43 protein-coding genes are annotated in these 48,566 nt (G+C 72.6%); 16 read left to right on the top strand and 27 right to left on the bottom strand.

The features are described 5' to 3' along the window. Positions 1 to 121 precede the first annotated feature (121 nt). The 3 genes from AB0E14_RS28635 to pulA all read left to right on the top strand — a co-directional run bounded on the left by AB0E14_RS28635 (position 122) and on the right by pulA (position 8,404). Positions 122 to 1,141, top strand: a complete 1,020-nt coding sequence (locus AB0E14_RS28635; RefSeq protein WP_362424380.1) for a LacI family DNA-binding transcriptional regulator — start codon at positions 122 to 124, stop codon at positions 1,139 to 1,141. Positions 1,142 to 1,263: 122 nt separating this feature from the next. Then, entirely contained in the window at positions 1,264 to 2,952 is a 1,689-nt protein-coding gene (locus AB0E14_RS28640; protein ID WP_362424270.1) for a carbohydrate-binding module family 20 domain-containing protein, read from the top strand. Between the two features lie 67 nt (positions 2,953 to 3,019). Beyond that, positions 3,020 to 8,404, top strand: a complete 5,385-nt coding sequence (gene pulA / locus AB0E14_RS28645; RefSeq protein WP_362424273.1) for a pullulanase-type alpha-1,6-glucosidase — start codon at positions 3,020 to 3,022, stop codon at positions 8,402 to 8,404. Here pulA and AB0E14_RS28650 read toward each other — a convergent pair. Together AB0E14_RS28650 and AB0E14_RS28655 are read right to left on the bottom strand one after the other, a co-directional pair. Further along, a complete protein-coding gene (locus AB0E14_RS28650) occupies positions 8,391 to 8,909 on the bottom strand; it encodes a GNAT family N-acetyltransferase (protein WP_362424276.1) in 519 nt (172 codons plus the stop codon). The genes pulA and AB0E14_RS28650 overlap by 14 nt on opposite strands. Positions 8,910 to 8,937: 28 nt before the next feature. Continuing rightward, positions 8,938 to 9,654 carry a TetR/AcrR family transcriptional regulator gene (locus AB0E14_RS28655; protein WP_362424279.1) on the bottom strand — a complete coding sequence of 239 codons (717 nt, stop codon included), beginning with the start codon at positions 9,652 to 9,654 and terminating at the stop codon, positions 8,938 to 8,940. 38 nt (positions 9,655 to 9,692) lie between these two features. On the opposite strand from AB0E14_RS28655, the gene AB0E14_RS28660 reads away from it, so the two are divergent. Then, positions 9,693 to 9,959, top strand: a complete 267-nt coding sequence (locus AB0E14_RS28660) for a hypothetical protein (RefSeq protein ID WP_362424282.1) — start codon at positions 9,693 to 9,695, stop codon at positions 9,957 to 9,959. A gap of 28 nt (positions 9,960 to 9,987) precedes the next feature. Here AB0E14_RS28660 and AB0E14_RS28665 read toward each other — a convergent pair whose 3' ends face one another. The 4 genes from AB0E14_RS28665 to AB0E14_RS28680 all read right to left on the bottom strand — a co-directional run bounded on the left by AB0E14_RS28665 (position 9,988) and on the right by AB0E14_RS28680 (position 14,925). Beyond that, the gene (locus tag AB0E14_RS28665; protein WP_362424285.1) at positions 9,988 to 11,040 is read right to left on the bottom strand and encodes a PDR/VanB family oxidoreductase; all 1,053 of its coding nucleotides are present in this window, start codon (positions 11,038 to 11,040) and stop codon (positions 9,988 to 9,990) included. A 1-nt stretch (position 11,041) separates the two neighbouring features. Further along, positions 11,042 to 11,926 carry a metal-dependent hydrolase gene (locus AB0E14_RS28670; protein WP_362424289.1) on the bottom strand — a complete coding sequence of 295 codons (885 nt, stop codon included), beginning with the start codon at positions 11,924 to 11,926 and terminating at the stop codon, positions 11,042 to 11,044. A gap of 197 nt (positions 11,927 to 12,123) precedes the next feature. After that, positions 12,124 to 14,076: a hypothetical protein gene (locus AB0E14_RS28675; RefSeq protein ID WP_362424382.1), complete on the bottom strand. Its 1,953-nt coding sequence runs from the start codon at positions 14,074 to 14,076 to the stop codon at positions 12,124 to 12,126. Positions 14,077 to 14,124: 48 nt separating this feature from the next. Then, a complete protein-coding gene (locus tag AB0E14_RS28680) occupies positions 14,125 to 14,925 on the bottom strand; it encodes a tyrosine-protein phosphatase (RefSeq protein ID WP_362424292.1) in 801 nt (266 codons plus the stop codon). A 125-nt stretch (positions 14,926 to 15,050) separates the two neighbouring features. On the opposite strand from AB0E14_RS28680, the gene AB0E14_RS28685 reads away from it, so the two are divergent. Together AB0E14_RS28685 and AB0E14_RS28690 are read left to right on the top strand one after the other, a co-directional pair. Next, positions 15,051 to 15,518, top strand: a complete 468-nt coding sequence (locus AB0E14_RS28685) for a hypothetical protein (protein WP_362424384.1) — start codon at positions 15,051 to 15,053, stop codon at positions 15,516 to 15,518. Positions 15,519 to 15,568: 50 nt separating this feature from the next. After that, complete coding sequence (locus tag AB0E14_RS28690; RefSeq protein WP_362424296.1) at positions 15,569 to 16,204, top strand: DUF1707 domain-containing protein; 636 nt, start codon at positions 15,569 to 15,571, stop codon at positions 16,202 to 16,204. Between the two features lie 114 nt (positions 16,205 to 16,318). Here the strand turns inward: AB0E14_RS28690 and AB0E14_RS28695 are convergent, their stop codons facing one another. Further along, positions 16,319 to 17,707 carry a DUF1996 domain-containing protein gene (locus tag AB0E14_RS28695; RefSeq protein ID WP_362424299.1) on the bottom strand — a complete coding sequence of 463 codons (1,389 nt, stop codon included), beginning with the start codon at positions 17,705 to 17,707 and terminating at the stop codon, positions 16,319 to 16,321. Positions 17,708 to 17,919: 212 nt separating this feature from the next. On the opposite strand from AB0E14_RS28695, the gene AB0E14_RS28700 reads away from it, so the two are divergent. Beyond that, a complete protein-coding gene (locus AB0E14_RS28700; RefSeq protein ID WP_362424302.1) occupies positions 17,920 to 18,603 on the top strand; it encodes a hypothetical protein in 684 nt (227 codons plus the stop codon). A 44-nt stretch (positions 18,604 to 18,647) separates the two neighbouring features. Then, positions 18,648 to 20,075: a PepSY domain-containing protein gene (locus AB0E14_RS28705; RefSeq protein ID WP_362424305.1), complete on the top strand. Its 1,428-nt coding sequence runs from the start codon at positions 18,648 to 18,650 to the stop codon at positions 20,073 to 20,075. Here AB0E14_RS28705 and AB0E14_RS28710 read toward each other — a convergent pair whose 3' ends face one another. The 4 genes from AB0E14_RS28710 to AB0E14_RS28725 form a co-directional block, all read right to left on the bottom strand. Further along, complete coding sequence (locus AB0E14_RS28710) at positions 20,076 to 20,642, bottom strand: winged helix-turn-helix domain-containing protein (protein ID WP_362424308.1); 567 nt, start codon at positions 20,640 to 20,642, stop codon at positions 20,076 to 20,078. 343 nt (positions 20,643 to 20,985) lie between these two features. Beyond that, positions 20,986 to 22,017, bottom strand: a complete 1,032-nt coding sequence (gene glnII, locus AB0E14_RS28715) for a glutamine synthetase (protein ID WP_362424311.1) — start codon at positions 22,015 to 22,017, stop codon at positions 20,986 to 20,988. Positions 22,018 to 22,161: 144 nt separating this feature from the next. Then, positions 22,162 to 23,337, bottom strand: coding sequence for a hypothetical protein (locus AB0E14_RS28720; RefSeq protein WP_362424313.1), 1,176 nt, complete (start codon positions 23,335 to 23,337; stop codon positions 22,162 to 22,164). Then, positions 23,334 to 24,755: a hypothetical protein gene (locus tag AB0E14_RS28725; protein ID WP_362424316.1), complete on the bottom strand. Its 1,422-nt coding sequence runs from the start codon at positions 24,753 to 24,755 to the stop codon at positions 23,334 to 23,336. Before AB0E14_RS28725 ends, AB0E14_RS28720 begins: the two co-directional genes overlap by 4 nt. 202 nt (positions 24,756 to 24,957) lie before the next feature. Here AB0E14_RS28725 and AB0E14_RS28730 point away from each other — a divergent pair, with 202 nt between their 5' ends. Beyond that, positions 24,958 to 25,854, top strand: coding sequence for a Gfo/Idh/MocA family oxidoreductase (locus AB0E14_RS28730; protein ID WP_362424319.1), 897 nt, complete (start codon positions 24,958 to 24,960; stop codon positions 25,852 to 25,854). Between the two features lie 16 nt (positions 25,855 to 25,870). Here AB0E14_RS28730 and AB0E14_RS28735 read toward each other — a convergent pair whose 3' ends face one another. Continuing rightward, complete coding sequence (locus AB0E14_RS28735; protein ID WP_362424323.1) at positions 25,871 to 26,332, bottom strand: MarR family transcriptional regulator; 462 nt, start codon at positions 26,330 to 26,332, stop codon at positions 25,871 to 25,873. A 63-nt stretch (positions 26,333 to 26,395) separates the two neighbouring features. On the opposite strand from AB0E14_RS28735, the gene AB0E14_RS28740 reads away from it, so the two are divergent. Continuing rightward, positions 26,396 to 27,274: an alpha/beta fold hydrolase gene (locus AB0E14_RS28740; protein WP_362424326.1), complete on the top strand. Its 879-nt coding sequence runs from the start codon at positions 26,396 to 26,398 to the stop codon at positions 27,272 to 27,274. Positions 27,275 to 27,276: 2 nt separating this feature from the next. Here AB0E14_RS28740 and AB0E14_RS28745 read toward each other — a convergent pair whose 3' ends face one another. Beyond that, complete coding sequence (locus AB0E14_RS28745) at positions 27,277 to 27,636, bottom strand: arsenate reductase family protein (protein WP_362424329.1); 360 nt, start codon at positions 27,634 to 27,636, stop codon at positions 27,277 to 27,279. 149 nt (positions 27,637 to 27,785) lie between these two features. Between AB0E14_RS28745 and AB0E14_RS28750 the strand changes: the two genes are divergently transcribed. Further along, entirely contained in the window at positions 27,786 to 28,061 is a 276-nt protein-coding gene (locus AB0E14_RS28750; protein ID WP_362424332.1) for a hypothetical protein, read from the top strand. A 59-nt stretch (positions 28,062 to 28,120) separates the two neighbouring features. Here AB0E14_RS28750 and AB0E14_RS28755 read toward each other — a convergent pair whose 3' ends face one another. Together AB0E14_RS28755 and glnA are read right to left on the bottom strand one after the other, a co-directional pair. After that, positions 28,121 to 28,942 carry an excalibur calcium-binding domain-containing protein gene (locus tag AB0E14_RS28755; protein ID WP_362424335.1) on the bottom strand — a complete coding sequence of 274 codons (822 nt, stop codon included), beginning with the start codon at positions 28,940 to 28,942 and terminating at the stop codon, positions 28,121 to 28,123. A gap of 183 nt (positions 28,943 to 29,125) precedes the next feature. Further along, complete coding sequence (glnA, locus tag AB0E14_RS28760; RefSeq protein WP_352191411.1) at positions 29,126 to 30,535, bottom strand: type I glutamate--ammonia ligase; 1,410 nt, start codon at positions 30,533 to 30,535, stop codon at positions 29,126 to 29,128. A 223-nt stretch (positions 30,536 to 30,758) separates the two neighbouring features. On the opposite strand from glnA, the gene AB0E14_RS28765 reads away from it, so the two are divergent. Beyond that, complete coding sequence (locus tag AB0E14_RS28765) at positions 30,759 to 31,226, top strand: RDD family protein (RefSeq protein ID WP_362424339.1); 468 nt, start codon at positions 30,759 to 30,761, stop codon at positions 31,224 to 31,226. A 104-nt stretch (positions 31,227 to 31,330) separates the two neighbouring features. Here the strand turns inward: AB0E14_RS28765 and AB0E14_RS28770 are convergent, their stop codons facing one another. The 4 genes from AB0E14_RS28770 to lipB form a co-directional block, all read right to left on the bottom strand. Continuing rightward, positions 31,331 to 32,035 carry a DUF4191 domain-containing protein gene (locus AB0E14_RS28770; protein ID WP_362424342.1) on the bottom strand — a complete coding sequence of 235 codons (705 nt, stop codon included), beginning with the start codon at positions 32,033 to 32,035 and terminating at the stop codon, positions 31,331 to 31,333. Positions 32,036 to 32,045: 10 nt separating this feature from the next. Then, entirely contained in the window at positions 32,046 to 32,258 is a 213-nt protein-coding gene (locus AB0E14_RS28775; RefSeq protein ID WP_362013484.1) for a hypothetical protein, read from the bottom strand. A gap of 312 nt (positions 32,259 to 32,570) precedes the next feature. After that, entirely contained in the window at positions 32,571 to 33,539 is a 969-nt protein-coding gene (gene lipA, locus AB0E14_RS28780; RefSeq protein ID WP_362424345.1) for a lipoyl synthase, read from the bottom strand. A 106-nt stretch (positions 33,540 to 33,645) separates the two neighbouring features. Next, positions 33,646 to 34,488, bottom strand: a complete 843-nt coding sequence (gene lipB, locus AB0E14_RS28785) for a lipoyl(octanoyl) transferase LipB (protein WP_362424348.1) — start codon at positions 34,486 to 34,488, stop codon at positions 33,646 to 33,648. A gap of 388 nt (positions 34,489 to 34,876) precedes the next feature. Here lipB and AB0E14_RS28790 point away from each other — a divergent pair, with 388 nt between their 5' ends. Beyond that, on the top strand, positions 34,877 to 36,358 hold the full coding sequence (locus AB0E14_RS28790) for a regulator (protein WP_362424351.1): 1,482 nt from the start codon (positions 34,877 to 34,879) through the stop codon (positions 36,356 to 36,358). An 84-nt stretch (positions 36,359 to 36,442) separates the two neighbouring features. Here AB0E14_RS28790 and AB0E14_RS28795 read toward each other — a convergent pair whose 3' ends face one another. Further along, positions 36,443 to 37,843 (bottom strand): NAD(P)/FAD-dependent oxidoreductase, encoded by a 1,401-nt coding sequence (locus AB0E14_RS28795; RefSeq protein WP_362424354.1) that lies wholly within the window; start codon positions 37,841 to 37,843, stop codon positions 36,443 to 36,445. Positions 37,844 to 38,074: 231 nt separating this feature from the next. Then, positions 38,075 to 38,971 (bottom strand): TIGR01777 family oxidoreductase, encoded by an 897-nt coding sequence (locus tag AB0E14_RS28800; protein WP_362424357.1) that lies wholly within the window; start codon positions 38,969 to 38,971, stop codon positions 38,075 to 38,077. A 52-nt stretch (positions 38,972 to 39,023) separates the two neighbouring features. On the opposite strand from AB0E14_RS28800, the gene AB0E14_RS28805 reads away from it, so the two are divergent. Continuing rightward, on the top strand, positions 39,024 to 39,548 hold the full coding sequence (locus AB0E14_RS28805; RefSeq protein WP_362424387.1) for a GNAT family N-acetyltransferase: 525 nt from the start codon (positions 39,024 to 39,026) through the stop codon (positions 39,546 to 39,548). Here the strand turns inward: AB0E14_RS28805 and AB0E14_RS28810 are convergent. Further along, positions 39,538 to 40,206 carry a TetR family transcriptional regulator gene (locus tag AB0E14_RS28810; protein ID WP_362424360.1) on the bottom strand — a complete coding sequence of 223 codons (669 nt, stop codon included), beginning with the start codon at positions 40,204 to 40,206 and terminating at the stop codon, positions 39,538 to 39,540. The genes AB0E14_RS28805 and AB0E14_RS28810 overlap by 11 nt on opposite strands. 137 nt (positions 40,207 to 40,343) lie before the next feature. Here AB0E14_RS28810 and AB0E14_RS28815 point away from each other — a divergent pair, with 137 nt between their 5' ends. Further along, positions 40,344 to 41,129, top strand: coding sequence for an SDR family oxidoreductase (locus AB0E14_RS28815; protein WP_362424363.1), 786 nt, complete (start codon positions 40,344 to 40,346; stop codon positions 41,127 to 41,129). A 67-nt stretch (positions 41,130 to 41,196) separates the two neighbouring features. On the opposite strand, the gene AB0E14_RS28820 is transcribed toward AB0E14_RS28815, so the two are convergent. Then, a complete protein-coding gene (locus tag AB0E14_RS28820; protein ID WP_362424390.1) occupies positions 41,197 to 41,727 on the bottom strand; it encodes a DUF4240 domain-containing protein in 531 nt (176 codons plus the stop codon). A gap of 100 nt (positions 41,728 to 41,827) precedes the next feature. Here AB0E14_RS28820 and AB0E14_RS28825 point away from each other — a divergent pair, with 100 nt between their 5' ends. After that, entirely contained in the window at positions 41,828 to 42,760 is a 933-nt protein-coding gene (locus tag AB0E14_RS28825; RefSeq protein WP_362424366.1) for an SDR family oxidoreductase, read from the top strand. Here the strand turns inward: AB0E14_RS28825 and AB0E14_RS28830 are convergent. From AB0E14_RS28830 to sucB, 4 genes are all read right to left on the bottom strand, one after another. Continuing rightward, entirely contained in the window at positions 42,757 to 43,737 is a 981-nt protein-coding gene (locus tag AB0E14_RS28830; RefSeq protein ID WP_362424369.1) for a WYL domain-containing protein, read from the bottom strand. The two genes, AB0E14_RS28825 and AB0E14_RS28830, sit on opposite strands and share 4 nt — an antisense overlap. Before the next feature lie 53 nt (positions 43,738 to 43,790). Further along, the gene (gene aceE, locus AB0E14_RS28835; protein WP_362424372.1) at positions 43,791 to 46,496 is read right to left on the bottom strand and encodes a pyruvate dehydrogenase (acetyl-transferring), homodimeric type; all 2,706 of its coding nucleotides are present in this window, start codon (positions 46,494 to 46,496) and stop codon (positions 43,791 to 43,793) included. A gap of 295 nt (positions 46,497 to 46,791) precedes the next feature. Beyond that, the gene (locus tag AB0E14_RS28840; RefSeq protein ID WP_362424375.1) at positions 46,792 to 47,415 is read right to left on the bottom strand and encodes a GntR family transcriptional regulator; all 624 of its coding nucleotides are present in this window, start codon (positions 47,413 to 47,415) and stop codon (positions 46,792 to 46,794) included. Between the two features lie 122 nt (positions 47,416 to 47,537). Continuing rightward, on the bottom strand, positions 47,538 to 48,566 hold a 1,029-nt coding region (gene sucB, locus AB0E14_RS28845; protein ID WP_362424378.1), incomplete at its 5' end, for a 2-oxoglutarate dehydrogenase, E2 component, dihydrolipoamide succinyltransferase.

Consider the following 48,566-nt stretch of genomic DNA (forward strand, 5'->3'; position numbering starts at 1 on the left):
CCCGTGCGCACCGCGGGGGGGGCGGGCAGGCCCCCCCCCCCCCCCACAACAGCGTGGTGGGGGGGGTGCTCCCCCCCCCCGGCGGCGCCGCCCGCCCCCCCCCCCCCCGCGGCTCGCGGACATCGCGGCCCAGTCGGGGGTCAGCGAGGCCACGGTCAGCCGCGTCCTCAACGGCAAGGCGGGCGTGGCCGGCGGGACCCGGCACCGGGTCCTGGCCGCGCTCGACGTGCTCGGCTACGAGCGTCCCGTACGGCTGAAACGCCGCAGCGCGGGCTTGGTCGGCCTGGTCGTGCCCGAGCTGACCAACCCGATCTTCCCCGCGTTCGCCCAGGTCATCGAGCAGGTCCTGGCCGGGCACGGCTACACGCCGGTGCTCTGCACCCAGATGCCCGGCGGGGCCACCGAGGACGAGCTGGTCGAGCAGCTTGAGGAGCGTGGCGTCACCGGCATCATCTTCCTCTCCGGGCTGCACGCGGACGCCACCGCCGACCCGGAGCGGTACGTCCGGCTGGCCGCGCGGGGCGTCCCGTTCGTCCTCATCAACGGCTTCAACGAGCGGGTCGACGCCAACTTCGTCTCGCCCGACGACCGGGCCGCCGCGCGGATGGCCGTACGGCACCTGGTCGAGCTGGGCCACGAGCGGATCGGCCTGGCGATCGGGCCGACCCGCTACGTCCCCTCGCGCCGCAAGGCCGAGGGCTTCGCCGCCGAGCTGCACCGGCTCCTCGGGATGGAGCGCGCGGAGGCCGAACAGTACGTCCGCCCCACGCTGTTCGGCGTCGAGGGCGGGCACGCGGCGGCCGACATCCTGCTCGACCAGGGCTGCACCGGCATCGTGTGCGGCTCCGACCTGATGGCGCTCGGCGCGATCCGCGCGGTGCGCGCCCGTGGTCTCGACGTGCCCCGTGACGTGTCGGTGGTGGGCTTCGACGACTCGCCTCTCATCGCCTTCACCGACCCGCCGCTCACGACCGTCCGCCAGCCCGTGCAGGCGATGGCGACGGCGGCGGTCGGCGCGCTCCTGGAGGAGGTGGAGGGCAACCCCGTGCAGCGCACGGAGTTCGTCTTCCAGCCGGAGCTGGTGGTGCGCGGCTCGACGGCGCAGGCGCCGGCCGGTCCGTCGCTGCAACTGCTTGCGTAATCCCTTGCGTTGAGGGGTCCAAAGGGTTGACCCGGCCCCGGGGCGCTCGTACGGTCACGGCTGAAAACAGTTGCTGTTATTTTCGGCAACTTCTTGCGACAGGGACGTCGTCAGGAGGAAACATGGCCAGAAAGACCGTGGCCGCTGCACTCGCCCTGGTGGCGGGAGCCGCTGTGGCCGTCACGGCGCCGCCCGCCCCCGCACGGGCGGCGGCACCCGGGCCGAAGGACGTCACCGCGGTGATGTTCGAGTGGAAGTTCGCCTCGGTGGCCAAGGCCTGCAGGGACCAGCTCGGTCCGGCCGGCTACGGCTACGTACAGGTCTCGCCGCCCCAGGAACGCATCCAGGGCCCGACCTGGTGGACCGCCTACCAGCCCGTCAGCTACAAGATCGCCGGCCCGCTCGGCGACCGCACCGCCTTCACGTCCATGGTCGACACCTGCCACGCCGCGGGCGTGAAGGTCGTCGCGGACACCGTCATCAACCACATGGCGAACGCCTCCGGCACGGGGACGGGCGGGACCTCGTTCTCCAAGTACGACTACCCGGGCCTGTACTCGGGCGCCGACATGGACGACTGCCGGGCCACCATCTCGAACTACCAGGACCGGGCCAACGTCCAGAACTGCGAGCTCGTCGGCCTCCCGGACCTCGACACCGGCGAGGACTGGGTGCGCGGCCGGATCGCCGCGTACATGAACGACCTGCTCTCGCTCGGCGTGGACGGCTTCCGGGTCGACGCCGCGAAGCACATGCCGGCCGCCGACCTCGCGAACATCAAGTCGCGGCTGAGCAACCCGGGCGTCTACTGGAAGCAGGAGGCGATATTCGGGGCCGGTGAGGCCGTCTCCCCGAGCGAGTACCTGGGCAACGGCGACGTGCAGGAGTTCCGCTACGCGCGCGACCTCAAGCGGGTCTTCGGCTCGGAGAAGCTCGCCTACCTGAACAACTACGGCGAGTCCTGGGGCTACATGCCCTCCGGGCAGTCCGGGGTCTTCGTCGACAACCACGACACCGAGCGCGGCGGCGACACCCTCAACTACAAGGACGGCGCCACCTACACACTGGCGAGCGTCTTCATGCTGGCCTGGCCGTACGGCTCACCGGACGTCCACTCCGGCTACGAGTGGTCCGACAAGGACGCGGGCGCGCCGAACGGCGGCCAGGTCAATGCCTGTTACAGCGACGGCTGGAAGTGCCAGCACGCCTGGCGCGAGATCGCCTCGATGGTCGGCTTCCGCAACGCCACGCGGGGCACGGCCGTCGGCAACTGGTGGGACAACGGCAACGACGCGATCGCGTTCGGGAGGGGCGACAAGGGCTTCGTCGCCATCAACCACGAGGGCGCCGCGCTGAGCCGTACCTACCAGACGGGCCTGGCGGCCGGCACCTACTGCGACGTGCAGTCGAACACCCCGGTGACGGTGAACGCCTCGGGCCAGTTCACGGCGACGCTCGGCGCGCACACGGCGCTCGCCCTGCATGTGAACGCCCGCTCGTGCGGGACGTCGTCCTCGGCCACGGGAGCCTCGTTCGGAGTGACGGCGACGACCGCCGTCGGCCAGAACATCTACGTGACGGGCAACCGCGCCGAACTGGGCAACTGGTCCCCGGCGGCCGCACTGAAGCTGGACCCCGCGTCGTACCCGGTCTGGAAGCTGGACGTCGCCCTGCCGGGCTCCACGGCCTTCGAGTACAAGTACCTGCGCAAGGACGCCTCGGGCAACGTGACCTGGGAGTCCGGCGCGAACCGCAGGGCGACCGTGCCCGCGTCCGGCCAGGTCGTCCTCGCCGACACCTTCCGCAGCTGACGCCCCCCTCACTCAGGGCCGCCCCACCGGGGGCGGCCCTCCTTCCCGTACCTCCAGGGAGACCTCCGTGATACGCAAGAGAACGGCGGCCGTGCTGGCCACCGCCCTGTGCGCGGCCCTCGTGCCCGTCCTCCCCGCATCCGCCGCACCTCCGCCGCCTCCACCCCCGTCCGACCGGGCGCTCGCCGGCCAGCCCGCCCGCCACGACCTCACCCGCGAGCAGTTCTACTTCGTCCTGCCCGACCGGTTCGCCAACGGCGACACGGCCAACGACCGCGGCGGGCTCACCGGCACCCGGCTCCAGACCGGCTTCGACCCCGCCGACAAGGGCTTCTACCAGGGCGGCGACCTCAAGGGCCTGACGAAGAAGCTCGACTACATCAAGGGCCTCGGCACCACCGCCATCTGGCTGGCGCCGATCTTCAAGAACCAGCCCGTCCAGGGCACCGGCAAGGACGCGAGCGCCGGCTACCACGGGTACTGGATCACCGACTTCACCCAGGTCGACCCGCACTTCGGCACCAACGCCGACCTGGAGAGGCTGATCGACCAGGCCCACGCCAAGGGCATGAAGGTCTTCTTCGACGTCATCACCAACCACACCGCCGACGTCGTCGACTACCAGGAGAAGACGTACGACTACCTCTCCAAGGGCGCCTTCCCCTACCTGACGAAGGACGGCGTCCCCTTCGACGACCGCAGCGCCACCGCGGGCGGCGGCACCTTCCCGCGCGTCGACGCGGACTCCTTCCCGCGCACCCCCGTCGTCCCGGCCGAGAAGAAGAACCTCAAGGTCCCGGCCTGGCTCAACGACCCGACGATGTACCACAACCGGGGCGACTCCACCTTCGCCGGCGAGTCCTCCCAGTACGGCGACTTCGTCGGCCTGGACGACCTGTGGACCGAGCGCCCCGAGGTCGTCGAGGGGATGGAGAAGATCTACCAGCGCTGGGTGCGCGACTTCGACATCGACGGATTCCGCATCGACACCGTCAAGCACGTCGACACCGCGTTCTGGACCCAGTGGGCCACCGCGCTCGACGAGTACGCGGCCGAGCGCGGCCGCGACGACTTCTTCATGTTCGGCGAGGTCTACTCCGCCGACCCGGCGATCACCGCCCCGTACGTCACCGAGGGCCGCCTCGACGCCACGCTCGACTTCCCCTTCCAGGACGCCGCCCGCGCCTTCGCCTCCCAGGGCGGGTCCGCCGACAAGCTGGCCAACCTCTTCGGCCAGGACTACCGCTACACGACCGACAAGGCCAACGCCTACGAGTCGGTGCCCTTCCTCGGCAACCACGACATGGGCCGCTTCGGCACCTTCCTCAAGCAGGACAACCCGAAGGCCGGCGACGCCGAACTCCTCGCCCGCTACCGGCTCGCCAACGAGCTGATGTTCCTCACCCGCGGCAACCCCGTCGTCTACTACGGCGACGAGCAGGGCTACACCGGCGCCGGCGGCGACAAGGACGCCCGCCAGACCCTCTTCGCGTCGAAGACCGCCGACTACCTCGACGACGACCAGCTCGGCACCGAGCGCACCCACGCCACCGACGCGTACGACCCGACCCACCCCCTGTACCGGCAGATCGCCGCCCTGTCGAAGCTCACCCGCGAGCACCCCGCGCTCCGCGACGGCGTCCAGGAGCAGCGGTACGCCGAGGGCTCCGTCTACGCCTTCTCCCGTACCGACGCCCGCGCCAAGACCCCGTACGTCGTCGCCGTGAACAGCTCCACCGAGGCGAGGACCGTCGAGATCCCCACCGGTTCGGCGGGCACGGCGTTCACCGCGATCCACGGCGGCGACGCCCGGGTCACCAGCTCCGGCGACACGAAGATCAAGGTGACCGTCCCGGCGCTCGGCTCCCTCGTGCTGAAGGCCGACATGCCGCTCGGCGCGCCCGCCGCCACGCCCACGATCACGCTCAAGGCGCCCGCCGCCGGGGCCACCGGCACCGTCGAACTCTCCGCCGACGTCACCGGCGGACAGCTCAACCGCGTCGTCTTCGCCGCCCAGACCGGCACCGGAAAGTGGCAGGTCCTCGGCTCCGCCGACCACGCCCCGTACAAGGTCACCCAGAAGGTCACCGCCCCCGCCGGAACGGCCCTGCGCTACAAGGCCGTCGTCATCGACAGCGCGGGCCGCACCGCGAGCGCGACCGCCGCGACCACCAGCGGCGCCCCGGCCGTCGAGCAGCCGCCGACCGCCACCCAGCGGGACTACGCGATCGTCCACTACAAGCGTCCCGCCGGGGACTACGACGACTGGGGCCTGTACACCTGGGGCGACATCGCCGAGGGCGAAGGCACCACCTGGCCCGCCGGGAAGCCCTTCACCGGCCGAGACGCGTACGGCGCCTTCGCCTACGTCAAGCTCAAGCCCGGCGCCTCCTCGGTCGGCTTCATCGCCGTGAACAAGGACGGCGTCAAGGACACCGACGCCGACCGGACCGTCGACCTGTCCAAGACCGGCGAGGTCTGGATCGAGCAGGGCAAGTCCGAGGTGTCGAACGCCGCGCCCGAGGGCGCCTACCCGCCGCAGGACACCACGAAGGCCGTCCTGCACCACAAGCGGGCCGACGGGAACTACGCCGGCTGGGGCCTGCACACCTGGACCGGCGCCGCGAACCCCACCGACTGGAGCAAGCCCCTGGAGCCGGTCCGCTTCGACGCCTTCGGGGCCGTCTACGAGGTCCCGCTCGCGGCCGGTGCCACGTCCCTGAGCTACATCCTGCACAAGGGCGACGAGAAGGACCTGCCCAGCGACCAGTCCCTCGACCTGAAGGCGAACGGCCACGAGGTGTGGCTGCTCGCGGGCCAGGAGAAGTACCTCCTCCCGCAGCCCAAGGGCGGCGGCGCGGCCCTCGACCTCACCAAGGCGCAGGCCGTCTGGATCGACGCGACCACGCTCGCCTGGAACGGCAGCGACGCCGCCGCCTCCAGCATGCTGCTCGCCTCGCGCGACGGCTCGGTCAAGGCCGAGAACGGGACCCTCACCGGCGACCGCCAGGTGCTGCGCCTGAACCGGACGCAGCTCACCGACGCCCAGAAGGCCGCCTTCCCGCACCTGAAGACCTACGGCGCCTTCACCGTCGACCCGCGCGACCGCGACCGGATCCGCGAGGCCCTCAAGGGCCAGCTGGTCGCCGCCCAGTACGCGGCGAACGGAGCCGTCCTGACCGCGACGGGCGTCCAGATCGCAGGAGCCCTGGACTCCCTCTACGCGTCGAAGGCGACCGGCAAGGCACTCGGCCCGGTCTTCCGCGACGGCCGCCCCACGCTCTCCCTCTGGGCCCCCACCGCCCAGTCCGTCGCCCTCGAACTCGACGGAAAGGCCGTGCCCATGCGCCGCGACGACGCCTCCGGCGTCTGGTCGGCCACCGGCACGCGCGCGTGGACGGGCAAGCCGTACCGGTACGTGGTGAAGGTCTGGGCCCCCAGCGTCCAGCAGATCGTCACGAACAAGGTCACCGACCCCTACGCCACCGCCCTGACCGCCGACTCCACCCACAGCCTGGTCGTCGACCTCGCGGACCCGAAGCTCGCGCCGAAGGGCTGGACCGGCCTGAAGAAGCCGGCCGCCGTCCCGCTGCGTGACGCCCAGATCCAGGAACTCCACGTCCGCGACTTCTCGATCGCCGACAGCACGGCCGTCCCGGCCCACAAGGGCACGTACCTCGCCTTCACCGACGCGGGCAGCAAGGGCTCGCGCCACCTGAAGGCCCTGGCCGACTCCGGCACGTCGTACGTCCACCTGCTCCCGGCCTTCGACATCGGCACCATCCCCGAGAAGAAGTCCGACCAGACCGCCCCCGCCTGCGACCTGTCGGTCTACGCCCCCGACTCCGAGGAGCAGCAGGCCTGCGTGGCCGCCGCGGCCGCCAAGGACGCCTACAACTGGGGCTACGACCCGCTGCACTACACCGTCCCCGAGGGCTCCTACGCCACCGACCCGAACGGCACCCGCCGCACGGTCGAGTTCCGGCAGATGGTCCAGTCCCTCAACGGCGCGGGGCTGCGCACGGTCATGGACGTGGTCTACAACCACACCGTCGCCGCGGGACAGTCGGACAAGTCCGTCCTCGACAGGGTCGTCCCCGGCTACTACCAGCGGCTCCAGGCCGACGGCTCCGTCGCCACCTCCACCTGCTGCGCCAACACCGCGCCCGAGAACGCCATGATGGGCAAGCTCGTCGTGGACTCGGTCGTCACCTGGGCCAAGCAGTACAAGGTGGACGGCTTCCGCTTCGACCTCATGGGCCACCACCCGAAGGAGAACATCCTCGCCGTCCGCAAGGCGCTGGACGCGCTGACCGTCGCGAAGGACGGCGTCGACGGCAAGGCGATCGTCCTCTACGGCGAGGGCTGGAACTTCGGCGAGATCGCCGACGACGCCCGCTTCGTCCAGGCCACCCAGAAGAACATGGCCGGCACCGGCGTCGCGACCTTCTCCGACCGGGCCCGCGACGCCGTCCGCGGCGGCGGCCCGTTCGACGAGGACCCAGGCGTCCAGGGCTTCGCCTCGGGCCTGTTCACCGACCCCAACTCCTCGGCCGCCAACGGCACGCCGGAGCAGCAGAAGGCCCGCCTCCTGCACTACCAGGACCTGATCAAGGTGGGTCTGAGCGGCAACCTCGCCGACTACTCCTTCACCGACACCTCGGGCCGTACGGTCAAGGGAAGCCAGGTCGACTACAACGGCTCCCCGGCGGGGTACGCGGCGGTCCCCGGTGACGCCCTCGCCTACGCCGACGCCCACGACAACGAGACCCTGTACGACGCGCTCGCCTTCAAGCTCCCGGCGACCACGTCGGCCGCCGACCGGGCCAGGATGCAGGTCCTCGCCATGGCGACGGCGACCCTCTCCCAGGGCCCCGCGCTCTCCCAGGCGGGCTCGGACCTGCTGCGCTCCAAGTCGCTCGACCGCAACTCGTACGACAGCGGTGACTGGTTCAACGCGATCCACTGGGACTGCCGGGACGGCAACGGCTTCGGCCGGGGCCTGCCGCCGGCGGCGGACAACAAGCCCAAGTGGTCCTTCGGGAAGCCCCTGCTGACCGCCCCGACGCTGACGGTCGGCTGCGAGCAGATCGACGGCGCCTCGGCGGCCTACCGGGACCTCCAGAAGATCCGTACGACCGAGCCGGTCTTCTCCCTCGCGACCGCCGGACAGGTCCAGGACACCCTGTCCTTCCCGCTCTCCGGCACCGACGAGACCCCGGGCGTGATCACCATGCGCCTGGGCGACCTGGTCGTCGTCTTCAACGCGACCCCGCAACGGCAGACCCAGCGGATCGCCGCCCTTGCGGGCACGACCTACGCCCTGCACCCGCTCCAGGCGACGGGCACGGACACCACGGCCAAGTCGGCGACCTACGAGACGGCCTCGGGCACCTTCACAGCCCCGGCCCGCACGGTCGCCGTCTTCAAGGCGGGCGTCACGGCCCGCTGAGCGCCTTCTCCAGGAGGGTGACCCCGTAACGCGTGCCGTCGGCGGCGAGCTTGCCCGGCTCCTCGCCGACGACCGCGTAGCCCGCGGCTTCGTAGTACGTACGGAGCCGCGGGTTGCTCGTCACACAGTCCAGCCGGGCCACACCGCGTCCACCGGCCGCGATCCGCTCCTCGGCGTGCGCGAGCAGCGCACGTCCTGCGCCGGTGGGGGCGGCCTCCCGGTCGGTCATCAGGCGGTGGACGTACCCCGCGACCGGCGGCTGCGGGCCCCAGGCCTGCTCGTCCTCCCACCACAGCTCGTACGCGCCGACGGCGCGGCCGTCGCGCTCCATCAGCCAGACCTCACCCGCCGCTATGCGGGAGCGGAAGTGCTCGGCGCTCTTGCCGCCGGGCTGCCACTGGTCGATCCCGTTCCGGACCATCCACCGCGCGGCCCCGTCGTGCAGGCCGACCAGAAGATCGAGATCGTGATCGCCCGCCTGCCGGAAAGTCGTCTGTGCGTTCATGGCGGTCACCGTACGGCGCCGCCCGGTGCTAGCTCTGACCGCCCTGCGCCGGTACCCGCGGCACCAGCGTCATCAGTCGGGTGACCAGCTCGCCGAACGGGCCGTCCGACGGCTCGTCGGCGAGCATGCGGATCAGGATGTCCGCCATCTCCGGGTCGTACGCGGCGCTCACCGCCGCGAGGGCCGCGAAGTCGTGGACCAGCTGGAGTTCCAGCTCCGCGCGCGGCACCCGGCGGCCGTCGAGCCAGATCAGGGCCGTCGACTCGGCGAGCGACACCCAGGAGCGGACGACCAGTTCGAGCCGGGCCGAGGGGGTCGCCACCTCCAGGTGGGCCAGGATCTGCTCGTAGGCCGCCTGACGGACCTCGTCGATCATCGCGTTCGTCGTGGAGGAGCCCACCGCCGGGCCGCCCCGCATCAGCGCCGCGAAACCCGGGCCGTGGTCGTCGACGAAGTCGAAGAACCGGCCCATCACCCGCAGCAGCCGCGCGCCAAGGGGCCCCTGCGGCGGCTCCAGGAAGCGGGCGGCCAGCTCGTCCGCCGCCCGCCGCAGCGCCGCCTCGTACAGGCTCTGCTTGCCGGGGAAGTAGTGGTAGACCAGCGGCCGCGAGATCCCCGCGGCCGCGGCGATCTCGTCGATGGAGACCTCGTCGGGAGAGCGGTGGCTGAACAGCTCCAGAGCCACCCCGATCAGCTGCTGCTTGCGCTCCTCGACGCCCATCCTGCGGCGCACTCCGGTCGTCATGCGAACAGCCTAACGGGCGTCCGATACGCTCCCTCGACATGAGCACATCCGGTCTGAGCCCGAAGCAGGCACGCCAACTGCGGATAGCCGCCGCCTCCGTTCTGCTGGTCACCATGGCCGTGGTCCTGGCGATCCGGCTCGCCAGCAGGACATCCGTCCTCGTCGTCGGCGTGTACGGGCTCGCGATGATCCTCTGCGGCGTCGTGATCGAACTCTCCCGCAACGGCCGTACGCGCCTTGGCACCTGGCTCCTGGTGGGCGGCCTCGCCGCCGCCCTCGCCTTCGACTGGCTGATCCTGCCGTGACCCCGGTCTCCTGGAGGTCCAGGACCAGCTAGAGGTCAAGGACCAGCCGCTCCCCGGCGCACCGCGAGACGCAGATCAGCATCGAGCCGGACCGCTCCGCATCGCCGAGCAGCTCGTCCCGGTGGTCGATCTCGCCCTCCAGGACCCGCTGTTGGCAGGTGCCGCAGAAGCCCTGCTCGCAGGAGTACGCGACCCCGGGCACCGCGTCCCGGACGGCCGCGAGGACCGACTGGTCGGCGGCCACCGTCACCGTACGCCCGGAGCGGCGCAGTTCGACCTCGAACGGGCCGCCGGCCGTGGCGGCGGCGGAGAAGCGCTCCAGGTGCGGGGTCCTGCCCTCGGGCAGCGCGGCGGCCACCGCCGCCATCAGCCCCTCCGGCCCGCAGCAGTAGACCGCGGCCTCCTCGGGGAGACCGGCGAGGAAGTCCAGGTCGGGGCGGCCCGACTCGTCCTCGGGGACCACCGTGACCCGGGTCCCGCCGCCGAGCTTCTCGATCTCGTCGACGTACGGCAGGGTCGCGCGGCTGCGCCCGCAGTACAGCAGCCGCCAGTCGGCCCCCGCCGCCTCCGCCGCGCGCACCATCGGCAGCACGGGCGTGATCCCGATGCCGCCCGCCACGAAGACGTACGCCGGGGCCTCGACGAGCGGGAAGCGGTTGCGCGGCCCGCGGATCTCGATCTCCGTGCCCACGTGGAGCTGCTCGTGGACCTCGCGCGAGCCGCCCCGGCCGTCCTCGATGAGCCGGGTCGCCACCGTGTACGCGTCGGTCTCGGCCGGGTCCCCGCACAGCGAGTACTGCCGGACGAGCCCGGAGGGCAGCACCAGGTCGATGTGGGCGCCCGGCTGCCAGGCCGGCAGGCCGGTGCCTTCGAGACGGAGCCGGACCACCCCGTCGGCGGGCTCGCCGCGTTCGGTGACCTGGACCCTGCGGGTGACGGTCGCGAGCCTGCCACGGCCCGAGACCGGCTCGTCCAGGGTGGGCATCGGCCAGAGCGGAGCCGCTTCGATCCGGCGGCGCGCGGCGCGCTTGGCGAGGACCGCCGCCCCGGCGATCAGGACGACGGTACGCAGACGGGGCATGTCAGCGGCCTCCGTTGGCGCCGGGGGAGTTGGCCAGGTACGCGACGGCCTGGGCCGTGTTCCCCTCCTGGGAGGGGTGGTAGTCGCGGCTGAGGTAGCGCGGGACGGCCCGCAGCAGGTCGGGCGTGGACGGCAGCACGCCCTCCCGGCCCTTGCGGACCAACTGGCCCACGGAGGCGCGGCCGTTGACGAGCGTCGGGTCGTTCTCCATGAAGAAGCGGGTGCCGCGCTGCCAGAGGAAGACCATCGCGGTGAAGGCGGTGGCCCAGGTGCGGGCGCGCCGCCGGTAGCCCCCGTCGAGGTGCATGAACAGCTCGAAGGCCACCGAGCGGTGCTCGACCTCCTCCGCGCCGTGCCAGCGCAGCAGGTCCAGCATCGTCGGGTCCGCGCCCCGCCGGTCCAACTCCTCCGCGTTCAGAACCCAGTTGCCGAGGAAGGCGGTGTAGTGCTCGATGGCGGCGATGAGCGCGACCCGCTCCATCAGCCACCAGCGGCGCGGCCGACCGGGCGGCAGGGTCCGGTCGCCGAGCAGCTTCTCGAAGAACCAGTCGACCTGAGCGGTGTACGGAGTGGGGTCCAGGCCCAGCTTCTTGAGGTGCGGGAGCACGTCGTCGTGGGCCTGGGAGTGGACGGCCTCCTGGCCGATGAACCCGATGACGTCGGTACGCAGCCGGTCGTCGGTGATGAACGGCAGCACCTGCTTGTACACGTGCACGAACCAGCGTTCGCCGGCCGGGAGCAGCAGGTGCAGCACGTTCATGGTGTGGGTCGCGAAGGGGTCGCCGGGAACCCAGTGGAGCGGGGTCTCCTCCCAGTCGAAGGAGACCTTGCGGGCCTTGAGCTCGATGTGCTCCGACGCCACCGGTGCAGGCTGCGTATTAGACATGCCGTCAATGTACTGAGGGGTAAGCAGTTGGCAACAGGGTCGTGCACGAGATTTCCGACCCCGCCCGAAGCCCCGGAACACGCCTCACCCGAGGCCCCGGAACACGCCCCGCCCGAGGCCCGAGAACACCTCCGGGCCGAAGTCCCCGAACACCCACGGGCCGAAGCCCCCCGGAACACCCCCTCCGGCGCAAGGCCCTACCGCAGCGCCCCCACCCGCGTCCCGTTCGACAGCGTGCCGTCGAGGTCGGCGCGGGCGCCCGCCTTCGCCCGTACCGCGAGCAGCCGGCCCTCGGCCTCGCCCTTCACCCCGCCCGTGGTCCGCAGCGAGGTGAACTCCCCGCTGCCCGCCGCCAGGACGTACCAGTGCCCGCTCTTCGCCTGCCAGAGCACCCCCGCGAGGACCCGCGGCTCGCGCACCCCGCACGCCGGTGACTCCTCGGCCCGCGCCACGACGGCCGCCGCCACCCCGGGCGCCGGGACCTGGAACTGGGCGAGCACCCGGCTCCCCGAGCCCCGCCAGGTCTCCGCCCGCGCGCACACCCAGGCCGCTCGGCCCTCGCCCTCCGGCAGCCGCTGCTGGGCGAACGCCCAGGCGTTCACCGACCGCACCCCGTGCGAGCGGACCGCCGTCAGCCGACAGGCCGCCCTCGCCCACAGCTCCCGCGCGGACCCACCGGACGCGTCCTTCCCGGTCACGTCCTTCGGAGTCGAGGGCGGCCCCGAGGTCAGCCGGGCAGGCGCCAGTTCACCGAGGTCGGCAAGGAGCCGGACCCCGGTCGCGTCCCGGACCTGGAGGGTGTTCCACGCCGTGCACCCCTGGGCCTGCGCCGGGCTGAGCAGCGGCTCGGTCACCCCGTCCGCGTCGCGGCCGAGCCGCCAGGGCTCCTTGGCCGGCGCCAGCAGGTCCCGTACGGCCGTCTCCCGCACCCAGGGCGCCGTCAGATAGCGGACGTTGGCCGTCGTGCGGGAGAGGACGAGCGCCGCCGAACCGATCGCGTCCGCCCCGTCGGTCCGCGCGAAGTCCAGGGCGGCACCGGCCGTCCCCGCCCGCGGCTCCGCGTACCGGACGGCCCGCAGCCCGTCGTGGAGCAGCACGATCCGCGAGCCGTCGACCTCGCCCGCGTAGAGCAGTTGGGGCGAGCCCATCGGGGGACCCACCGGCGTGCCCGGCGTCGCCGACGACCGCACCGACGGGCCCGGCCTCGCCCACACCGCGAGCGCCCGGCGCAGTAGCGCCCGGTCGTCCGCGAGGGCGCCCCTGACCGGCCAGACCGAGAAGTCCGTCCGCGTCGAGACCTGCCAGTACCCGGCGGGGACGCGTCTCAGCTTCGCCGGGTCGAGCGCCGCCTCGGCCGCCGGATTGCGGGCGTACGAGGGCGCCGCGGCGCCACCGCGCCCCCAGCCGTCGCCGGGCAGCCCGAGGAGCGTCCCGCACACCAGGGCGGCCGCGAGGGCGGCGAGCGCCGCCCGGCCGTGCTGCCTGCGGCGCATCAGATCGGGCGGCCGGGCCTGGAGCGAGCAGGGATCGAACTCGGGCGAGTCGAGGAGGGCGTAGAGCGCGGGCACCTCGTCCGCGTCCGCGAGCGCCGCCCGCGCCTCGTCCCGTGCCACCCCGGCCGCCCCGAGCACCCGCAGCACCTCCGCGTCCCCCTGCCGCTCCAGGCCCCGCAGCACGTACACCGCGCGGGCCGGACCGGAGAGAGCGGAGAGCCGCTGGTCCAGGGCCAGTTCGTCGGCGCCGCCCGCGCGCGGGAACAGCCGCAGCCCCCACACCTGCGGGAGCAGCGGCGGGAACTGCGCCCGCCGGGGCAGCGCCCGGCGCCACAGCGGCAGCCCCGCGATCAGCGCCTGCCGCAGCACCTCGCCCCGTACGTACGCGTACCCGGGATCCACGGCGTCCTCGGCCCGGCGCGCGCCGGGGACCCCGCCGCCGGACGTCCGGCGGCGCGGCAGCGAGCCCTGGACGAGCGCGTGCGCCGTCAGCACCCGCCGGTTGCGCCCCAGCGAGGGCGGCAGCACGAGGTACGCGATCCGGACCAGCCGCTGGTAGTGCTCGACGAGCGCGGCCTCGGCCTGTTCGACATCGACCGGGTCGCGGGGCGAGCCGAGGGGGGAGGCGTCGAGTTCCTGGGTGCTCACATTCAGCAGAACGAGCGAATGGTGCGATGGTCACCTCGGAGGCGTGGGCCGAACGGCTCAGACGTCGTACACCGTGAGCCGCTCGCGGATCACGTCCGTCACCGCGTCGGGGACGCCGAGCCCGTCCCGTACGTACGCCTCCATCGAACCGTGCCGCACCGCGACCTCGTCGAGCGCCGCCTCCAGGTACTCCGGGACGACCCCGATCAGGGCGAGGGCCAGCTCGGGGTCGCCGCCCTGTGCCGTGAACCCCTCGATCATCGGCGCGAAGGCCTGCCGTACCGCCGGATTGACCGACAGGTACTCCGCCATGACCGTCTTCTCGTCCGCGCCGAGCAGCGTCAGGACGATCGTCGCCGCCCAGCCGGTGCGGTCCTTGCCCGCCGTGCAGTGGAAGAGCAGCGGCCCGCCGCGCGGATCGCCCAGCTCGGTGAGGAACGCCCGGTAGGCGAGGCGGGCGGAGTCGGTCGACACGAAGGCCCGGTACGTGCCGGTGAAGGCCTGCTGGGCCCGGCCCCCGCCGAGGGCCTGCTCGGCCAGCATCGGGTTGGTCAGGAGGGACTTCAGCTGGGCGGCGGGCGGCAGGCCGCTGGCGGCCAGATGGTCGGCGAGCACGTCGGCGAGGAGCAGCCGGCCGCCCGGCGGCAGGTTGTCGGGGCGGTCCGCCCGCTCGTGCGCGGTACGGAAGTCGACGACGGTACCGATGCCGAGGGCGGCCACGGACGGCTCGTCGGGGTCGAGCCGGTCGAGCTGCGCGGAGCGGAAGAGCCGGCCCGAGCGCACGCTGCGGCCCCGGCCCAGGGGGAGGGTGCCCAGGTCGCGGAGGTTGGCGACGGTGGCGGCGGGGATGGCGGGCATGGCGTCGACTCCTCCGGATCGGTCCCTCAGGGCGGTGCGGCATAAAGGGCATAACCTACCAAACCGTAACCGATCGGATTCCGCTCACCCGGACGCGACCGGGCGGGCAGGATGGGCGGATGCTGATGCGTACGCGACGAACAGCAGCGGTGGCCGCGATCCTGCTCGCCCTGGCGGCCTGCGAGTCGGCGCCGGGGTCGGCGCCGGGGCCTGCGTCCGGGTCGGCGCCCGGATCGGCGCCCGAGGAGGCGATCGGCACCCTGGAGCAGATCGCCGAGCGCGCCGTGTGCGCCCCGGAGGTGCAGACGGACGCGGCGGAGCTGCGTCAGGCGAAGTGCGCCACGGACGACGGGACGTACGTCCTGACCACCTTCGCGACCGACCGCGGGCAGCGCGAGTGGCTCAACGAGGCGAAGGACTACGGCGGTTCCTACCTGGTCGGCCGCAAGTGGACGGTCTCGGGCGAGGCGGCGACGGTGGAGCGGGTACGGCTGCGGCTCGGCGGCCGCGTCGAGACCACCGAGCCGCACGGGGCACATCCCTCGGGTACGGCTACGGGGCCGGATGCGGGGCCGGGTACGGGGCACCACTAGCGTCCGCGTTTCCCTTCGGGGCGCTTCCCGAGACACCTATGCTCGAGATCATGACCGCGCAGCCTCCGGAGCCGATACGGCCCGCCGTTCCCCCGGGACAGCTCCGTGCCTCGCACGACGACAGGGAAGCCGTGGTGGAACGGCTGCGCGACGCGGCGGCCGAGGGGCGCCTCGACTTCGACGAGCTGGACGAGCGGCTGGGGCTGGCGCTGACGGCGAAGACCCACGCCGAGTTGGCCGTCCTGACCGCGGACCTGCCGGCGCCCGAGTCCGCGTCCGCCTCCGCAGCGGCGGGAAGCCTCCCGCCGCTGCTGCTCAAGGGCGGGCTGAACGGCGCGTCCCGGGGCCCCGGGCGCTGGGAGGTTCCCGCGCGCGTGATCGCCCGCGGCGGTCTGGGCGGCGTGAAGATCGACTTCAGTCGGGTGGAGTGCCGTCTCCCGGAGGTCGAGGTGGAGGCGTACGGAGAGGCGGCCGGGGTGACCGTGATCGTCCCCGACGGCTGGGCGGTGGACACCGGCGGGATGGATCCCGGCATCGGCGGCCTCAAGGACAGGACCACGGGCGACCGGCTTCCGGGAACGCCGCTGATCCGGCTCACCGGCTCCGGCGGCATGGCGGGAGTGGTCGTCCGCCACCCCAACCGCCGGGAGCGGCGCAAGCTGGAGAGCAACCCGAAGGGCCGCTGACCGCTGTCTCCTCGGTGAGCGCGACCGAGGAGACACGCGCGCGGCGAGCGGCAGCGGCGCCGACGGCCGGCGACGGAGCTACGCGCACCGGCGGAGCTACGCGCGCCGACGGAGCTACGAGCACCGGCGGCCGCTGTTGACGCAGTCCACCACCCTTCGCATCAGCCGCTGGTCGAAGACGTTGATGAAGTCGCCGTGGTCCGTGATCGGCTTGTGCAGCTGCTCGGGGAACGAGTCGACGGCGAATCCCGGCCCGGGAGGCACGTCGTAGACGATCCGCTGGACGAGCTGCGGGATGGCGCGGAAGCCCTTGCCGCACCGCCCGCTCGCCGGGTCGGCGAAGGCCACGTGGGTGCGGTGGTTGGCGCTGTCGGTGTTCCGGCCGTCCCAGCAGCTCTGGAAGCGGAAGGTCCGGACCACCTTGCTGCCCTGCGGGCAGATCGGGTACTTGTCCTTCAGCTGGCGGTTCTCGAACCCGGTGCAGGACCAGGAGGCGTTGGCGTTCGCGTCTCCGTTGGTGAAGGCCTTGGCGTCGCCCGTGATGATCCGCAGGAAGCGCGGCATCGCCGTGACCTTGGAGACCGGGCTGCCGACGAAGTTCAGCGTGACCTGCGCGGGCGTCTGGATCTCGCCCACGTTCTGGTCCTTGCCGCCGCCGTCCGCGTTCGCGTCGTCCTCGGCCCGGCCGTTCTGGAGCCGCAGCACCGGCCAGTAGTACGTGGACCGGTCGCCCTGGTTGCGGCACGTGGTCCGGCCCCTGGCGAGGTCACGGTCGCTCGCGAACGCGTCGTTGGCCTGGTTGCCGACGTAGTCGTGCATGTGGTGGGCGCCGTTGCTCACCCCCGGCGCGACGATGACGTTGTCCGGGTTGAACTTGCCGTTCTTGTTCCGCCCGCAGTCGGTGACGAACGAGCCGCGCGAGCCGCCCCGGCGCTGCGGGGGAAGGTTCACGTTGGGCCGTACGGACCGGATGTCGACGAAGTCGGCGGCCTCGGGGCCGTTCCCCGACTGGCCCTGGCCCTGCCCGTTGCCCCCGCGGCCACCCCCGCTCGGCTCGTCGTCGGCGCGCAGGGTGCACGGCGCGAGCCCGTCGAGCGGCTCGCCCACCGACTGCCCGATCCGCTGGAGCACCGGGAGCCGCTCGCCCTCCAGCGGGTCCAGGATCTCCCGCTCGGCGAAGTCCGGGTCGCTCTCCACCTGCTCCCGGTCGTCGGCGAGCCGCTGGTAGGCGGCGGTGATCTGACTGTCGAGGGCGGCGAGTTCGCGGTCCACGGTGTCCCGCGCCGCCTCCGGTACGTCGGTCAGCTCCTCGGCCGCGTCGGGGCAGTCGATGGTGGAGACCGCGTTCCGTACGTCGGGCGGCGGCCGGTCGCCTCCGCCCCCGCCCTCGTCGGCCGAGGCGTAGACATTGACGGCGACCAGCCCGCCCGCCCCCAGGATCAGGGCGACGGAGGCGGCCACTACTCGTTTCGCGCGTGTCGAACGTTTTCGTGTGCGTCGCATGGGACTCCATACGCACGCCACGCCCCACGCGTTCAGCCTCAGCGATGCGGACGTTCGTTCGACCCTCTGATCAGGGAGGCGGTCTCCCGCTTCCGGCGGCGGGATGTCACCATGGCCGAATCATGACGGACACCCGGTCGCCGATACGCGCCCTGAGAGCCGCGCTCTTCGCGGCGGTGTGTGTCGTATTGGCAGCAGTGGGGCATTCGTCCATGTCTGCGCACGAGATACCGGCGGGTTCGCTCTCCGTGGCCTTCGTCGTCACCGGCTTGCTCGCGTGGTGCGCGGGTGGCCGACGGCGCGGCGCCGCGGCCATCGCGGGCGGCCTCGCGGCCGTCCAGACCGCGCTGCACCTGATCTTCTCGGCCGGCCAGTCGCACGGCGGCGGTACGGCCGGGCACACGGCCATGGACCACGCGGCCGGGTTGGGGGACACGGCCACGCGGCCCGACCCCGCCATGGCGCACACGGCGATGGACCCGGCGACGGGCTCGGTCATGGAGATGACGACGGGCTCGGCCATGGAGACGACCACGGGCTCGGCCATGGAGACGACCGTGGCCTCGGTCGTCGAGACGGCCGTGGCCGCCGTCGGGAGCCAGTCCTCCCTCGGCATGCTCGCCGCCCACCTCCTCGCCGCCCTCTTCTGCGGCCTCTGGCTCGCCAGGGGCGAGGCCGCGCTCTTCGCGCTCGCCCGCACGGTCGCCGCGCTCGCCTTCACCCCGCTGCGCCTGCTGCTCGCCGTCGTCCGCGTCCCCGAGCTTCCCCGGTCCGTACGCCCCCGGCCGCGTACCCCGCGCCGCCCGCACGGCGTCGTCCTCGCGCACAGCCTCTCCCGGCGCGGCCCGCCCCGGCTGCCCGTACCCCGCGCCGCCGCCCTCGGAGCACACGTCTGACCCGGGGGCGATTCCCCCTGTCGACACCGACTCCCAGGACAGCCATGACCATCGACGATCTCGCGCGCCCGGAATCCGCCGACGCGCCCACCGACAGATCCACCACCCCCTCCACCCGCCCCGGGACCTGGAGCGCCCTGCGCCCCCTCGTCCTGCGCCTGCACTTCTACGCGGGCGTGCTCATCGCCCCCTTCCTGCTCGTCGCCGCCGCCAGCGGACTGCTCTACGCGCTCTCCTTCCAGGCCGAGAAGGTGATCTACGCGCACGAGTTGGAGGTCCCCGTCGGGAAGGAGGTCCTGCCGCTCTCGCAGCAGGTCCACGCCGCCACCAAGGTGAACCCCGAGGGCACCGTCACCGCCGTCTGGCCCTCCGCCGAGGACGGCGCCACCACCCGCGTCCTCATGGCCGACCCCGACGTCCCCGAGGGCACGTCCCTCGCCGTCTTCGTCGACCCGTACACGGGCGAGGTCCGGGGCCAGCTCCCCAGCTACGGCAGCTCCGGCGCGCTCCCGCTGCGCACCTGGATCGACGAACTCCACCGCGACCTGCACCTGGGCGACCTCGGCCGCAACTACAGCGAGCTGGCCGCCAGCTGGCTGTGGGTGATAGCCCTCGGCGGCCTGGCGCTCTGGATCGGCCGGCGCCGCAAGAACCGCCGTGAGCTCTTCGTACCGGAGCGCGGCCCCAAGTCCCGCCGCCGCACGCTCTCCTGGCACGGCACGGTCGGCCTGTGGGCCGTCGCCGGTCTCGTCGTGCTCTCCGCGACCGGTCTGACCTGGTCGCGGTACGCGGGCGAGAACATCGGCGCGGTCCAGGACCAGCTGGGCGGCGCGACCCCGACCGTCTCCGCGACGCTCGCCGGCGCGGGCGACGGCGGCTCGGAGCACGAGGGCCACGACATGAGCGGCCACACGGCCGCCCCCAAGGGCCCGGACGTCGGCATCGACAAGGTCGTCGAGGCGGCCGCCGCGAAGGGCATCGAGGGGAAGATGTCCGTCGTCCTGCCCTCCGAGGGCAAGGGGTACGTCGTCAAGGAGACCGACACCCAGTTCCCGGTGCACCTCGACTCGGTCGCGGTGAACCCGGCCGACGGCACGGTCATGGACGAGCTGCGGTTCACCGACTACCCGGTGCTCGCCCAGCTCACCCGCTTCGGCATCGACATGCACATGGGCGTGACCTTCGGCCTGGTCAACCAGCTGGCCCTGGCGGCCCTCGCCCTCGCGCTCATCCTGCTGATCCTCTGGGGCTACCGCATGTGGTGGCTCCGCCGCCCCGGCCGCCCGGTCGCGCGCGGGGCGTGGCGCAAGGTTCCGCCGACCATGCTGCTGCCGCTGCTCGCGACGACCGCCCTCGTGGGCTGGTTCGTCCCGATGCTCGGGCTCAGCCTGGTGGCGTTCCTGGCCGTGGACCTCGCCCTCGCCCTGGTGGCCAGGGCGAAGGCGAGGAGCGAGAAGTCCCGCGCGGCCTGATCAGGGCGCGTACTTGTAGCCGACCCGCCGCACGGTCTGGATCGTGTGGCGGTGCTCGGCGCCCAGCTTGCGGCGCAGCCGCGCCACATGGACGTCGACGGTCCGCCCGTCGCCCACGTGCCCGTACCCCCACACCGTGGTGACCAACTGGTCGCGGGTGTGCACCCGGTGCGGGTGGGCGACGAGGTGGGAGAGCAGTTCGAACTCCAGGTACGTGAGGTCCATCTCGGCGCCGTCCACATGGGCCACGCGCCGGGCGGAGTCGATCGTCACGGGCCCCTGCTCGTCCTCCGGGACGGCGGGGGCCCCCGGCGTCAGGGGCGCCTGCTGGTCGGCGGGCAGCAGCACGAGGTACCCGACCATCGGCGGCCGCCCGGGCAGCGTCGGCAGGGCGTGCGGCGGTGCGGGCAGCAGGGTGGCGCCGGGCGGCAGGAACTCGGCGACCTGGGAGAGGTCGACGACCTCGTTGGGATCGACGGCTCGCAGCCGGTGCCGTCCGGGCCGGAGCGCGGCGGGGGCCGGGGCGGTGCGGGAGACGGGGAGGGCGGCGGTCTGGGTGTGGGCCATGGCAGCTCAGCTCTTTTCGCGCGAGACGGAGAAGAAGACGCAGACGTACGACGTCGTTTCGCGCGTCGGCCGAAGGCCATGGGACCGGTTCACACACCGGTCGGGGCGTTAGAGGGCCGACGCGTTCCTCACGCGCCGACAGCACCGGTCGAAGTCGTGGTGCTGCCGGGAAGGCCAGAACGGCTCGAGGTCGAAGCGACCTGTCGCGGTGTCGTTCTGGGTGATGGCCATATCCCTAGTCTACTACTCGGGAATACCCGGGACGACCCCCTGGCGGCGGCAACGCCGAAGGGGCGCCCCACCGTTCGACGGTGGGGCGCCCCTTCGGGACAGCGAGTGCGGATCAGACCTGGCCGGCCTTCGCCAGGGCCTCGCAGCAGGTGTCGACCAGGAGGCGGGTCACCGTGTACGGGTCCACGTTCGCGTTCGGACGGCGGTCCTCGATGTAGCCCTTCTGGTCCTGCTCGACCTGCCACGGGATGCGGACCGAGGCGCCGCGGTCGGAGACGCCGTAGGAGTACTTGTCCCACGGGGCGGTCTCGTGCAGGCCGGTCAGACGGTCGTCGATGCCGGCGCCGTAGTTCTTGACGTGGTCGAGCGGCTTCGAGCCCTCGCCCAGCGACTCGGCGGCGGTGATGATCGCGTCGTAGCCCTCGCGCATCGCCTTCGTGGAGAAGTTGGTGTGCGCGCCCGCGCCGTTCCAGTCGCCCTTCACCGGCTTCGGGTCGAGCGTCGCCGAGACGTTGAAGTCCTCGGCCGTGCGGTAGAGCAGCCAGCGGGCCACCCACAGCTGGTCCGCGACCTCCAGCGGCGCCAGCGGGCCGACCTGGAACTCCCACTGGCCCGGCATGACCTCGGCGTTGATGCCGGAGATGCCCAGGCCCGCCTTCAGGCAGTTCTCCAGGTGCGCCTCGACGATGTCACGGCCGAAGATCTCGTCGGCGCCGACACCGCAGTAGTAGCCGCCCTGCGGGGCCGGGAAGCCGCCGACGGGGAAGCCGAGCGGACGCTCGCCGTCGAAGAAGGTGTACTCCTGCTCGATGCCGAAGATCGGCTCCTGGGCGGCGTACTTCGCGTAGACCTCGGCCAGCGCGGCGCGCGTGTTGGACTCGTGCGGCGTCATGTCCGTGTTGAGGACCTCGCACATCACCAGGATGTCGGCGCCGCCGCGGATCGGGTCGGGGCAGACGAAGACCGGCTTGAGGACGCGGTCCGAGGCGTGGCCCTTGGCCTGGTTCGTGCTGGAACCGTCGAAGCCCCAGATGGGCAGCTCGTCCAGGGAGGCGCCCTCGCCCGGAAGGATCTTCGTCTTCGAGCGAAGCTTCGCGGTCGGCTCGGTGCCGTCGATCCAGATGTACTCAGCCTTGAAGGTCACGGGGCCTCATCCTTTGGCGTGCTGCTGCTGCGGGAGCGATGCTGCGGCTCGCGACGCTGCGAGAGCTGCGGTGTGTGTCTGTCTGCGCGCAGCTTGGCAACAAGGGATTTCCCGGTCGTTGCCCGAATGTGAACCCCGTGTTACTCAGCTTTCCTCTGTTTCCCGGACCCGTCGTGCGGTCACGTGAGCGTTGATCAGCGACCCGAATCCGGCGTTCTCCACCCGGCGCACGAGCTCCGCGTACGACGTGCCGAGCGCCTCCGCCGTCCTCCCCAGGTGCCAGTCGCAGTCCGCGAGCCGGCGCAGCAGATGGCCGCGACGGATCTGGTTCTCGGAGAGCCGGAAGGTCTTCAGGTAGACCGTCCTGCCCTTGTGGTCGGCGATCAGCTCGCCGATGTGCTGCTCCTGACCGCCCCGCAGGAACGGCGGGAGGAACCGGTACAGATCGTACGAACCCATTCGGTACACCCGCTCGTAGGCGTACGAGGTCTCCAGCAGATCGCGCGCCATCAGCCCGTCGTGCGCCTGCGCCCACGAGCGCTCCTGCGCCCGCGCCGCCGCACGCAGGTCCGCGAGCGTGCGGACGGAGCCCGCGCCGTCCCGGATGCGGGCCGTGAACTCCGGCACCTCGGCGCCGTAGAACGCGTACTGGTGGATCAGCTCCCCGTACAGGTCCTCGATGAGGGTCGGGTGGAGGGCGCGGTAGTCCCTGGGGTGGGGGACGACGAACGCGGCGGCCAGGCTGTCGGCTGCGTACAGCATGAGTCCGCACTGCCCCGGGTGGATCTCGAAGACCCGCAGCGCCTCCGCGAGCCCCGGCACGCTCCACCCCGCGTACGCCGCCTCGGCGCGCGGCGACAGACCCTGGCGGACCGCCTGCTGGGACCACTCGTCCCAGACGACGGACGGCCCGCCGAAGTGGAGCGCCAGATAGCCCTCCAGGGCGAGGTGCAGCGGCAGGAAGCGCAGCCGCTGCACGGCCCGTCCGTCCTTGCGGCGGCGCTTGGCGAGGCGGTGGTGGCCGCGGCGCACGGGAACGGCGGGCGGTTCGCCGGCCCCGAGCCGGGTGCCGTACGCCGCCGCCTCGCGCTCCTGCCCGGACCAGTCCGCGACGAAGCCGTGCGGGATGTACGAGGTGTACGTCGTACGGTCCCCGAGGTCGACGGTGTCCCAGGGGTCGGCCGCGCCGGCGCCGCCGTACACCTCGCGGTGGAGCCGCAGCCCCTCCACCGGCTCGGCCCGGACCAGCGGTACGAGCCGCACCCCGCCCCACACCTGCGAGGGCCGCACCTCCAGGCCGGTCAGATCGATCCGGGTCACCCTCGCGCCTCCTTCAGGAACAGCTCCACCCGCCGGTCCAGAAAGGCGAGCAGCTCCGCGAGCCCCGTCCGCCCCTCCGCGAACTGGGCGATCTCCACCAGCGCCGCCAGGTCCTCGGCGTCCCGGATCCCGGCCGTCGGCACGCTCGGAGCGAGCCGGCGCACCTCAAAGCCGGCCGCGTCGTATACGGGGTTCACATGGACGACGCTCGTCCGGCGCTCCGGGTCCAGCCGGGTCCGCCAGACGCGCAGCACCTCGCCTGCGAGGCCCGGCGGGGCGTTGTCCCAGCCGTCCGAGACGATCACGAGACGGTCGGGGGCGCGGCCGGCGGGTGCCTCCAGGGCGTCGATAATCCGGGCGCCCAGCGGGGTCGGCCCCCAGGGCCTGACGAGCAGCGGATCGCTGCCGCCCGAGGTCCAGTGCGCGGTGTACGCCCCCGGCGCGGCGAGTGCGTCGAGGAGGAAGTGGCAGCCGAGGGCCACGGCGAGCGGCCGGCGCCGCTTCACGGCCGAACCGGACGCGGAGTAGCTGTCGTCGAGCACCGCGGCGATCCGCCCCCACGTACCGGCGTACGGCCCCGCCACCCGCCGCGCCGCGGCCCGCAGCGCGCCCGTCAGCTCGGCGCGCCGCGCCGCCCTCTCCCCGAAGGGGAGGGAGAGGACGTAGAGCGCGAGCCGGGTCAGCGGCATCACCGTCAGATCGCCGGCCCGCTCGGTCCGCAGCCGCTCAAGGCGCGTCATCCGGGGCGCGATCCGCTCCAGGAACAGCTCGCGCGGTACGCCGTGCCGGGCCGCGAACCCCTCGGCGACGGTGAACGGCAGCTCGTACAGCGCCCCCTGCTCGTAGTGGGCGCGGCGGAAGGCGTCCAGGTACGGGTGGTCGTAGCGGACCCGGCGCCCGGGCGCGAAGAGGAAGTCGCCGCACTCGGGGTCGGGCAGGGGCACGTGCGCGTGCCGGGCGGTGGCCTTCAGGCCGGGCCGGTACTTGACGGCGTCGTGGCCGAGGTCGGCGCGGCCGGCCAGCCAGTCGCGGACGATCGCGCGCGTGCGCCGGTTGTTGACCCTGGCGGCGCGCAGGGCGCGGAAGAGCCGGTAGACCCGCTGCGGGGGCAGCGTGGCGAGCCGGGCGGCGATCAGCCGCCCCTCGGCCCGCTTCTCGTCCGGCCCGCCGGCCTCGTCGGCGGTGCGCAGCAACTGCTCGACGATCAGGGCCGCGTTGTGGTCGTTGATGTCGAGCGCGAGCGCGGCGGCGTACACGGGGCGGTGGTTGACGCGGACGTACTCGTGCAGGAAGGCGAGCGAGAGACGCTGCTCCCCGGCGGAGGAGCGGAACTCCCGCTGGCCGGTGGCGGTGACGGCGGCGTTGACGAAGAGCAGGACGTCCTCGGCGGCGATGAGGTCGGCGTACGTCTCCGTCATGGGGTCCTCGCGTGGGTGGGGTGGCCGGCCGGGGAATGGGGGAGCGAACAGCGAAAACGTTGCTTCAAAGGCAGGTCCCGGAAGTCGCACCGGAGTCCCGCGGCCGGCACGTGCAACGTAACACCGGGGGAGGGCGGGCCTGCCACCGGATTTGCCGGACCGCGGCGGCCGGGTTGTCGTAGGCGCAGGGCAGACTGGGGGCATGACGACGCGCATCGGACTCCTCGGCACGGGCCCCTGGGCCGCACGGACCCACGCGCCCGCGCTGGCCGCGCACCCGGAAGTGGACTTCGCCGGGGTCTGGGGCCGGCGCCCGGAGGCCGCGGCGGAACTGGCCGCCGCCTTCGGCACGACGGCGTACGAGGACGAGGAGGCGCTCTTCGAGGCCTGCGACGCGATCGCCTTCGCCCTGCCCCCGGACGTCCAGTCCGCGCTCGCGCTCCGGGCGGCGGCCCGTGGCTGCCACCTCCTCCTGGACAAGCCGGTCGCGACGACGGTCGAGGCGGCGCGGCAGGTCGCCGACTTCGCCGACCTGGGCGGGGTCGCCTCGGTGGTCTTCTGCACGCTCCGCTTCGCGGAGCCGACGGCCCGCTGGATCGACGAACAGGCCGCGGCGGGCGGCTGGTTCCTCGGTGAGGCGCACTGGCTCGGCTCGCTCTTCGGTCCCGGCTCGACGAGCGCGTACGCGGCCTCGCCGTGGCGGCGCGAGAAGGGCGGCCTGTGGGACGTCGGCCCGCACGTCCTCTCGGTCCTCCTGCCGATCCTCGGCGACGTCACCGAGGTGACCGCGGCCCGGGGCCCGGCGGACGTCCACCACCTGACCCTGCGCCACACCTCGGGCGCGAGCAGCACGGCGACGCTCACGCTCTCGGCGCCCCCGGAGGCCGCGGAGGCCGCCCTCACGCTGTACGGCGAGCGGGGCAAGGCCGCGCTCCCGGCCTGGGACGGCGCGGCGGACGCCTACACCAGGGCCGTGGACGCCCTCCTGACCGCCGCCCGCACCGGCACTCCCCACCCCTGCGACGCCCACTTCGGTGCCCGGCTCACGGAGATCCTGACGCAGGCGGAGCGGGCGACGGGGACCGCGTCCGGGAGCTGACCGGCCGAGGCGCTCCTCAGGGCGTGTCCGGCCCGTCCCCGGCCGCCATGATGTCCCGTGCGCCCGTCAGGAAGCGCCGTACGGCGTCGGTCTCGGCCGGGGTGAACTCCCGCAGCAGGTCCACCGTCGCGTCGATCAGGGGCCCGAAGGAGGCCCGGCCCAGCTCCTTGGCGCTCCCCTCGACCCGGAGGAGGACACGGCGGCGGTCGCCGTCGTCGCGGACACGGGTGAGGTGCCCGAGGCGTTCGAGGCGGTCGATGACGGCGGTCGTGCCCGCGGAGTTGAGGCCGAGTCGTGCGCCGAGCAGCCCGGCGGTCAGGCCCGTTCCGGCGCGCTCGGCGTCGAGCAGGCAGATCAGCGCCCTGACGTCCGTGGGGTGCATCCCGTTGCGCGCCGCGAACTCGCCCTGCCGCATGCCGAATTCGACCGAGACCGCGCGCAGCAGATGGAAGACGTTCAGCTCCGGTGACTCTGTCAATCGACGGCCCTCCCCTCTATTATCTCGCTCAGCGAGATTATCGCCCAGCGAGAGGTTCGCGCCATGCCCACCGCCGCCGCTTCCCCCGCTTCACCCGCGTCCCCCGCCTTCCTCACGGCCTACGACGCCGTCCTCGCCCTCTGGCCGCCGGGCACCTCCACCACGGACGTGGCGACCCCGTACGGCACGACCCGGCTCCTCACCCACGGAGCCGAGGACGCCCTGCCCGTCCTCCTGCTGCCGGGCGGCGGCGCCACCGCCACCGGCTGGTACGCCATGGCAGCGGCGCTCGGCCTGACCCACCGGGTCCACGCCGTCGACCTCGTGGGAGAGCCGGGCCGCAGCACACCGGCCGCCGGTCGGCCGATCCGAACCGTCGACGACCTCACCGCCTGGCTGCACGCCCTCCTCGACGGGCTGCGCCTCGACTCCGCCGCCCTCGTCGGCCACTCCTACGGCGCCTGGATCGCCCTCCACCACGCCCTGCGGGCCCCCGAGCGCGTCGACGGTCTCGTCCTGCTCGACCCGACGAACTGCTTCACCGGCTTCCGCCCCCGCTACCTCCTCCGGGCCCTGCCCACGCTGCTGCGGCCCACCCCGGCCCGGACCGCCGCGTTCCTGCGCTGGGAGACGGGCGGCGCGGAACTCGACCCGCGCTGGCTCGGACTGCTCGCACGGGCCGCCGAGTTCCCCGGCGTCCGCCCCGTCACGGGCCCGCGCCCCACGCGCGCGGACCTCGCCGGCCTGAAGCCGCCGACGCTGCTCCTCCTCGCCGAGCACAGCCGGGCCCACGACAGCGCGCGGGTCGCCGTCCGGGCGGGGAACACGGTCCCGCACCTGGAGACGGCGACACTCGCCGGTGCCACCCACCACACGCTGCCGGCCGGCGCCCCGCCCGAGACGTACGAGCTGGTGACGCGCTTCCTCGAGGGCCGGACGTAGCCTCAGCGCGAGAGCGCGTCCCGAACCGCCTCGTCGGTCCGCCCCACCACGGCCGAACCGTCGTCGGCGGTGATGATCGGCCGCTGGATGAGCTTGGGGTGCGCCGACAGCGCCTCGATCCACCGCTCCCGGCTCGCCTCGTCACGCGCCCAGTCCTTCACGCCCAGCTCCTTCGCGACCGCCTCCTGGGTCCGCGTGATGTCCCAGGGTTCGAGCCCGAGCCGCCCCAGGACGTCCCTGATCTCGGCCGGGCTCGGCACGTCCTCCAGATAGCGCCGCACGGTGTACTCGGCGCCCTCCTCGTCCAGCAGATGCAGCGCGCCACGGCACTTGGAACAGGCCGGATTGATCCAGATCTCCATGCCCCCAACGGTACCCGGCGCGCGCCCGTCCAGTACCCCTCAAACCCGGCCTGAACAGGGGCGATTGTCAGTGGGGGCACCTAAAATAGGGGGTGAAGGTGAGGGTCCCGGGGAGGGCCCGCACCCCGCTTTTCGCCAGGAGGTCGCCCATGGCACTCGCCGTGATCCGGACACCGTCCCTCGAACCCTGGAAGCCCCTCCAGAAGCAGCCGCTCCCCGCGGGCCGCCCCCGCGAGTGGTACGTCAGCCACAACCGCCGCCTGAAGGCCATGCGCCTCGCGATCGTCCTGCTCGACGCGGGCGTCCACGACCCGGCGCGGGCGAGCAACGACAAGATACGCACGACGGCGGAGCTCACCGGCATCCACCCGCCCTCCGACACCACCTGCCGCATGGTCCGCGCCCTGATCCGCTACGGCCGCTGACCCCGGAGAGACAAGCCCGAGGCCCCGGAGAGCAGCCACGCTCCCCGGGGCCTCCCCGTTCAGCTCTCGCAGCCGACACCGTCTCCGTCGCGGTCGAGGTGCTTCGCGTAGCCCGGGTCGCCCCTGCGGATCGGAGCGGCACCGGCCGCCTTCACGGCGGTGCAGTTCTTGTAGTACACGTTGTCCGGCTCGTCCCGCGTCGGTTCAGGGGCTGCGGTCGTCGGCTTCGGCTTGGGCTTCGGGGTCGGCGAGGCCGTCGGCTTCGGTGACTCCGAGGGCTCGGGCCTGAGCTTCGTCCCGGTCGTCGCGGGGCACTTCGTGCCCGGCGCCACCAGGTGGACGTTCGGGTTCGCGGACTCCGGCACGAGCCGGGTGCCCGCCACCGGCCCCTGGAAGCAGACGATCCACGTCGTGTGGTTCGCGGGCAGGCTGACGTCGGCGTACGCGCTGTCCGCCCGCAACTCCCCGTCGATCAGCGCCTCCACGGCGGCCTCGGCCTCCGAGAACGCCGTGCCGACGACTGCGGGCATCACGATGTCCGCGGTCGGAGCCGACGTCGGGGTCGGAGTCGGCGTGGCGGTGGTCGCGGTCGGCGTGGGGCTCGCCGAGGCCGCCGTCCTCGCCTTGGCGTCGTCCTTCTTCTCCGCCGGCGCGTCGCCGAAGAACGGGACCACGAACCAGATGCCCGAGAGCGCGGTGGCCACGATCTTCTTCGTCTGGTGCCACGGACTCAGCCAGGCCAGCGCGATACCGGCGGGCGGCAGCACGACCAGGGCCGTGATGACCAGCGCCGGATGCTGCCACCAGCGCCTCCGCGCGGGCGGGGTCGGCTGGGGTCCGTAGGCGTTCGGGTACGGCTGCGGGGGCTGGTTCGGATACACGGCGGCTCCTGGCGCAAGGCCACTCGACGAGTGGCGGCGAGATGCGGAGGAATCGTAAACACCAAGTGAAGAGCGCCGCACAGGTCTTGCACAGATTGAGACGCGCGGAGCCGGCGAACGCGGAGGCCCCGCCACTCTCCGGGAGAGTGACGGGGCCTCGTGCGGCGCCGTGGCGCGTGCGTCCTAGAGGTCGAAGTAGAGCTCGAACTCGTGCGGGTGCGGGCGCAGCTGGATCGGGGCGATCTCGTTCGTGCGCTTGTAGTCGATCCAGGTCTCGATCAGGTCGGAGGTGAAGACACCGCCGGCCTGCAGGTACTCGTTGTCCGCCTCCAGGGCGTCGAGGACCGCCGGGAGCGAGGTCGGGACCTGCTGGACGTTCGCGTGCTCCTCGGGAGCCAGCTCGTAGAGGTCCTTGTCGATCGGCTCCGCCGGCTCGATCTTGTTCTTCACGCCGTCGAGGCCCGCGAGGAGCAGCGCCGAGAAGGCGAGGTACGGGTTCGAGGACGGGTCCGGCGCGCGGAACTCGACGCGCTTGGCCTTCGGGTTCGAGCCCGTGATCGGGATACGCATGGCCGCGGAGCGGTTGCGCTGCGAGTAGACCATGTTGACCGGGGCCTCGAAGCCGGGCACCAGGCGGTGGTACGAGTTCACCGTCGGGTTGGTGAAGGCCAGCAGCGACGGAGCGTGCTTGAGGATGCCGCCGATGTAGTAGCGGGCGGTGTCCGAGAGGCCCGCGTAGCCCGTCTCGTCGTAGAACAGCGGGTCGCCGTTGGCCCACAGCGACTGGTGGACGTGCATGCCCGAGCCGTTGTCGCCGAAGATCGGCTTCGGCATGAAGGTCGCGGTCTTGCCGTTGCGCCAGGCGACGTTCTTCACGATGTACTTGAAGAGCATCAGGTCGTCGGCCGCGGCGAGCAGCGTGTTGAACTTGTAGTTGATCTCGGCCTGGCCGGCGGTGCCGACCTCGTGGTGCTGGCGCTCGACCTGGAGGCCGACGTTCTCCAGCTCCAGGGAGATCTCCGCGCGCAGGTCGGCGAAGTGGTCGACCGGCGGGGCCGGGAAGTAGCCGCCCTTGTAGCGGACCTTGTAGCCGCGGTTGTCCTCGACCGCACCGGTGTTCCAGGCGCCCGCCTCGGAGTCGATGTGGTAGAAGCCCTCGTTGGCCGTGGTGTTGAAGCGCACGGAGTCGAAGACGTAGAACTCGGCCTCGGGGCCGAAGTACGCGGTGTCGGCGATGCCGGTGGAGGCGAGGTACGCCTCGGCCTTCTTCGCGATGTTGCGCGGGTCACGGCTGTACTGCTCGCCCGTGATCGGGTCGTGGATGAAGAAGTTGATGTTCAGCGTCTTGTCGCGGCGGAACGGGTCCAGGCGGGCCGTCGACAGGTCGGCGCGCAGCGCCATGTCGGACTCGTGGATGGCCTGGAAGCCGCGGATCGACGAGCCGTCGAAGGCGAGCTCCTCGGACGGGTCGAACGCCGTCGCCGGGATCGTGAAGTGCTGCATCACTCCCGGAAGGTCACAGAAACGGACGTCGACCATCTTGACGTCGTTGTCCTTGATGAACTTCTTGGCCTCGTCGGCGTTCTGGAACATCCAACTCCTCCTACTCCCGGCCCGGGGAGGGGCGGGGTTGCAGCTCGTTGTCGTGCGGCCAGTGCGGGGGCACACGCTGGACCCGACCATAGGCAGACGGGATTTCTCAAGCGTGACCCATTTGTTTCGCCCAAGTTAACCGGGCTGGGTGCGGGTCCGCTCTTCGATGTTGCTCGGCTACCCGGGCCGAAGTGATCGAAAACGGGCGCAGTACCGTTGTCCCGTGGACAACAGGGAAGCACTCGGATCATGGCTGTCCGGCCCCCGCGCGGCGGCCGAGAACGCAGGCGTCGACTTCGGTTACCGGGGTCAGCAGCTCGGGCTCCCCGAGGAGGGGCCCGGTTCGATCGCCCGCCCCGGCCGCCGGATCGGCGCCCTCGCCGTCGACTGGGCCCTGTGCATGGTGATCGCATACGGGCTCGTCACGGACGGCTACAGCCAGGCGACCGGCAACTGGGCGCTCCTCATCCTGCTCGTCCTGAGCGTGCTGACGGTCGGCACCATCGGCTCCACCCCGGGCAAGCGGATCTTCGGCCTCCGGGTCGCCTCGGTGAACGGCGGCCGGCTCGGCATCCTGCGCGTCGTCCTGCGCAGCGTCCTCGTCTGCCTCGCCATCCCGGCCCTCATCTGGGACCGCGACGGCCGCGGCCTCCACGACCGCCTCTCCGGCGCCGTCCAGGTCCGGATCTGACTGCCGTACGACGACGCTCGTAGCCGTACGACGACGTTGCTCGTGCCGTACGACGAAGGGCCCCGGAACCGATCGGTTCCGGGGCCCTTCGCTCGTCCGTGGGGTCAGCGCATCTTTCCGCCGCGCGGCATCCGCATGCCCTTCGGCATCGGACCCTTCGGCAGCGGCATGTTGCTCATCAGGTCGCCCATCGCCCGCAGTCGGTCGTTGGCCGCCGTCACCTGCGGGCCCGAGAGGACGCGCGGGAGCTTCAGCATGGTCGTACGGACCTTCTTGAGGGGCACCTGGCCCTCGCCGTTGCCCACGATGATGTCCGTGACCGGAACGTCCACGACGATCCGGGCCATCTTCTTCTTCTCGGCCGCGAGCAGCGGCTTCAGCCGGTTCGGGTTGCCCTCGGCCACCAGCACGATGCCCGCCCGGCCGACCGCGCGGTGCACGACGTCCTGGCTCTTGTTCATCGCGATGGCCGGGGTCGTCGTCCAGCCCCGCCCGACGTTCTGCAGCACCGCCGCGGCCGCGCCCGGCTGGCCCTCCATCTGGCCGAAGGCCGCCCGCTCGGCACGCCGTCCGAAGACGATCGCCATCGCCAGCAGCGCCAGGATGAAGCCCAGAATGCCCAGGTAGACCGGGTGACCGATCAGGAAGCCGATCGCGAGGAGGACACCGAGTACGACGATGCCCACGCCCGCGACGACAAGCCCGACCTTCGGATCGGCCTTTCGGGTCATCTTGTACGTGAGGGCGATCTGCTTCAGTCGCCCCTGGTTCGCAGCGTCACCGCTGCCCGTGTTTGCCTTCCTCGCCATGTCCTGAAGTTTACGTGGCCCGGGAAGCGCGGCCAGCCACGGCCTCCATCACATCCTGGGCCTCGACCCGGTCCTTCGCCCGGCGGCGGTCCTCCAGGACCGACGTCCAGGCGTTGCGGCGGGCGGTCCGCTGGCCGCCGGCGAGCAGCAGCGCCTCGACGGCCTTCAGGGCGTCGGTGACGGACGGGATGGCGGTGGCACGGACATGGGTCGCGGCCTGCATGACGGGGTCCTCCCTCAAGCATGGATGAGATGAGGTGGGGGGTGGAGCGGAGTGTGGCGCTCCCGCTGTGGCGGTGAGTGAAGCCAGGCTCACAGATTGGTGTTACCAGTGCGTGACCCGACGGTCAAACACTGATGAAACGTTGATGCGGCCATCCGTGCGCCTCCGGAAACGCTGACGCGGCCCGTACGCACCCGCTGAGCTGCGGGGTCGTACGGGCCGCGTCGGATCCGGCCACTACTTGCCGGTAACTACTTGTGCGCGAATTCACACAGTGCACGGAGGGGCGGATCCCGGCGGATCCGCCGGGGGTCAGACCGCCTGCGTCGCGTTGTCGACCGCGCCGCGCTTCTCGATCGCCTGCTGGTACAGCCGGCCCGCGCGGTACGAGGACCGCACCAGCGGGCCCGACATCACACCGGAGAAGCCGATCTCGTCGGCCTCCTCCTTCAGCTCCACGAACTCCTGCGGCTTCACCCAGCGCTCCACGGGGTGGTGCCGGACCGTCGGCCGCAGGTACTGGGTGATCGTGATCAGCTCGCAGCCGGCCTCGTGCAGCTGCTGGAGCGCCTCACTGATCTCCTCGCGGGTCTCGCCCATGCCGAGGATGAGGTTCGACTTCGTGACCAGACCGTAGTCACGGGCCTGCGTGATGACGTCGAGGGAACGCTCGTAGCGGAAGCCGGGGCGGATCCGCTTGAAGATCCGCGGCACCGTCTCGACGTTGTGCGCGAAGACCTCGGGGCGCGAGGCGAAGACCTCGGCGAGGAGCTCCGGCACGGCGTTGAAGTCGGGGGCGAGCAGCTCGACCTTCGTGCGGCCGTCGGCGCGGCCCGCCGTCTGCTCGTGGATCTGGCGCACGGTCTCCGCGTACAGCCAGGCGCCGCCGTCCTCCAGGTCGTCGCGCGCGACGCCGGTGATGGTGGCGTAGTTCAGGTCCATCGTGACGACCGACTCGCCGACACGACGGGGCTCGTCACGATCCAGCGCCTCGGGCTTGCCCGTGTCGATCTGGCAGAAGTCGCAGCGCCGCGTGCACTGGTCACCACCGATGAGGAAGGTGGCCTCGCGGTCCTCCCAGCACTCGAAGATGTTGGGACAGCCCGCCTCCTGGCAGACCGTGTGCAGGCCCTCCTTCTTCACGAGGCCCTGCATCTTCGTGTACTCGGGTCCCATCTTCGCCCGGGTCTTGATCCACTCGGGCTTGCGCTCGATGGGGGTCTGGGCGTTACGGACCTCCAGGCGCAGCATCTTGCGTCCGTCGGGTGCGACTGCGGACACGACCGGCTCCCTGTAGCTTCGATTCTTCGGCGCACACCAGGGTACGCCCGTTGTTCATGCGGTTTTGTTTACGCCTGGCCAACCTCTGGCCAGGACCCGGCATTCCCTAGGCGGAGACGGGTGCCGAGACGGGCTCGGGGGCGGCGTCGGGCGCGGGCTCGCGCTCGGGGATCTCGCGCGCCTTCAGTTCCGCGTTCTCCAGGATCTCCGTCAGGTGCCTCTCGATCACCGGAAGGACGTCCTCGATCGTGATGTCCCGGCCCAGCTCGTTCGCGAGGGAGGCGACGCCCGCGTCGCGGATGCCGCACGGGATGATCCGGTCGAACCAGGTGTTGTCCGGATTCACGTTCAGCGCGAAGCCGTGCATGGTGACGCCCTTGGCGACCCGGATCCCGATCGCCGCCAGCTTCCGGTCCTCGCGGCGCTGGCCGGCGTTGGACGGGGCGTACTCGGGACCGTTGAGGCGCGGGTCGAACTCCTCGTCGGTCAGCCGGGGGTCGAAGTCCAGGGAGAGCCCGCCGAACGCGGGGCGCTGCTCGACCGGGTCGCCGAGCACCCACACGCCGCTGCGGCCCTCGATCCGGGTGGTCTCCAGGCCGAACTCGGCGGCCGTGCGGATCAGCGCCTCCTCCAGCCGGCGGACGTGCGCGACGACGTCGACCGGGCGGGGCAGCTTCATGATCGGGTAGCCGACGAGCTGGCCCGGGCCGTGCCAGGTGATCTTGCCGCCCCGGTCCACGTCCACGACGGGCGTCCCGTCGAGGGGGCGCTCGCTCTCCGCGGTACGCCGGCCGGCCGTGTACACGGGCGGGTGCTCCAGGAGCAGGCACGTGTCCGGTATCTCGTCGGCGAACCGGGCGGCGTGCACCTCGCGCTGCTTGTCCCAGGCCACCTGGTACTCGACGGCGTCCTCGCCGAAGCCCAAGCGGACGAATCGCAGCTCACTCACGGCAGTGCCTCCTCGTGGATGCCGGGGCCGGCCGGGTACCGGGGATCGTCCCGGGGCCGGATCGGCTCCATGCGTCATTCGCGCCCATGCCACTGTACGGCGGCGCCGCGCGTCCCCGGCGGGCCGGTGGGGACGGGCGCCGACGCGGCGACGTTCCGTGATCGACCCTCCCCGGTCGGCTACGGAACGTGATGGCGCGCGGACCCGTCCCGCGGGGTTGTCGCGCGACAGCGGCAGGCGGCAACCCTCCCTCCCGTTCCTCACACGATCGGATGAATGTGGGGCGAAGGTGGCGGTAAGGGCGGTGAGGGCCGCTAAATTCACGCCGTTCCAGGAGGGTCCACACGAGGTTCCACCCGGGCCCGGAAGGCAGGAGACCGCACAGCTGATGACGGAACGACCTCCGCAGCGCATCCCGAACCGCCAGCTCGCCGCGCTCATCGCGGAAGCCGGCTTCTCCAACGCGGGCCTGGCCAGACGGGTCGACCAGCTCGGCCTGGAACACGGACTCGACCTGCGCTACGACAAGACGTCCGTGACCCGCTGGCTGCGCGGACAGCAGCCGCGGGGCACCACGCCGGCCCTCATCGCCGAGGTCTTCACCCGCCGCCTCGGCCGCCGCCTCTCCGCACAGGACCTCGGTCTCGACGCCTGCGCCCCCGTGTACGCGGGCCTGGAGTTCGCGGCCTCGCCCGAGGAGGCGGTCGACATCGTCAGCGGCCTGTGGCGCAAGGACTCAGGCAGCCACGCCGAACTACGGAAGATCGCGTTCACCCCGGCGGGCCTGGTCGTGCCCAGCCGGGACTGGCTCATCGGGCGCGCCGACGAGCGGGTGGCGCGGGGCGAGCCGGCGGCGCCGAACGGCAGGCTCGGCTCGGACGGCCGCCTGCTCGCGCCCGACCCGCGCGTCCCGCCGCAGAGCCGGCTCTCCGTCCCCCGGCAGCGCGGCACGGACCGGGGCCCCGGACAGCGGGTCTCCAGCGGCGACATCTCCGCCCTCCGCTCCGTCGGCGAACTCTTCCGCACCCTCGACCACGCCTACGGCGGCGGCCACGCCCGCCAGGCTCTCGTGCGCTACCTGGAGCACGAGGCCGAGCCGATGCTGCGCGGCACGTACGGGGAGTCCGTCGGGCGCCGCCTGTTCGCCGCGGCCGCCGACCTGACCCGGCTGGCCGGCTGGACCTCGTACGACATCGCCGCGCACGGACTCGCCCAGCGTTACTTCGTCCAGGCGCTGCGGCTCGCGCAGGCGGCGGGGGACCGGGCGTACGGCTCGTACGTCCTCATCACCATGAGCCGTCAGGCCGTCTACCTCGGCCACGGCCGCGAGGCCGTGCAGCTCGCCCGGGTCGCCCAGCAGGGCGTCGGCTCGGCCGCCCCGCCCGTCGTCCAGGCCCTGCTGCACTCCGTGGAGGCGCGCGGGCACAGCGTCCTCGGCGAGGCGCGGGCGACCGGTGCCGCCCTCGCCCGCGCCGAGCGGGCGCTCGAGGCCGCCAGGCCCGGGGACGACGTGCCGTACTGGGCGCGGCCCTTCGACGAGGCCCAGCTCGCCGACGAGTTCGGGCACTGCCACCGCGACCTCCAGCAGTACCGCGCCGCCGCCCAGCACGCCGAGCGCTCCCTCCAGCTCCGCGCCCCCGGCTTCGCCCGCAGCCGGCTGTTCTGCCGGGTGGTCCTCGCCTCCGCCCGCCTCGGCCTCGGCGAACTCGACCAGGCCTGCGCGCTCGGCGCGGAGGCGGCCCAGCAGGCCTCCGAGATGCGCTCCGCCCGCGCCCTGGAGTACGTTCGCGACTTCGAGCGCCGCCTGGAGCCGTACCGCGACGCGGCCGCGGTCCGTACCTACCGCGACCGCGTGGCGGCGATCGGCTGAGCCGCCCAGCCGCCCAGCCGCCCAGCCGCCCAGCCGCCCAGCCGCCCAGCCGCCCAGCAGTCCAGCCGTCCGCCGCCCCGCCCGTCAGGCGACCGCCTCCGCCGGGGCGCCCTGCGGGACCGGGATGCCCAGGTCGGTCAGGAGCGCGTGCGCCGCGCGGTGGGCGGAGGTGAGGGCGCCCTGCGGGGTGGACGTGTCGCGATGGTCGCCGCAGACGTAGAGGCCGGCGAGGAGCCGCACCGGGCGGCGCGGGTCGTGCGGCGGGGGCATCGCGGGGACCGCCTCGGGCGTGTGGTGGAGCGCGAGCAGCTCCCACTCGTCCGTCGACGTCCCGTACAGCGTCGCGAGGTGCTTGCGCACCCGGCGCTCCACGTCGTCGGGCGGCGCGCCCAGGACCGTCGAGGTGACCAGGACCCGGCCGTCGGGAGCCCGCGTGGGATCGACGGCGCTCATGACCGCCGAGTGCGCGACCGGGCCGCCGGAGTCGGACTCCAGGAGCAGCACCGGTTCCTGCGCGGGCGGCTCGGGGGCCGTGTGGTGCAGCACGGTCACCGCGTGGAAGGCGGGCAGCCGCAGCCCGGGCAGCAGCTCGGCCGCCGACCGCGCACCCGTCGCGAGGAGCACCGAACGGCAGCCGAACACCCCGTGCTCCGCCGTCTCGACCCGGTCGATCCCGACCTCCGTGACCCGCACCCCGGTCCGAACCGTGCCTTCGGGGAGCGCCGCCGCGAGCAGCTCGGGCAGGATCCCCGAGCCGCCCTCCGGCACGGAGAGCCGGCCCCGGGCGAACGCGCGCAGGGCCAGGTCGGCGTAGCGGCTGGACGTGCCCAGGTCCGGATCGCAGAGCAGGGCCGCGACGAGCGGCCGCAGCACCCCCTGGACCGTACGGCCGGGCAGCCGGGCCGTCAGGGCCTCGCGCGCGGTGCGCTCCTGACGCGTCGACAGACGCTGCACCGGGGTGGCCGCGAGCCGCGCCAGGGACGCGCCGAGGCGTGCCTGGTCCAGCGAGGCCGCCGGATTCCGGGGGGCGCTCGCGAGGGCGCGTGCCACCGTGTACGCGCCCCCGACGCGCCAGGGAGCGTGGGCGGACCCCCACCCGGCCCGCCGGGGCGCGTGCGGGGAGCCCCAACCCCGGCTGTGCGGCCCGCGTCGACGCGGATGCGGGAACGGTTCGCCGATCCGCAGGTACCGGCCGTCGCTGTGCACCAGCGCTCCCGGTGCGAACGGACGCAGCGTCACCCCGGCGAGTCCCCGGGTCCGGAGCAGCTCCGCGTACGAGGCCGTCAGCAGCGGCCCCACCCGGTCGAGACGGAAGCCGTCGACGTCGTCGGTGATCAGCCGGCCGCCCACCCGGGGCCCGGCCTCCAGGACCGTGACGCCGAGTCCGGCGCTGGTCAGCCGGTGCGCGGCCGCGAGCCCCGCGATCCCGGCCCCGACGATGACGACATCCGTGACGACATCCGTATGGCGTGCGGTACTGAGCACGTGCCCCTCCCCAGGTCGGCGCGGCGTGGTGGGAGGCCTATGCCCCCAACCGGCCCCCGGAATGCCCGCGTTCGCATTCAGGGCATGCCAGCCTCGGGCAGCCCCGCCCGGCCGCGCCAGCGGCGCGCGCGGGGGTGCACGGAGCACGGGGTCGCACCGACGGCCGTCAGGCCGCCGCCGGGGCCGCACCGGGCACGGTCAGGCCGCCACCGGGGCCCGTCCCGGCCGCCGTCAGGCCGCCGCCCGGATCGACTCGTCGATCGTCGGGAAGGCGAAGGCGAAGCCCGACTCCAACAGGCGGCTCGGCAGCACCCGCTGACTGCCCAGCACGTCCACGGCGAACTCCCCGAGCGCCAGGCGCAGCGCGGGCGCGGGCACGGCGAAGACCGCCGGGCGGCGCAGGACCCGGCCCATCGCCGCCGTCACCTCCCGGTTGGTGACCGGTTCGGGGGCCGTCAGGTTCACCGGCCCCGCGAGGGACTCGGTGTCGATCAGGTGCCGCAGGGCCGCGACCTCGTCGTGCAGCGAGATGAAGCTCCAGTACTGCCGGCCGTCGCCCATCCGCCCGCCCACCCCGGCGCGGAACACCGGGAAGAGCCGCCCCCACGCGCCGCCCTCGGCGGCCACCACGAGACCCGTGCGGGCGTAGGCGACCCGGATGCCGGCCTCCTCGGCCGGGGCCGCGGCCGCCTCCCACTCCACGCACACCGAGGGCAGGAAGCCCTCGCCCGCGGGCGCGCTCTCGTCGACGGCGCGCGAGCCGGTGTCGCCGTAGTAGCCCAGGGCCGTACCGCACACCAGGACCTTCGGCGGCTCGGCGAGGGAGGCGAGGGCCTGCGCGATCGCCCGCGTACCGAGCACACGGCTGTCGCGGATCTCCTTCTTGTACGCCTCGCTCCAGCGGCGCTCGCCGACGCCCGCGCCCGCCAGGTGCACGACCGCGTCGACACCGACGAGCCCGGCCGCGTCCACGTACAGCCGGGCGGGGTCCCACTCGACCTCGTCGGCGGTCCGGGCGGGACGGCGCACGAGACGGGAGACCTGGTGGCCGTCGGCGCGCAGGGAGCGCACCAGGGCGGAGCCGATGAGTCCGGAGGCGCCGGTGACGGCGATGCGGGAGCGTTCCATGCGCCCATCCTGCCCTTCCGGGGCCCCGCGTGGCACAGTGGCCGCCATGATCATGCCGGAGACGCGCATACGCATGGCCGTTCCCGCCGACGAGGCCGCCCTCGGGGAGCTGGACCGGGCCACCTGGTCGCCCCTGCACGCGGTGCAGCCCGCGCCGGAACCCCCGTACCGGCCGTTCTTCGACGAGCGCCATCTGCCGGAGGACTATCTGGTGGCGGAGGAGGTGGGGGACGCTCGGGGGCGTCCGGCAGGCGCCGGCGCCGTCATCGGCTATCTGCGGCTCGTCCCGGCCACCCCGCTCGCCTGCAACCGGCACGTCCGCCAGATCCAGGGCCTCGCCGTGGCCGAGAGCGCGCGGGGCCGGGGTGTGGCCCGCGCGCTGCTGCGCGCCGCGTGTGCGGAGGCCCGCCGCCAGGGCGCCCGCCGGATCACCCTGCGGGTCCTCGGCCACAACGCCCCGGCCCGCGCGCTCTACGCGTCCGAGGGCTTCGCCGTCGAGGGCGTCCTGCCCGGCGAGTTCTTCCTGGACGGGGCGTACGTGGACGACGTCCTGATGGGCCGCTCGCTCACGCAGTAGCGCCGGGGGGCGTCAGCGGCCCCATGCCGCCCATCAGTTCGCGCAGGCAGCGCACCGCCAGCTCGGCCGGGGCGCCCTCGCCGCGCACCGGCGCGTCCGTCTCCGCCCAGGCCTCCAGGGCCACCCGGATCGCGTCCGTGGCCGCCGCCGCGGCGAGCCGTACCTCCAGCGGGTCCGCGTCGGGGCCCGCGAGCCCGGCCACCACGGTGAGCAGCTTCTCCTCCGACTCCTGGTTGACCCGGTACCAGACCGCCCGCAGGGCCGGGTCCTCGGCCGCAGCCCGCAGCAGCCCGCGCGTCCAGCGCAGCCCCTCGGCCGCCTCCTCGTCCGCCCCCGCGAGCGCCTCCGCGATCGACCGCTCCAGGGCGGTCGGCACGGTCGCGCCGGGCTCCGCCGCCGCGAGCGACTCCCGCCAGCGGTCCGCGCCACCCGCGAGGAGCGGGGCGACGGCGTCCTGCTTGGAGCGGAAGTAGCGGTAGAAGGTGCGCAGCGCGACCCCGGCGCGCAGCGCGATGTCCTCCGCCGTCGTGCCGTCGGGTCCGCGCTCGGTGAAGAGTTCGGCGGCGGCGCGCGCGATGTCGAGCTGGGTGGCCGCCTTGCGGCGCTCGGTCAGGGAGGCGGGCCTGGTGCTGGGCCTGGCGGCGGGCTGGGTGCTCACCGTACGAGGGTACGCCCCACCCCTGCCGACCTTGCATTTCATGCAACTGTGGCAAAACGTGCCACCTAGGCGTACGGTGTGCTCTGCATCAAGCATCAGGGCATCAAGAGACTCGTCGTCGAGAGGTCGGACAGGACATGAACCGCTACGAAGGACGCCGCGCACTGGTTACCGGTGGCGGCTCGGGCATCGGCCAGGCCACCGTGCTGCGCATGCTCGCCGAGGGCGGCCGTGTCGCCGCCGCCGACATCAGCGAGGACGGTCTCAAGGACACCGTCGCCAAGGCCGGCGCCGCCGCCGACCGCCTCACCACGGTCGTCGTGAACGTCGCCGACGAGACCTCCGTCCGCGAGGGCGTCACCGCCGCCGTCATCGCCCTCGGCGGCCTGGACGTGCTGGTCAACGCGGCCGGCATCCTGCGCTCGTCGCACACCCACGAGACCACGCTCGACTCCTTCGAGCAGGTCGTCCGGATCAACCTGACCGGCACGTTCCTGATGATCCGCGAGGCGATCCCGGCCCTCCTGGCCGGCGAGGGCTCCGCCGTCGTGAACTTCTCCTCCACCTCGGCGCAGTTCGCCCACCCGTACATGGCCGCCTACGCGGCCAGCAAGGGCGGCATCCAGTCCATGACCCACGCGCTCGCCGCCGAGTACGCCAAGCAGGGCATCCGCTTCACCGCCGTCCAGCCCGGCTCGATCTCCTCCGGCATGACCGACGGCACCGGCGCCAGCCGGCAGAGCGTCGGCCCCGGCCTGCCCGAGGACGCCGACCTGTCCCTCTTCATGAAGCTCGCCCCGGCCATCGGCCAGGGCTTCGCCGGACCGGAGACGGTCGCGGGCGTCGTCGCGATGCTCGCGAGCGAGGACGGGAAGTTCATCACCGGCACCGAGGTCCGCATCGACGGCGGCACGCACTTCTAGGACGCCAAGGACCGGTACGGACCCGGGGAGGGACGGCCCCCGGGTCCGTACCTTTTCAGCCGGTCGCTCAGCCGAGCTGTACCGCGCCGAAGCGCTCCCACAGGCGCGGGTAGCGGGCCGCGAGCGCCGCGTCGTCCGCCAGGTCGAAGGCCACGCCCTCCGGCTCCGCAGGCTGGGGCGGAATCCCCAGGTCGGGCGCCTCGATCCCGGTCAGCTGCTCGTACGCCTCGTCGGCGGCGAAACCCAGCTCCTCGCCGTCCCCGTCGATCTCCTCGTCGAAGTCGTCGAGCAGCTCGGCGAGGGCGTCCGGGTCGTGCACCGCGCCCTCGAAGACCTCCCGGCCCTGGCCGATGAGCCAGCAGCGGAAGTAGTCGAAGGCGTCGTCGCCGGCCCCGTCGAGCAGCACCGCAGCCGCGCCCCACAGATCCCAGCGGTAGGCGCGGTTGTACCGGGCCTCGAAATGGCGGGCGAAGTCGAGCACGGAGTCGGGGTCGAGCTGCAGCAGCCGCTCGACGAGCAGGTCGGCGTGTTCCTCCGGGTCGCCCTCGGCGGCCTCGCGGGTCGAGTCGACGATCTCCCAGAACTCCGTTTCGTCCATCACGGCATCCAGCATCGACCGTGGGGGAGGGCGGCGCACCCGGAAACAGCCAAAATCAAATCGGACAGGAGATGTCGTACTTTCCTGTCACGCTCCCTCCATGGAGACATCCAAGGAGACCGGGACCAAGCCGCTGAGCGGCAGGATCGCACTCGTCGCGGGCGCCACACGGGGCGCCGGGCGGGCCATCGCCGTACAGCTGGGCGCCGCCGGCGCCACCGTGTACGTGACCGGGCGCACCACCCGGGAGCGGGTCAGCGAGGTCGGCCGTGCGACGGAGACCATCGAGGAGACGGCCGAGCTGGTGACGGCGGCCGGCGGTGAGGGCGTCGCGGTGCCGACGGACCACCTGGAGACCGACCAGGTGGAGGCGCTGGTCGCGCGGATCGACGCGGAGCGGGGCCGGCTCGACGTCCTCGTCAACGACGTGTGGGGCGGGGAGCACCTGCTCAAGTTCGGCAAGAAGATCTGGGAGACCGATCTGACCGACGGACTGCGGATGATGGAGCTCGGCGTGCGGACGCACGCCATCACCTCCCGCCTCGCGCTGCCGCTGCTGATCCGCCACCCGGGCGGACTCGTCGTCGAGATGACCGACGGCACCGCCGAGTGGAACACGCGGTTCCGGGAGAACTTCTTCTACGACCTCACCAAGAACGCCCCGATCCGGATGGCCTTCGCGCTCGCCCACGACCTGAAGGACGTCGGCGCCACCGCGGTCTGCCTCACGCCCGGCTGGCTCCGCTCCGAGCAGATGCTGGCCGCCTTCGGGGTGACGGAGGACAACTGGCGGGACGCGATCGAGAAGGTCCCCGGCTTCGAGATCGCCGAGTCCCCGGTCTACGTCGGCCGTGCCGTCGCCGCCCTGGCCGCCGACCCCGACCGGGCCCGCTGGACCGGCCAGTCGCTCTCCAGCGGGCAGCTCGCCAAGGTCTACGGCTTCACCGACGCGGACGGCTCCCAGCCGGACGCCTGGGGCTACATGCTCGCGGGCGAGGTGGGCGACAAGCCGGACGTGGCCGACTACCGCTAGCCGTCGCCGTCGTCGTCGCCGTACAGCTCCGCGAGGCCCCGCGCCGCCGCCGCGAAACGGGCCCGGAGCGACTCCGGGCCCAGCACCTCCACCTCCGGGCCGAGCGCGAGCAGCTGGCTGAAGGCGACGTCCTCGGCCTCCACGAGGAGCGTCGCCGTCAGCCGGCCCGCCCCGTCCTCCGTACCGCCCGCCAGCGCCTCCTCGGCCGCCGCGCGGTCCGTCACGTACGGCAGACGGCGCGCGCCCGCCTCCGAGAGCCGCAGCACGACCTCGGCGCGCAGGATCGAGCGGGCGAACTCCGCCGCCCGCTCCGCCCAGAAGGCGGGCAGGTCGAACTCCTCGTCCCGTACGAACCGCTCCTCGCCCAGCGCGACCGCCGTGAACCGGTCCACCCGGTAGGTGCGGAACGCCGTCCCGGCACGCGCGCACAGGTACCAGACGCCCGCCTTGAGCACGAGGCCGTACGGCGCCAGCTCGCGGTCCACCTCGCCGTCCCCGCGGCGGTAGCGGGCGGAGAGCATCCGGTCGTCCCAGACCGCCTCCGCGATCGGCGGCAGCAACTCCGGGGTCTCCGGCTCCTGGTACCAGCCGGGAGCGTCGAGCAGGAAGCGCTGCGCCGCCGACTCCGGGGCGTCGCGCAGCGAGGGCAGCAGCGCCGCCGACACCTTCAGCCGGGCCGCCGAGGCGGCGTCCTCCAGGCCCATGTCCCGCAGGGCGCCCGGCAGACCGGACAGGAACAGGGCCTCTGCCTCACCACGCGCGAGCCCCGTGAGCCGCGTGCGGTACCCGCCGATCAGCCGGTAGCCACCCGCCCTGCCCCGGTCCGCATACACCGGAACCCCCGCCTCCGAGAGGGCGAGGGCATCGCGGGTGATGGTCCTTTCGGACACCTCCAGCTCCTCCGCCAGCTCGGCCGCCGTCATCGAGGGCCGGGACTGGAGGAGCAGCACCATCTTGATAAGCCGAGCGGCACGCATGAACCCATCATGCGTGCCGCCACTGACAAGCCGGGGGACGAACCCCGGGCCTCCTACAGGCCGTAGCGCTCGCGCGCCTCCTTCACGGCCGAGGCCGGGACCTCGCCGCGGCGGGCGAGCTGGGCCAGGGCCGCGACGACGATCGACTGCGCGTCGACACCGAAGTGGCGGCGGGCCGCGTCACGGGTGTCCGACAGACCGAAGCCGTCCGCACCGAGCGAGGACCAGTCCTGCTCGACCCACTGCGCGATCTGGTCGGGGACCTGACGCATGTAGTCGGAGACGGCCAGGACCGGGGAGTCCACGCCCTCCAGCGCCTTGCGGATGAACGGCACCTGCTCCTCGCCGCGCAGCAGCGCCGCGTCGGCCGCCAGCGCGTCGCGCCGCAGCTCGGTCCAGGAGGTGGCGGACCACACGTCGGCGCCCACGCCCCACTCGGCGGCGAGCAGCTTCTGCGCCTCAAGGGCCCAGTGGATGGCCGTACCGGAGGAGAGCAGCTGGATCCGCGCGGCGTTCGCCGGCAGGTCCAGGCCGGCCGACTCCGCGGTGTTGAAGCGGTACAGGCCCTTGATGATGCCCTCGTCGACCCCGGCCGGCTTGGCCGGCTGCGGCATCGGCTCGTTGTAGACCGTGAGGTAGTAGAAGACGTCCTGGTCCTCGCCCTCGGCGGCCTCGCCGTACATCCGGCGCAGACCCTCCTTGACGATCGCCGCGACCTCGTAGGCGAACGCCGGGTCGTACGTCAGGGCGGCCGGGTTGGTGGCCGCGATGACCGGGGAGTGCCCGTCGGCGTGCTGGAGACCCTCACCGGTCAGGGTGGTGCGGCCGGCGGTCGCGCCGACGAGGAAGCCACGGCCGAGCTGGTCGCCGAGCTGCCACATCTGGTCGGCGGTGCGCTGCCAGCCGAACATCGAGTAGAAGATGTAGAAGGGGATCATCGCCTCGCCGTGCGTGGAGTACGCGCTGGAGGCGGCGATGAAGTCGGCCATGGACCCGGCCTCGGTGATCCCCTCGTTGAGGATCTGGCCGTTGACGGCCTCCTTGTAGTACATCAGCTGGTCGCGGTCGACCGGCTCGTACGTCTGGCCCTTCGGCGAGTAGATGCCGAGCGACGGGAACAGCGACTCCATACCGAAGGTACGGGCCTCGTCCGGGACGATCGGGACCCAGCGCTTGCCGGTCTCCTTGTCGCGGACCAGGTCCTTCACCAGCCGGACGAAGGCCATCGTCGTCGCGACCGACTGCGAGCCGGAGCCCTTGTCGAAGGCGGCGAAGGTCTTCTCGGCCGGCGCCGGCAGCGGGGCCAGCGGCTGGACGCGACGGGCCGGGGCCGGACCGCCGAGCGCCGCGCGGCGCTCCTGGAGGTAGCGGACCTCGGCGGAGTCGGCGCCGGGGTGGCCGTAGGGGACCACGCCGTCGACGAACTGGGCGTCGGAGATCGGCAGGTCGAGCAGGTCACGCATGGCCTTGAACTCGTCCGTGCTGAGCTTCTTCATCTGGTGGTTCGCGTTCTTGGACGCGAAGCCCTCACCGAGGGTGAAGCCCTTCACGGTCTGCGCGAGGATCACCGTCGGCGCGCCCTTGAACTCCAGGGCGGCCCTGTACGCGGCGTAGACCTTGCGCGGCTCGTGGCCACCGCGGGAGAGGTGGAAGCACTCCAGGATCTTGTCGTCGCTCAGCAGCTGCCCCATCGCGACGAGCGCGGGGTCGGAGCCGAAGAAGTCCTGGCGGATGTAGGCGGCGTCGCGGGTCTGGTACGTCTGGACCTGCGCGTCCGGGACCTCGCGGAGGCGGCGGACGAGGGCGCCGTTGGTGTCGAGCGCGAACAGCTCGTCCCAGGCGTTGCCCCACAGCGACTTCACGACGTTCCAGCCGGCGCCGCGGAACTGGGCCTCCAGCTCCTGCACGATCTTGAAGTTGGCGCGGACCGGGCCGTCGAGGCGCTGCAGGTTGCAGTTGATGACGAAGGTCAGGTTGTCCAGACCCTCGCGGGCGGCGAGTGCGAGGGCCGCCGTCGACTCGGGCTCGTCCATCTCGCCGTCACCGAGGAACGCCCACACGTGCGAGGACGAGACGTCCTTGATGCCGCGGTTGGTGAGGTACCGGTTGAAGCGCGCCTGGTAGATGGCGGAGAGCGGGCCCAGACCCATGGAGACGGTCGGGAACTCCCACAGCCAGGGCAGCCGGCGCGGGTGCGGGTAGGAGGGCAGGCCGTTGCCGCCGGACTCCTGCCGGAAGTTGTCGAGGTGCGCCTCGGTGAGGCGGCCGTCGAGGAAGGCGCGGGCGTAGATGCCGGGGGAGGCGTGGCCCTGGATGTAGAGCTGGTCGCCGGAACCGGCGGCGTCGCCGGACTCCTTGCCCTTGAAGAAGTGGTTGAAGCCGGTCTCGTAGAGCCAGGCCGCGGAGGCGAAGGTGGCGATGTGGCCGCCGACGCCGTGCTTGGCACCGCGCGTCACCATGGCGGCGGCGTTCCAGCGGTTCCAGGCGGTGATCCTGCGCTCCATCTCCTCGTCGCCGTCGATGACCGGCTCGGCGGAGGTGGGGATGGTGTTGACGTAGTCCGTCTCCAGCAGCTTGGGCAGGGCGAGGCCCGCGCCCTCGGCGTGCTGGAGCGTGCGGCGCATCAGGTAGGCGGCCCGGTGGGGGCCGGCGGCCTTGGTGACGGCATCCAGGGAGGCCGCCCACTCGGCGGTCTCCTCGGTGTCACGGTCCGGGAGCTGGTCGAGCTCGCTCGGAATCTTGCCTACGGGATCGGTCATGATCGCCGCCTTCCGGACAGATGGGGGTGGAGAAGGGGTGCCTTGTCTGGCAGGACAGGGCGAAGGGCCGGGTAGCGGCCCGCCGAAGACTGTAAGCCGCCGATCGATGATCGATCAAAGTGTTGAAGGGAAAAACTTCCCTCGAACGCGAAAGTCGGCACAGGGTGCCGCGAAAACGGGCACCGGGTGCCTTGTTTTCCCAGGTGGGGCAGCGGATGAGAGGTGCTTCGCACGAATGAGCGGACCTCGTACAGGGGTCCGCTCATTCGTGGAGGCCGTTCGTGCGGGGGCGATGTCACGCCCTCGGGGCGCAGCCCAGGACGTGGGCCTTCACCAGGGCGCCGATGTTCGGGTCGCCCCGGCGGAAGGCCTCCACGAGGTCCTGGTGCTCCTCCGCGTACGACTTCTGGACCGTGCCCAGCCAGCGGATCGACAGCGCCGTGAAGACCTCGATGCCCAGGCCCTCCCAGGTGTGCAGCAGCACGCTGTTCCCGGCCGCCTTCACCAGCTCGCGGTGGAAGCCCACCGTGTGCCGCACCTGTGCCGTGCCGTCCGCCGCCCGGTCCGCGTCGTACAGGGCCGCCACGTGCGGCTCAAGGGCCGAGCAGTCGGCCTGGAGACGCTGTGCCGCCAGCTCCGCCGCGATCTGCTCCAGACCGGCCCGGACCGGGTAGCTCTCCTCCAGGTCGGCCGCCGTCAGGTTCCTGACCCGTACGCCCTTGTTGGGGGAGGACTCGATCAGCCGCAGCGACTCCAGCTCGCGCAGCGCCTCGCGCACCGGGGTCTGACTGACCTCCAGCTCGGTCGCGATCCGGCGCTCCACGATCCGCTCACCCGGCTTCCAGCGTCCGCTGACGATGCCCTCCACGATGTGCTCGCGGATCTGTTCGCGCAGCGAGTGGACGACGGGGACGCTCATGAAGCCCCTCCTTAAGGGACGCGTTGACACTCAAGACAATACGGCGGCGCCCCCGCCCGGAAACACTTCCGGGCGGGGGCGCCGCAGGTGAGGCTTGTTACGTTGCCAAGCCCAGGTGAGGTCTACAGCCCGAGGTCGACCTCGAACTCGCCGGCCTCCAGGATCGCCTTGACGGCCGTCAGGTAGCGGGCCGCGTCGGCGCCGTCCACCAGGCGGTGGTCGTAGGAGAGCGTCAGGTACGTCATGTCGCGGACGCCGATGACGGTGCCCTCGGGGGTCTCGATGACCGCCGGACGCTTGACCGTGGCACCGATGCCCAGGATGGCGACCTGGTTCGGCGGCACGATGATCGTGTCGAACAGCGCACCGCGCGAACCGGTGTTGCTGATGGTGAAGGTCGCACCGGCCAGCTCGTCCGGGGTGATCTTGTTGCCGCGGACCTTGCCGGCCAGGTCGGCCGTGGCCTTGGAGATACCGGCGATGTTCAGGTCGCCCGCACCCTTGATGACCGGCGTCATCAGACCCTTCTCGGAGTCCACGGCGATGCCGATGTTCTCCGAGTCGAAGTACGTGATGGTGCCCTCGTCCTCGTTGATCCGGGCGTTGATGACCGGGTGGGCCTTCAGCGCCTGGGCCGCCGCCTTGACGAAGAACGGCATCGGGGACAGCTTGACGCCCTCACGGGCGGCGAACGCGTCCTTGGCACGGGCGCGCAGCTTCATCAGCTTGGTGATGTCGACCTCGACGACCGAGGACAGCTGGGCCTGGCCGTGCAGCGCCTTCATCATGTTGTCGCCGATGACCTTGCGCATGCGGGTCATCTTGACGGTCTGACCGCGCAGCGGGGAGACCTCCAGGGCCGGGGCCTTCGGCGCGGCGGCGGCCGGGGCGGCGGCAGCGGCGACGGGGGCCGGGGCGGCCTTCTTGGCCTCGGCGGCCGCGAGGACGTCCTGCTTGCGGATACGGCCGCCGACGCCGGTGCCCTTGACGGATGCCAGGTCGATGCCGTTCTCCGAGGCCAGCTTGCGGACCAGCGGCGTCACGTAGGCGCCGTCGTCCACCGGCTGGGCGGCCACGGGGGCCGGCGCGGCCGGGGCGACCGGAGCCGGGGCGGCGGGCGCGGCCGGAGCCGGGGCGGCGACCGGGGCGGC

The sequence above is a fragment of the Streptomyces sp. NPDC047981 genome (assembly GCF_040653315.1).
Taxonomy (GTDB): Bacteria; Actinomycetota; Actinomycetes; order Streptomycetales; family Streptomycetaceae; genus Streptomyces.

What these genes read in the sequence shown, in the direction of transcription:
- AB0E14_RS28640 (WP_362424270.1), top strand. Translation starts at nt 1,264, where the DNA reads ATGGCCAGAAAGACCGTGGCCGCTGCACTCGCCCTGGTGGCGGGAGCC.
- AB0E14_RS28650 (WP_362424276.1), bottom strand. Translation starts at nt 8,909, where the DNA reads ATGAACGCACAGACGACTTTCCGGCAGGCGGGCGATCACGATCTCGAT.
- AB0E14_RS28655 (WP_362424279.1), bottom strand. Translation starts at nt 9,654, where the DNA reads ATGACGACCGGAGTGCGCCGCAGGATGGGCGTCGAGGAGCGCAAGCAG.
- AB0E14_RS28660 (WP_362424282.1), top strand. Translation starts at nt 9,693, where the DNA reads ATGAGCACATCCGGTCTGAGCCCGAAGCAGGCACGCCAACTGCGGATA.
- AB0E14_RS28665 (WP_362424285.1), bottom strand. Translation starts at nt 11,040, where the DNA reads ATGCCCCGTCTGCGTACCGTCGTCCTGATCGCCGGGGCGGCGGTCCTC.
- AB0E14_RS28670 (WP_362424289.1), bottom strand. Translation starts at nt 11,926, where the DNA reads ATGTCTAATACGCAGCCTGCACCGGTGGCGTCGGAGCACATCGAGCTC.
- AB0E14_RS28680 (WP_362424292.1), bottom strand. Translation starts at nt 14,925, where the DNA reads ATGCCCGCCATCCCCGCCGCCACCGTCGCCAACCTCCGCGACCTGGGC.
- AB0E14_RS28685 (WP_362424384.1), top strand. Translation starts at nt 15,051, where the DNA reads ATGCGTACGCGACGAACAGCAGCGGTGGCCGCGATCCTGCTCGCCCTG.
- AB0E14_RS28690 (WP_362424296.1), top strand. Translation starts at nt 15,569, where the DNA reads ATGACCGCGCAGCCTCCGGAGCCGATACGGCCCGCCGTTCCCCCGGGA.
- AB0E14_RS28695 (WP_362424299.1), bottom strand. Translation starts at nt 17,707, where the DNA reads ATGCGACGCACACGAAAACGTTCGACACGCGCGAAACGAGTAGTGGCC.
- AB0E14_RS28700 (WP_362424302.1), top strand. Translation starts at nt 17,920, where the DNA reads ATGTCTGCGCACGAGATACCGGCGGGTTCGCTCTCCGTGGCCTTCGTC.
- AB0E14_RS28705 (WP_362424305.1), top strand. Translation starts at nt 18,648, where the DNA reads ATGACCATCGACGATCTCGCGCGCCCGGAATCCGCCGACGCGCCCACC.
- AB0E14_RS28710 (WP_362424308.1), bottom strand. Translation starts at nt 20,642, where the DNA reads ATGGCCCACACCCAGACCGCCGCCCTCCCCGTCTCCCGCACCGCCCCG.
- AB0E14_RS28725 (WP_362424316.1), bottom strand. Translation starts at nt 24,755, where the DNA reads ATGACGGAGACGTACGCCGACCTCATCGCCGCCGAGGACGTCCTGCTC.
- AB0E14_RS28730 (WP_362424319.1), top strand. Translation starts at nt 24,958, where the DNA reads ATGACGACGCGCATCGGACTCCTCGGCACGGGCCCCTGGGCCGCACGG.
- AB0E14_RS28740 (WP_362424326.1), top strand. Translation starts at nt 26,396, where the DNA reads ATGCCCACCGCCGCCGCTTCCCCCGCTTCACCCGCGTCCCCCGCCTTC.
- AB0E14_RS28745 (WP_362424329.1), bottom strand. Translation starts at nt 27,636, where the DNA reads ATGGAGATCTGGATCAATCCGGCCTGTTCCAAGTGCCGTGGCGCGCTG.
- AB0E14_RS28750 (WP_362424332.1), top strand. Translation starts at nt 27,786, where the DNA reads ATGGCACTCGCCGTGATCCGGACACCGTCCCTCGAACCCTGGAAGCCC.
- glnA (WP_352191411.1), bottom strand. Translation starts at nt 30,535, where the DNA reads ATGTTCCAGAACGCCGACGAGGCCAAGAAGTTCATCAAGGACAACGAC.
- AB0E14_RS28770 (WP_362424342.1), bottom strand. Translation starts at nt 32,035, where the DNA reads ATGGCGAGGAAGGCAAACACGGGCAGCGGTGACGCTGCGAACCAGGGG.
- AB0E14_RS28775 (WP_362013484.1), bottom strand. Translation starts at nt 32,258, where the DNA reads ATGCAGGCCGCGACCCATGTCCGTGCCACCGCCATCCCGTCCGTCACC.
- AB0E14_RS28790 (WP_362424351.1), top strand. Translation starts at nt 34,877, where the DNA reads ATGACGGAACGACCTCCGCAGCGCATCCCGAACCGCCAGCTCGCCGCG.
- AB0E14_RS28800 (WP_362424357.1), bottom strand. Translation starts at nt 38,971, where the DNA reads ATGGAACGCTCCCGCATCGCCGTCACCGGCGCCTCCGGACTCATCGGC.
- AB0E14_RS28805 (WP_362424387.1), top strand. Translation starts at nt 39,024, where the DNA reads ATGCCGGAGACGCGCATACGCATGGCCGTTCCCGCCGACGAGGCCGCC.
- AB0E14_RS28815 (WP_362424363.1), top strand. Translation starts at nt 40,344, where the DNA reads ATGAACCGCTACGAAGGACGCCGCGCACTGGTTACCGGTGGCGGCTCG.
- AB0E14_RS28820 (WP_362424390.1), bottom strand. Translation starts at nt 41,727, where the DNA reads ATGGACGAAACGGAGTTCTGGGAGATCGTCGACTCGACCCGCGAGGCC.
- AB0E14_RS28825 (WP_362424366.1), top strand. Translation starts at nt 41,828, where the DNA reads ATGGAGACATCCAAGGAGACCGGGACCAAGCCGCTGAGCGGCAGGATC.
- AB0E14_RS28830 (WP_362424369.1), bottom strand. Translation starts at nt 43,737, where the DNA reads ATGCGTGCCGCTCGGCTTATCAAGATGGTGCTGCTCCTCCAGTCCCGG.
- aceE (WP_362424372.1), bottom strand. Translation starts at nt 46,496, where the DNA reads ATGACCGATCCCGTAGGCAAGATTCCGAGCGAGCTCGACCAGCTCCCG.
- AB0E14_RS28840 (WP_362424375.1), bottom strand. Translation starts at nt 47,415, where the DNA reads ATGAGCGTCCCCGTCGTCCACTCGCTGCGCGAACAGATCCGCGAGCAC.